This is a genomic window from Amycolatopsis sp. NPDC028719, from assembly GCF_055565395.1.
In genome coordinates this window covers 167,531-223,108 of sequence record NZ_JBVHUL010000015.1, presented here as the reverse complement: position 1 = coordinate 223,108, position 55,578 = coordinate 167,531, and the positions used below count along the sequence as shown (strand labels likewise).

Genomic DNA, 55,578 nt, shown 5'->3' with positions numbered 1-55,578 from the left:
TACCTCGCGGTGTCCGGCTGGGACTGGATGCCCGCGGTCCGCGACCGCGCGTCCGGCATCTGGGACCACGTCCGCCTGCGCTCGACCGGCGCCGCCGTGCTCGGCGACGTCCGCGTCGACACGAAGGTGCCCGACGCCGCCACCGCCGTGGTGACGCTGACCGTGCCGGTGCGCAACGCGGCTTCGACGGCCCAGCGCGTCAAGGTCACGGCCGCGTTCGGCCCGGTGACCGTGTCGAGCACGGTCACCGTCCCGGCCGGGCAGACCACCGACGTCGCGTTCCCGGCGCAGCAGGTCAAGAATCCGAAGCTGTGGTGGCCGAACGGCTACGGCGAGCCGAACCTCTACGACCTGACGCTCACCGCGGCGATCGGCGCGTCGATCAGCGACCGGCGGACCACGAAGATCGGCCTGCGCCAGATCGGCTACCAGTACGACCTGCCGATCGTCATCGCCGACGGCCGGGCGACCCAGTCCGTCGACCTCGCCCCGCAGAATGCCCGGTTCGTCCGGATGCAGGGCCTGAAGCGCGCCACGGGCTGGGGTTTCTCGCTCTGGACGATGTCCGTTGTCGCCAGCTCCGCGCCGGACACGGACCTCGCGCAGGGCAAGACCGCGGCTTCGCAGTCGGTCGCCGACGGCAACCCGCCGGAGCGGGCGTTCGACGGTGACCCGAACACCCGCTGGACGTCGGCTTACGAGGACAACCAGTGGCTGCAGGTCGACCTCGGTGCCGCGACCGCGTTCGACCGGGTCGTCCTGACCTGGGAGACCGCCTACGCGGCGACCTTCAAGATCCAGGTGTCGCAAGACGGCGACACCTGGACCGACGCCGCGTCGGTGGACAACAGCCCGAAGCCGCTGACCTTCCTCGTCAACGGCGTCAAGGTGTTCGCCCGCGGCGGCAGCTGGGGCTGGGACGAGCTGCTGCGCCGGATGACGCCCGAGCGGACCGACGCCGTCGTCGCGATGCACCGCGACATGAACTTCACCCTGATCCGCAACTGGGTCGGCTCGTCCTACCGGCAGGAGCTGTTCGACGCCTGCGACAAGTACGGCATCCTGCTGTGGAACGAGTTCTGGGACGGCTGGTCGACCGACCCGGCCAACCACGACATCTTCCTGGCGCAGGCCAAGGACACCGTGCTGCGCTACCGCCACCACGCGTGCGCGACGGTGTGGTTCGGCTGCAACGAAGGCACGCCGCCGCCGGTGATCGACAACGCGCTGCGGGACATCGTCCACGACCACACCGACCTGCTCTACCAGGGCAACTCGGCGGGTGGCGTGATCACCGGCGACGGACCCTATTACTGGCAGGACCCCAAGCGGTACTTCACGGGTGAGGCGACCGGCGGCAAGTACGGGTTCTGGAGCGAGATCGGGCTGCCGACCGTGTCGGTCGTCGAGAGCATGCGCAACCTCGTCGGCGAAGGCGACCCGGGGTGGCCGATCGGGGCGCCGTGGTTCCTGCACGACTGGTCGACGAACGGCAACCAGTCGCCGCAGAGCTACCTCGCGGCGATCGACGCGCGGCTCGCGCCGTCGACGAGCCTCGCGGAGTTCTGCCGCAAGGCGCAGTTCGTCAACTACGAGAGCATGCGCGCGATCTTCGAGGCCTGGAACACGAAACTGTGGGCGGACGCCACCGGCGTGCTGCTGTGGATGTCGCACCCCGCGTGGCACAGCACGGTCTGGCAGACCTACGACTACGACCTCGACGTCAACGGCAGCTACTACGGCGCGCGCAAGGGCTGCGAGGCCCGGCACGTCCAGGCCGACCTGACGACGTGGCAGATCCGGGTCGTCAACCACACCCCGGACGCGTTGAGCGGGGTGACGGTCACCGCGCGGCTGTTCTCGTTGGACGGCGCGAGCCTCGCGCCGGCTCAGCAGCAGAATCTCGACGTGGCCGCGAACGTCGGCGCGACGGCGTTCACCGTGCCGTTCGACGCGGCGCACCCCGATCTGCACCTCCTGCGGCTGACCCTGACCGACGCCCACGGCGCGGTGCTGTCGGAGAACACGTACTGGCGCTACCGCAGCGACACGGCCATGCGCGCGCTCAACCAGCTGCCGGGCGCGCGGCTCACTTCGTCGTTGAAGGCCGACGGCGACGCGTACACGGCGACCGTGCGCAACGACGGCAGGACGGTCGCGGCGATGATCCGGCTGTCGCTGCGCGAGCGCAACGGCACGGACCGCGTCCTGCCGACCCGCTACGGCGACAACTACTTCTGGCTGCTGCCGGGGGAGAGCCGCACGGTCCGCGTCGAGCCGCGGCGGCGGGTGCCGGGCGCCCGGCTGCAGGTGGAGGCGTACAACGTGGCGGCCAAGCTGATCTAGCCGCGGTTTTGTCGGACCCCGCCGCTAGGCTCGGGGCCCGCGAGCGAGGAGTTCCGGTGCGTGGCTGTGGGTCGCGATCCGGAGCGAGTGGAGGGGTGCCGCGCGTTCTCCTCACCGTCCGCCGACGACCAGCCCGGAGCCGATCCGGGTCTCGGTTCTCCTCGCTCGCGGGCCGGACGTGGGGAAGGGGCGGTCATCGAAGAGCTGTACCGGACGGTGCTGGCGAGGGCGGCGTACCAGGACGCGTTCTTCGCCTGGCCACGCGCGGAGCGGGAGCGCTACGTCGCGCTGCTGCGGACGGCGGACCCGGCGTGGGTACCGGGTTTCCTGCACTGGCTGCGCGTGAAGACCCCGATGCGCTACCCGGCGCTCGTCGGGGCGGCAGCGTTCGTGGCCGGGCGGCTGGAGCGGGGCGAGCACGGGGTGTCGCGGCAGGTGATCGCGTCGGTGCTGCACCGCGCCGACGACCCGGGCCACGTGCTGGCGTACTGGGCGGCGACGTACGGGCCTTCGCTGCCGAAGCCGGTGAAGCGCGCAGTGGCCGACGCGGTGACGCGCTTGTACGACGAGCCGGCACTGCTGGCGTACGACGACGGCGGGCACCACTTCGAGCTGGGCTTCGTCCGCGGTGACCTGCCCCGCCACGGCGGAATCGGCACGCCCCGCCCGCTGCGGTTCGGCGAGGTGATCAGGCTGGTGCACCCGCGAGCCCGCAACCGCGCGCAGGGTGACCTGTTCCGGTACGCACTGGCCCGGCGCCACGGGAAGGTCCGGACGATCCCGGCGACGATGCCCCTGGTGCGGAAGTGGGCCGGGGTGGCGGAGGAAGCCGGTTCGGGGCCGGTCTCGCTGCCGACGGTGAGCGCGCTTCCGGAGGGCGACTTCGGCGGGCAAAGTGCCGACGCGCGGCTTTCCGCGGCCGCCGAGATCGGTGCCGAAGGCGAGGTGACGACCGGGCCGATGCGCCAGGGGAGTGCCACGGAGCCCGAGGTGAGTGTCAGAGGTCGGGCGCCGGTTGGGCCGCCGCGCTCCAGCCGCGTGGCGCTCCCGCAAGGGGCAGTCGCCGAATCTGCCGCCGCTCGTGAATCACCTGCCGGGCCGCTGCATGTCCTCGCCGGGCTCAGGTCCGGCGCCGGCCACCCACCACCCGGGCAGGCCCTCGCCCGACTGAGGCGAGCCGTGCTCCCACCGCACTCCGAAACCGTCCTGGCGGCCTTGCCCCTCGTCGACCTCCTGGCCCAACCCGGCGGCCTGGGCCGCCTGGAACCCCTGATCCCGCACCTGCCCCTCTCCGCCCTCCTCGCCCACCTGCGCCGGCTGGACGCCGCCGGGCTCGGGTTCGAGACCGCCATGGCCGTCGCCGCGCGGATCGCCGATCCCGCCGAGGTGCACGCGTCCGGGCTGGGGCCGTTGCGGTTCGCCGCGGCCTGGGGCGCGGTCGACAGCCGCCGGTGGGAACCCGCGCTGGCCGCCGGTGCCCGGCACAGCCTCGAGTCGCTCCCACGGCTGCGCGGGCGCACTCTCGTCGTCGTCGAACCGCGCAGCGACACCCGGATCGTCTTCGGGCTCGCCCTCGCCCAGCGGTGCGACGAAGCCGACCTCGTCCTCCTCGGCGGCGGCCGGTTCCCGCTCGAACCGGAAGAGTCGCCGTTGCACGCCCTGATCCGCTGGCACTCCACCGACCTCCGCACCGCCGCGCCCGTCGCCGCCGGGCACGACCGCGTAGTCCTCGTCACCGAGCAGCTCGGCGAACTCCCCGACGTGCCCGCCGGAACCCCGCTCTACGTTTGGGAGACCAGGCGGCACGACAGGCACGAACACGAGCCGGACTTCGCGGCCGGCTCGGGGCGCGGGTTCTTCCGCGGACTCGGCGACGCCTCCTTCCGGATCATCCCCTGGTGGGAGGAGTTCGTCGCCGGCGACCAAGTCGGATGCTGAATTCGTGCCCGCCGACGAACTAGGCTGACGGTTCCGCGCCTAGCTTCGGGAGGTGCTCGTTTCGGTGAACCTGCGCCCGCACGCCAGCCTCGGCCGCGTCCTCGACGACCTGGGCGGCACACTCCTGGACCTCGTGCTCGGCGACGGCGACCGCCCGGGCGGCATCGGCGGCGTCGCCATCCACGACCCCCTCGACGAGCCCGCCCTGCCCCAGCACGCCCTGATGCTGGGCGTCGGCCTCGCCGAACCGGACGAGGTCGTGCACCAGCTGCGGACCTTGGCCCGCCACGACGCGGCCGGCCTCGTGGTCCGCGCGCCCGTCACCGTCACCGCGGCGATCACCGCCGCCGTCGAGGACACCGGTGTCGCGCTGCTGAGCCTGGCGCGCGGCGCGTCCTGGGCCCAGCTCGCGGCGATGCTGCGGTCGTTGCTGGCCGAGGGCGACGTCGGCGACGCCGAACCCGAGACCCTGGCCGGACTGCCCTCGGGCGACCTGTTCGCGGTGGCGAACGCGATCGGGGCGCTCATCGACGCGCCGGTCACCATCGAGGACCGCCGTTCGCGCGTGCTCGCGTTCTCGGGACGCCAGGACGAAGCCGACCCGTCGCGGGTCGAAACCATCCTCGGCCGGCAGGTGCCCGAGCGGTTCTCCCGGATGCTCGCCGACCGCGGCGTGTTCCGCGAGCTCTACCGCAGCGACCGGCCGGTGTACGTCGACCGGCCGCCGGAAAGCCCCGAAGGCTTCAAGATCCCCCGCGTGGCCGTCGCGGTCCGGGCGGGCGACGAGATCCTCGGCTCCATCTGGGCCGCCGTGCGCGAGCCGCTGACCCCCGACCGCACGCAGGCCCTCTGCGACGCGGCCCGCCTGGTGGCGCTGCACCTGCTGCGCGTCCGGGCGGGCGCCGACGTCGAACGCCGGCTGCGCGCGGACCTGGTGAGCACGGCACTCGAAGGCGGGGCCGCCGCGCGGGAGGCGCTGAGCCGGCTGGGGCTGGCCGACCAGCCGGTCGTCGTGCTCGCGCTGGCGGTGCTCGAGAACGGCGCCGAGGACGCCGAGATCGCCACCGAACGGCAACGCCTGGCCGACGGCCTGGCGATGCACCTGAGCGCGGTGCACCCGCGCTGCGCGGCGGCGCTCGTGGGCGACACCGCGTACGGGCTGGTGCCGGTCACCCGGGACGCCGACGGCGAACGCCGCGCCCTGCGGATCGCGAAGGACTTCCTGGACCGGGTGGGCGACCGCGTCCGGGCCGTGGTCGGGATCGGGCCGGTGGCCCGCAGCGCGGCCGAGCTGCCCGAAGCTCGCGACAGCGCGGACCGGGCGTTGCGGGTGCTGCGCTCGGGCAGCGGCCCGGGGCGCCGGGTGGCGTCGCTGGCCGACGTGCACGTCGAAGCGTTGCTGCTGGAGCTGCAGGACCTGGTCGCCGCCCGCGGCGACCGCCCGACCGGCCCGGTCGCGCGCCTGCTGGACTACGACGAGCAGCACCACGCCCACCTGGTCGAGACGTTGCGAGCCTGGCTCGACGCCTTCGGCGACGTCATCGCGGCGTCGGCTGCGGTCCACGTGCACCCCAACACGTTCCGGTACCGCCTGCGCCGGCTCGCCGAGGTCGGCGGCTTCGACATGACGGACCCGGAGGCGAGGTTCGCGGCCATGCTCCAGCTCCGGGTGGTGGCCCCGCCCGCCTCCTGACCGTGCGCCAAAAGGCATCACGCGTGATCCGAGGGGCATCACGTGTGATCAGCGGGGCATCACTCGTGATTCCACGGGCATGACCGTGATGCCCCTTCAATCACGAGTGATGCCTCTCCAGACACGCGTGTTGCCTTTCCGATCACGCGAATTGCCCAGCGTGACTGTCCGAAATGTTGGTGATTAACTACCGACTTCTGGCCTGCACTTGGTCAGTTACCTACTTTCGACCGGTGTGCGACACCTTCGAGGCGTGTGATCGCAGGGACGGCTGCGGTGAGCGCGGCCGTTGTCGCGGCGTCGCTGGCCACGGCCGGCTCGCCGGCCTACGCGACCATCGCGCAGCCGTCGATGCACGCGCTGAACTCCCTCGCGATGCCGTTCGGCAGCGTCGTGCGGTCGCAGCAGGAGATCGGCGGCGTGCCGGTGTTCGGCGGCCAGCCGGTCCAGGTCCGGGACAAGGACGGCGCGGTCCTCGCGACCCACGGCCGCACCACGAAGAAGACGTCGGGCGCGTTCCCGGCCAGCGTCACGGGTGCCGCGGACGCCGCCATCGCGGACGTCGCGAAGCGCACCGGCCTGCCCGCCAACGCGCTGAAGGCCGACGCGCCCCGCGCGTACTGGTACGACGCCACCCTCGGCGGTGCGAAGGGCGACGGCGTCGCGGTGCCGACCTACCAGGTCACCGTGCACGGCAAGAAGCTGAACGACAAGTGGGCCGAGGTCGTCAAGGCCGGCACCGCGGACGTCCTCACGTCGTGGTCGGAAGTCCGCGAAGCCAACCGCGACGTCTGCGACGCGAACCACAAGGTGGTCAGCGGCAGCACGGAGTCGGTCCGCTGCGGCACCGCCTTCGACGTCACCCGCAAGGAAGGCGGCGCGGAGTCGGGCGTCGCCGACGTCAACAACGTCTACACGTTCTTCGGGCAGGCGTCGGACTTCTACCAGAAGTACGTGAACGTCGACCTCACTAGCCTGATCGGCGCCGATTACTCCGACGGCACCGGCAAGGCGCTGCGCGGCACCGTCCGGATCTGCGTCGACGGCGAGTGCCCGTTCGCGAACGCCTTCTGGGACGGCGAGCAGATGGCCTTCGGCGAGGGCGTCACCACCGACGACATCACCGGGCACGAGCTCACCCACGGTGTCACGCAGCACACGTCCGGGCTGAGCGGCGGCCAGGCCGACTCGATCAACGAAGGACTGTCGGACGTCTTCGGCAAGTTCATCGGCATCACCTCGAACGACCCCAACGACCCCAACGACACCGGCGGCAACCGCTGGCTGCTCGGCGCGGGCTCGTCGCTGGGCGCGATCCGGAACATGAAGGACCCGCGCTCGTCGCTGTCGCCACAGCCGGACATGGTCAACGGCCCGGGCTGGGACACGAACAACCCGGACGAGCACATCAACGACGGCGTGGTCGACAAGGCCGACTACCTCATCACCGACGGCGACACCTTCAACGGCCGGACGGTGCGCGGCCTCGGCCTCGGCAAGTCCGTCCAGATCTGGTGGGGCGTCGAGAACACGCTCACCCCGAGCGCGACGTTCAAGGACGTCGGCGAAGCCCTCAACTCCTCCTGCGCGGCGCTCGCCAAGGCGGGCACCGCGGGCATCACCGCCGACGACTGCACCCAGGTCGGCAACGCGGTGAAGGCCACGCAGCTGGACCAGGACCCCAGCTGATCGAACCCCCGAAACCGAAGGCCACTCCGGTCGCCCGGAGTGGCCTTCGGCGTCCGGGCGTAAATCCGGTTGGCGGTGAAGGAAACCGCCGCTACGCTGCCCGGAGTCCAAGATCGCGTCGCAGGAAGGGAGCCGGCCGTGCCCGTTGCCGTCGTCTCCCGTCCGCGGTCCGAGGTGATCCTCGTGTCTTCGCGCTTCCGGTGTCCGCCGCGCGGCTGACACCGCGTTCGTGACGCTCCTCTGTGGACGATCGTCACGGCGAATCGCGCCGCCCCGAACCGGATCGTCCTCGAAGGACCGCGCCATGCGCACGCACGACCTGACCACCGTCCGCAACCTCGGCATTCTCGCCCACGTCGACGCGGGCAAGACCACCGTCACCGAACGGATCCTCCACCGCACCGGAGCCACCCACAAGACGGGTGAAGTCCACGACGGCACCACCGTCACCGACTTCGACCCGCAGGAGCGCGACCGTGGCATCACCATCTTCGCCGCGGCCGTCAGCTGCACGTGGCGGGGCCACCGGCTCACCCTCATCGACACGCCCGGCCACGTCGACTTCACCGCCGAGGTCGAGCGGGCGCTGCGGGTCCTGGACGGCGCGGTCGCCGTGTTCGACGCCGTCGCGGGCGTCGAGCCGCAGAGCGAAACCGTCTGGCGTCAAGCCGATCGGCACGGCGTGCCGCGGATCGCGTTCGTCAACAAGCTCGACCGCTCGGGCGCCGACCTCGACACCGCGGTGGCGTCGATCCGGGCGCGGCTGCACCCGGCACCGCTCGTCGTCCAGCTGCCGATCGGGCGCGAGGACGGCTTCACCGGCGTCGTCGACCTGGTCCGCCTGCCGGTGGACGCCTCGGCCGAGGCGCGACGACGCCGTCGTGTGCTGGAAGAGGCCGTCGCCGAGCTGCATCCCTTGGCGCTGGAGGAGTTTTGCGCCGCGGGGACCATCTCGGCGGAAACGCTGGAGAAGGTGCTGCGGGAGCTGACCCTCAGCGGCGACGGGCTCGTCGTGCTGTGCGGGGCGGCCTACCGCGACCGCGGGATCGAGCCGCTGCTCGACGCCGTCGTGGCCTACCTGCCGTCGCCGGCGGACGTCCCGCCGGTGCGCGCCGACCGGCCCGCCGACCCGGCGGCGCCGCTGGCCGCGCTGGTGTTCAAGGTCGTCTCGGCGGCCACGGGACGGCTGACGTACCTGCGGGTGTACTCGGGAACGCTGCGGAAGGGAGACCAGGTGCGCGACGCGGGGCGCACCGAGCGGATCGCGCGCGTCCTGCGTGTGCAGGCCGACCGGCATTCCGAAGTGGACAGTGCGGTGGCCGGCGACATCGTGGCGGTGGCCGGGCCGAAGGCGGTCCGGGTCGGCGCCACGCTCTGCGCGCCGGACGCCCCGGTGCTGCTGGAGCCGCCACCGACGGCGGACCCGGTGGTCTCGGTGGCCGTCGAGCCGCGCCGGGCGGGCGACGGCGAGCGGCTGACGTCGGCGTTGGCGCGGCTGGCGGAGGAGGACCCGTCGCTGGTCGTGCGGACCGATCCGGAGACCGGGCAGACGGTGCTGTCCGGGCTGGGCGAGCTGCACCTGGAGGTCGCGGTGGAGAAGCTGCGGCGCGACCGCGGGCTCGACGTCGCGGTCGGGCGGCCCTCGGTGGCCCACCGCGAAACCGTGGTCCGCGGGGTGTCCGGGCTGCTGTACCGGCACGTCAAGCAGGACGGCGGGGCGGGCCAGTTCGCCCACGTGGTCCTGGACGTCGCGCCGGCGGCGGAAGGGTTCGAGTTCGTCTCGGCGATCGTGGGCGGCCGGGTACCGCGCGAGTACGTCCGCGCGGTCGAGGCCGGCTGCCGGGACGCGCTGGCCGACGGACCGCTGGGCGGGCACCCGGTGACGGGCCTGCGGGTGGTGCTGACCGACGGCGCGACGCACCCGAAGGACTCGTCGGACCTGGCGTTCCGCACGGCGGGACGGCTCGGCCTGCGGGAAGCGCTGCGTTCGTCGGTCCTGCGGCTGCTCGAGCCGGTGGCCGAAGTGGCGGTGACGGTTCCGGCCGACGCGGTCGGCGGCGTGCTCGGCGACCTGGCGGCCCGCCGCGGCCGGGTGGCCGGCTCGGAGGTCCGCGGCGGCACGGCGCTCGTGACGGCGACGGTCCCGGTGGCGGAGCTGTTCGGCTACTCGAACCGCCTGCGCGGCCGGACCCAGGGCCGCGGCACGTTCACCGCGCGGCCTGCGGGCTACGCGCCGGTCCCGTAAGCGCCGGGCCCAAGCGCCCCAATGTGGCCTTCGGTGCGTCAGACGCACCGAAGGCCACATTGGGTGCGTTGGACGCAACCAAGGCCACCTTGGGGCGCTTCACGACCAGCCGGGCCGTGGCAGAGCTACCCGCGGGGGACCGACGCGACCCCGGCGAGCAGCGCGTCGACGTCCGCCTCCGTCGTGTACGGCGCGATTCCCGCCCGCACCGCGCCGCTGTCCCCGAGACCCAGGTGCCGCGAGCACTCGATCGCGTAGAAACTCCCGGCCGGCGCGTTGACCCCCTGCGTCCCCAAGTGCTCATACACGGCCTGCGAAGCGACGCCGTCGACCGAAAACAGCACCGTCGGCGTCCGGCGCCGCCCCGGCCGGCCGTACCGGGTCACTCCCGGAAGCGCCGCCAGCCCCGCGTCGAGCCGGCTCAGCAGCGCGTTCTCGTGCTCCTCCAAAGCGGACATCGAGGCGACCAGCCGGGCTCGGCGCGTTCCCGAACCGGGCACCAGACCGGCGAGGAAGTCGATCGCCGCCGTCGTGCCGGCCAGGAGCTCGTACGGCAGCGTGCCCAGCTCGAACCGCTCCGGCACCGCGTCCGTCGACGGCAGCAGCTTGTCCGGGTGCAACGTCTCCAGCAACGCCGGCGCCGCCACGACCAGGCCGAGGTGCGGGCCGAGGAACTTGTACGGCGAGCAGGCGTAGAAGTCGGCCCCCAGCGCCGTGACGTCGACCGGTGCGTGGGGCGTCAGGTGGACTCCGTCGACGTACAGCAGCGCGCCCGCGTCGTGCACCGCGGCCGCGATCGCCGGGATGTCCGGCCGGGTGCCCAGCAGGTTCGACGCCGCTGTCACCGCCACCAGCTTGGTCCGCGACGACAGCAGTCCGCCGATATCCGAAGGGTCCAGTTCACCGGTCGCCGGGTCGAAGGCCGCCCACCGCACCGTCGCGCCGGCGGCCTCGGCGGCCTGGACCCACGGCCGGATGTTCGCGTCGTGGTCGAGGCGGGTGACGACGACCTCGTCGCCCGGGCCCCAGGTCTTCGCGAGCGCGCGGGAGAAGTCGTAGGTCAGCTGCGTCATGCTGCGCCCGGACACGACCCCGGCCGGGTCGGCGGCGAGCAGGTCGGCGACGGCTTGGCGGGCCTCGGCGACCACCGCGCTCGCCCGGCGCTCGGCGGCCGTGACGACGCCGCGGTTGGCGATGCCGGAGCACAGCGTCCCCGCCACCGCCTCGCCGACGACGTCCGGGACCTGCGAGCCACCCGGCCCGTCGAAGTGCGCGGCGGCGAGGCCGGGGAAGTGCTTGCGGATCGTCCGCACGTCGTAGCTCATGGCGCCAGCGTGCCAGGCGTCAGGGTCTCCGGCCGGGCGCGGCCGCCGTGACGGGCAGCTGGGGCGGCGCGGCCACCGGCCGCCGGACCGGAGCCGGCGGCCGGATGTACCGCCGCAGCCGCTGCGTCGGCTTTTCGACGTACTCCCACGACAGCCGGCCGACGACGTAGGAGGCCGGTACGGCCAGCAGGATCAGCAGCCACACCTGCCGCACCCCGGCGAGGATGAGCAGCTGCTGGATCGGGAAGCCCCAGATGTAGGTGCCGTAACTCCCGTAGACGTGCGGCCCGCCGGCTTCCAGCCGCTTCGGCCAGTGCATCGCGAGCGTGATCGCGCCGTAGGAGGCGCTGATCGCCAGCAGGTACCGGCTGGCCGGAGTCTGGCTCAGCGCCAGGTACGCGGCGAACAGGACCAGCGCCGCCCACGGCCGGAGCGGGATCTTGTCCCGGTAGGTGTGCAGCACCACCCCGAGCACGAACGGCACCAGGAACGACACCGTCGACCCGATCGGGACGAGCAGCAGCGAGCCGCCCGCGCCGTGGTACTCGAACGTCGCGCGCAGCACGCTGTCGGCGTAGACCATGCCGCCGAGGGCGACGAGCACGACCCAGCGTCCGGCTCCGGCCAGTACCACCAGGCCGGCGACGAGGACCAGGCCGTAGCCCAGCAGCTCCATCGGCAACGTCCAGATCGCGCCGTTCACCGACCACGGGTACGGGTTGCCGGTGAACACCCCGGGCAGCAGGTGCTGCAGGTAGAACAGCACCGTCGTGCCGACCAGGTAGCGCCACGTCTGCAGGTTCGTCCAGTAGTCGGACGCCGTCGTCACGAGCGGGCCGATGACGAACACGGTCAGCAGCAGCACCACGAGCAGCGGGGGCATGATCCGCAGCAGGCGCCGCGCGGAGAACCGCCACCACGACGGGTCGCGCGCCCAGCTGTCCTGGATCTGGTAGCCGCTCATCGCGAAGAACCCCATCAGCGCGATGTAGCCCGGCGACATGTGCCAGGACGCGGGGAAGATCGTCAGCCGCTCCGGGTGCAGCAGCGGCATGCTGTGGTCGACGATGACCGTGATCGCGCCGATCATCCTCAGCCACGCGAAGCCGATGTTGGGATTGGCGTGAATTTTTGGCGAGATCGGCACGGTGCGCGATGTTAACCCATCCGGCCTCCATGGCAGACCCGAACGGTGGAAATGCCGCTGCGCCTCCGGTCACCGGCCGCGGTTGCGCGCGTGGTCGCGGGCCTGGCGTTCGTTGCCGTGCTTGTAGTTGCCCGTCGCGCGGGCCATGAGCAGCTGCTGGTCGTCGCCGCGGTCGGCCGCGGCCAGGAAGCGCGCGGCGGCGGATCCGCGCAGCGTCCCGGCCGGGCGGCCGTGGTGCGTGATCGTCACGGTGCCGCGTTCGTCGAGGCGGTAGGTGAAGCCGGTCGGTGTCCCCATCCGCTCAGGCTGGCATGGTGGGCAACCCGTTTTTCGAGGGCAGAGTTCCGGGGTGGAGTCCGGGGGTTTCCCGGATGGCGCCCACGTGGGGACCCGACAGAATCCCTAGGATGATCCGAGGGGGACACTGGGTGCGGGCCAAGCTGGGGAACACGTACGTGCTGCTGGGCGCCCACGCGCTCGTCCTGGTGGCGCTGCTCGTGTCGTACAACGACGGCCGGCTGCGGTTCCCCGCGTACCGCGTCGACCTGGACGTCTACCGGCTCGGCTCGGCGGCGCTGCTGCGCGGCGACGCGCTGTACGGCGCCCTGCCACCCACGGGTGACGGCCAGCTCCTGCTCTTCACCTACCCGCCGTTCGCGGCGATCGTGCTGGCGCCGCTCGCGGTGCTGCCGTACTGGGCCGCCTGCCTCGTGGTCACCGTGGGCACGCTCGGGCTGCTCGCCTTGGTGCTGGTCACGGTGCTGCGTGCGCTGGGCGCGCGCTGCGACTGGCGCCGGGTCGGCGCGCTGCTGCTGGCCGCCGAGGTGCTCGAGCCGGTCCTGCGGACGGTGTACGCGGGTCAGCTCGACCTGCTCCTGCTCGCCCTCGTCGTCCTGGACGTCCTGGTCGACACCCCGCGGTGGCCGCGTGGCCTGCTGATCGGGATCGCCGCCGCGATCAAGCTGACCCCGGCGGTCTTCCTGCTGTACTTCCTGCTCCGCCGGGACACCCGGGCGGCCGTGACCAGCGTTGCCACCTTCCTGGCCGCGACGGCGCTGGGGCTCCTGCTCGCCGGGGCGGATTCGGCGCGGTACTGGACGAGCGCGCTCTGGGAGACCGGTCGCGTCGGCGAGCCGACCTACGCCGGTGACCAGTCCCTGCTGGGGCTGCTCGCCCGGGCCGGGGTGCCGCCCGGCGCACGGACCGCGTGGTGGCTGCCGCTGGTCGCGGTGGTGCTCGTGCTGACGGCGCTGGGCGTGCGACGCGCGCTGGCCGCGGGGGAGCGGACCGTCGCGCTCGGCCTGAACGCCGTCGGCGGGCTGCTCGTTTCGCCGATTTCGTGGACGCACCACTGGGTCTGGGCCGTGGTCGTGCTGCTCGGGTGGGCGGAGCTCGCGCGCCGCACCCGGCGACGCGGGTTCGCCGCCGTGGCCGGGGTGGGCGCCGTGCTGTTCGTCACCGGCCCGCAGTGGTGGTGGCCGCGCGGCGGCGAAGTGGAGCGTGACTGGACGTTCCTCCAGCAGCTGACCGGCAACGGCTATGTCCTTTTCGGACTGGCGGTGCTGGTCACGGCGGTGCTCGCGCGGTTCTCGCGGCCGGCGGACGACTTCAGCGGCGCCGTTCCGGCCGTCGCCGCAGCCAGCCCGCGCCGAGGATGAGCATCGCCGTGCCGAGGGCGAGCGCGAGGCAGATCCCCGCGGTGTTCAGCGGCAGCGCGTCGGTGACCGCCCGCGGCAGCGGCAGCAGCCCGGCGAGCCCGACCACGGCGTAACAGGCCCCGGCGATGAGCAGGAACCGGGCGGCCGCCCGCGAGGACCGGGTGCAGAACACCGCGGCCGCGCCGGTCAGCAGGTGCACGAGCGTCCACGCCCCCGACACCGCGAAGACCCCGAACAGGGCCCGCGCGGCCCCTTCGCCGACCGTGACGCCCGGCATCAGCTCGAGCGCGCCCAGCACCAGGAACAGCAGGCCGATCAGCATGCCCATGCCCTGCACGGGCGCGGGCCCCCGCCTCGGCACCCGAGCCTCGGGTTCGGTGGTCGTCATGCTTTCCGGATTCCCCGTGAGAGCCCGTTTAATGCACTTTCCGCGGGGTTGCTCCGGGGTTGGCCCGGGGCCGGCGGGGTAACCGGGACCCGATCCGACCGCCGACGAGGAGCTGACGATGACCGAGTACCGCCACACCGCGACCGCCGACGTCCCGGCCGACGAGCTGTTCGCCTTCCTGAGCGACCCCGAGAACCTGCCGCGGTACTTCCCGGACATGAAGGTCGCCGAGCCGACGGACGGCGACAGCGTGCACGTCGAGGCCGAGGTCCACGGCAAACGGGTCGCGAGCGAGGCGTGGCTGCACACCGACGCGGCGAACCGCTCGCTGTCCTGGGGCGCGGAAGGTCCCGACGACTACCACGGCGAGCTGCGGATCGCCGAGGACGGCCCGGCGTCGTCGGAGATCACGGTGACGCTGCACAGCGTTCGCGAGGCGGATGGCGGCGAGGTCCAGCAGGGCCTCGAACGCACCGTGGCCGCGATGACCCACGCCGCGACCGCCGACGCCGACGTCGAAGCGGCGGAGGGCCAGGGTGGCTGGACGTCCTACGACGCCAAGAGCGACTCGTCGAGCTGAGGCGGGAAGGGCCCGTAGGCGTTGCCGCGCGCGCCGCGGGTGCGGAGCGCGGGGACGGCGAACAGGAACTTCAGCAGGGCCGGGGGAGCGGTGCCGCGGCCGCGTGCCCGCGCGGCGGCGGCGCGCTTCTCGACCCGCACCTGGCCGGTCTGGACTCGCTCGATCGCGCGGCTGCGGTCGGCCTGGACGCCGGCGAGGACGGCCGGCCCCGCATCACCGCGGCGCAGGGCCGGGATCAGGCGGTTCGCCGCCGCGACGGCGTCCTGGATCGCCATGAGGATCCCGTTGCCGCCGACGGGGGAGATGACGTGGGCCGCGTCGCCGAGCAGCAGCAGGCCCGGGCGGTACCAGCGCTCGACGCGGGAGATGTCCACCGACAGCAGCGTCGTCTGCGAGAAGTCGGCGAGCAGGTGAGCGCGGTCGGCGAGCCACGGCACGCGCTCGCGGAGGAACGCCTGGATCGGCTCGACCCCGCGTTCGCGCAGCGCCGGGTATGAGCCCTTCTCGATGCTGTAGCCCACCTGCCAGTCGCGGACCCCGCCGAGGACGCCGACGTAGGCGTCGCGCCCGAAGTAGAGGTCGAGGTCGGCGTCGGGTGGATCGCCGGGGGAGCGCGGCAGCCGGAACCAGAGCAGGTCGGTGGTGGCGCCGAGCGGTTTCGCCTCGAACCCGGCGAGCCGCCGCACGGTGGAGAAGCGCCCGTCGGCGCCGACGACCAGCGACGTCGTGAGCTCACCGCCCCGGTACCGGACGCCGGTCACCTTCCCGTCCGCTTCGAGCAGGCCGGTCACCTTGGCGTTCGTCCGCAGCGTGAACGACGGCAGGGCCGCGGCCCGCTCGGCGAGGAAGTCGAGGAACCGCACCTGCGGCATCAGCGCGACGTAGCCGAACGGCGTGTCGAGGCGGTCGTAGTCGGCGCAGCTGTAGACGCCGGACGGCGTGTGGAAGCGGAACGACCGCGCCTTGAAGTGGTCGAGCCGCAGGAGACCGGTCGCCAGGCCCAGCCGGTCGAGGAGTTCGAGGGTGTAGGGGTGCAGTGAGTCGCCGCGGAAGTCGCGATCGAAGCCGGAGCGTGCTTCGAGCACCGTGACGTCGATCCCGGCGCGGGCGAGCAGGTAGCCGAGCAGCAGCCCGCCCGGGCCGCTGCCCGCGACGGCGACGCTCACGCCGTGTCCACTGTGGTCAGTTTGAAGACCGCCATTCCGTCCAGGTGCTGGAGGATCTGGCTCGGCGTGGCGTCCTGGGGGACGGGGAAGGCCTTGACCGCCCAAGGCACGGACATCGCGGCCAGGTAGGTCGCGACGACTCCGGCGGCCTCGTCGCCGTCGACGGTCTCCGCGCGGCAGTCCTGCCGTTCGCCGGCCGCGAGCAGCGCGCACTCCGGTGCGTCGAGGAGGTTGGCGACCCAGTCGCGGTCGCGCACGGGTGAGACGAGGTAGCGCCCGCCGTCCCGCGCGACGACGGCCAGCGGCACGCGCCGCGGTTCGCCGGTGCTGCGGCCGCGGGTCTCGACGACGCGCAGCGCGTACCCGCCTTCGGGAGGCGCCTCGCCGGGCGAGCCGATCAGCTTGGCGGTCATTTCGGCGTTCAGCGCTCGGATGTCCACCCGGTTCACGGTAGCAAAACTAGCTAGATTGTCTAGCTAACATAGAATGACCAGGTGGAAGACAGCGTCGCGTACCGGGTGAACCTCGCCCTGCGGGACCTGCTGGCGCTCGCCCACGACGTCCAGCTGACCCTGGCCCGGCGCCTGGGCCTCGGCGCGACCGACGTGCAGGCCCTGCAGCACCTGGCTGCCGGCACGCCGATGGGCACGGTGGACCTGGCGCACGCGCTCAAGATCCGCTCGGCGTCGGCGACGGTCCTCGTCGACCGTCTGGAGGCGGCCGGCCACGTCCGCCGCGACCGCCACCCCAGCGACGGCAGGCGCATCACGCTGGTCATCGCCGACGCGGCCCGCGCGGAGGTCCGGGCCGCGCTGACCCCGCTGGTCGACGCGGTGACCCGGTTGACGGAGGAGCTGGCAGCGGAGCAGGCCGAAGTGGTGGCGAAGTTCCTCGGCGACGCGACGGAGGTCCTGCGCGCCTACGCGGCCGAGTCATGACCTCGCGTGGTACGCCGCGAGGACGTCGTCCAGTGAGCCGTGCGCGCGGATCCGGCCCTCGTCCATCCAGAGGGCGGTGGTGCACAGCTCCCTCAGCAGTTCGTCGGAGTGCGAGGCGAACACCAGCGCGCCGGCGCGGCGGGCGAGGTCGACCAGCCGCTCCCGGGCTTTCGCGAGGAACGCTGCGTCGACCGCGCCGAGGCCCTCGTCCAGGATGAGGATTTCGGGGTCGATGGTGGTCACGACACCGAGCGAGAGCCGGACCCGCATGCCCGCGGAGTAGGTGCGCAGAGGAAGGCTGAGGTAGTCGCCGAGTTCGGTGAACTCCGCGATGTCGTCGACCCGCTTCGCCATCTGCTTGCGGGTCATGCCGAGGAACAGGCCCTGGATCATGATGTTCTCGTGGCCGGAGACCTCGGGGTCCAGGCCCACGCCGAGGTCGAACACCGGCGCGATCCGGCCGCCGACCCGGGCGGTGCCCCGGGTCGGCTCGTAGATGCCGGAGAGCAGCCTCAGCAGGGTCGACTTGCCGGCGCCGTTGTGCCCGACCAGCCCGACGCGGTCGCCGTCGCCCATCGAGAGGGTGATGTCGTGCAGCGCTTCGATGACCGGCACCTTCGCGGTGGTGCCGATCGGGCCGCCGACCTTGCCGAGTACCCGTTTCTTGAGCGACCGGGTCTTGGCGTCGAAGATCGGGAAGTCGACGTACGCGCCTCGGACCTCGATGCTCACCATGTTCGCCCCTCTCGTCGCCCAAATGCGAATGCAAGTTATCATTCGCGTCATCAGAAGAGTCCGAGGGCGGGAGGTACCGTGAGCCGGCAGTCCGTCGAGCCGGGTTTCCGCCCGCCGCAGCAAGCGCGCAGCCGGGAATCCCTGCAGAAGGTGCTGGCCGCCGCCGAGCACGTGCTGGCCGCTCAGGGCCACGAAGAGTTCACCCTCGCGGCGGTCGCGGAGCGGGCCGGGATGTCGGTGGGGACGATCTACCGCCGGTTCTCGGGCAAGGACCAGCTGCTGTACGCCGTGAAGGACCAGTTGCTCGCCCGTCTGGAGACCGGCGTCGGCGAAGCACTGCGCGCGACAGGCTCCGGGCTGAGCGACGTCGTCGGCGCTTTCACCGGTGCGCTGGCCCGGACTTTCGCCGGCCATGACCGGATCTTCCCGGAGCTGCTCGACGGCCAGCGCGCCGACGGGCGCGATCGAGGCCTCCAGGCGCTGGCCGCGATCCAGCGGGCGCTCGTCGAAGCCGTTCATCCCTGCTTGGCCGAGGTCCGCCGTCCGGACGCCGCGCTCGCCGTCCGCACGACCGCCCGGACCGTCATCGGCTCCGGTGTGCACCGCGCCGCCACCGCCCGGTTCTGGCCCGACGGCCTGACCTGGGATGCGTGGGCCATCGAGACGACCGCGATGGCGCTCGCCTACCTCACCTCGCCGGGCAGCTGAGCAAGCGGAGCCGCCGGAACCGGGTCAGCTTGCGTTCATGCGAGAAGAGCCCGCGCTCTGGCTGTTCGCCGACCAGCTCGGGCCGCACTTCCACAGCACTCCCGAGCACCGCGGCCGCGACGTGCTGCTCATCCGGTCGGCCGCGGCCTTCGCCGCCAAGCCGTTCCACCGGCAGAAACCGCACCTCGTCCAGGCCGCGCTGTACCGGCTCGCCGCCGACCTCGGCGACCGCGTCACCCTGCTCGACGCCCCCGACTACCGCACCGGCCTGCGGCGGTTCCGGCGGCCGGTCGTCGTGCACGAGCCGACGCCGCACGCCGCCGACGCCTTCGTCCGGCGGCTGCGCGAAGGGTCGTCTCGGAAATCCTGCCCACGCCCGGCTTCGAACTGTCCAAGGAGGACTTTGCCGCATGGGGCGAAGGGCGCACGCGGGTTCGTCATGGAGGACTTCTACCGCGACCAGCGCGGGGAAGATCCATCCCGTCGGCGTCGACGGGCCGCGGCGGTTCGCCGTCGGGCACGACGAAGCGAGCGTGCCCTGCGCCGGTTCCTCGAGCAGCGCCCGCCCGTCTTCGGCCCCCGCCAGGACGCGATGCTGACCCACGACCGGGCGATGGCGCACGCACTGCTGTCCGTGCCGCTCGACCTCGGCCTGCTCGACCCCCGCGACGTCGTGCGGCGGGCCGAAGAGCGCTACGGGGCCGGCGACGCGCCGCTCAGCAGCGTCGAAGGGTTCGTCCGGCAGATCCTCGGCTGGCGCGAGTGGGTGTGGCACTTGTACTGGCACCAAGGCCGGAGTACCTGCGGCGCAACGCGTTGCAGGCGCGCCGTGAGCTGCCGGGCTGGTGGCGTTCGCTGGACGCGGACGCCGTCGAGCGGCCTGCCTGCGCACTGCGCTCGCCGGCGTGCGCGACCGCGGCTACGCCCACCACATCGAGCGCCTGATGGTGCTCGGCAACCACGCGCTGCAGCGCGGGTACGACCCGGCCGCGCCGAACCGCTGGTTCGCCACCGCGTTCGTGGACGGGTTCGCGCGGGTCATGCCGGCGAACGTGATCGGCATGAGCCAGTACGCCGACGGCGGCATCGTCGGGACGAAGCCGTACGCGGCCGGCGGGGCCTACATCAACCGGATGAGTGATCATTGCCCCGGTTGTGTCTTCGACCCGAAGAAGCGGGCCGGGCCGGACGCGTGCCCCTTCACCGCCGGGTACTGGGCATTCCTCGACCGCAACGCGGGTCGGCTGCGGGGCAACCACCGGATGCGGCAGCCGTTGCGGGGCCTGGAAAGGCTCGCGGACCGTGACGAGGTTGTCGCTCAGGAGGCTGACCGCCGCCACTTCTGATTTCCCGCTATTGGGTAACTAGTCCGGCGGGCTCTGCGCGTTTACGGTGATTGCCTCCCTTTCCCCGGCGAAGGCGATCCTCCGTGCCCGACGCAGATCAGTGCGCTGGCGTGCTGTCCAAACGCGCTCTGGTGACCGCGTCCCACGCGGTCGAGCGCGCCGCGCTCGCCGGCGGAACGGGCGCCGACACCGTGGTGTTCGCGCTGTTCCAGCGGTTGCCGTACTTCGAACGAGAACGCGACGTGTACGCGCGGATCGCGCGGAAGGCGGCCGTCACGGTCGTCGGCATGGTCGACTCCGGCCGGCCCGACCTCCCGCGCGGCGTCACGCCGGTGCTGCTGCGCCCCGACGAGCCGATGGCGCGGGAGTGGTCGGTCGCGGTGCTGTCGCCGACGTTCGGGGCCTCGGTCGTCGCGCAGGACCTGGACGAGATCGATCCGCAGGCGTCGTCGGTCGAGCGGGCGCGGCTGTTCCGCGGCCGCTGGGGGCTGCGCCGCGACGAGGCGTACGCGGAGGTCGTCCGGCTCCGCGACGCGATGGGCGACCGGCTGCCCCCGGCGGTCCGCCGGAAGGTCGGTGAGGTCCTGGCTTCGGTGCAGGCTCCGGCAGCGGTCGACGTCGAAAGCCGCGCGGAGGCGGCCCTGCGGCACGTGGCGGCCCGGCTGGACGAGGCGCGCGCGTCGGCACCGGCGGTGACGGGCCCGGCCGTCGACCCGGACACCGGCCTCGAAACCCTGGCGGGCCTCACGCGGTGGCTCGGCGCCGCGACCGACACGGTGCCGCTCGGCCTGGTGCTGGTGGCGGTCGACGACCTCACCACCGTCGAACGGCGCCACGGCGCCCGCGTCCGCATGCACACGGAGCAGAACATCGCCGACCTGCTCCGTCAGGGCCTGCGCCCGCTCGACCGCGCGGTCCGGCTCGGCCCGGGGGAGTTCCTGGTGATCCAGCCGGCGGTACCGGCGCCGGAGCTGACCGCCCGCAGCCGGAACCTGGAGCACCGGCTGGCGGCGCTGCACGCGACCTACCCGTGCGTGGACCTGCACCCCCGCACGACGACGTTGCTGACCCGACGCCGCCCGTTGCCGCTGCAGAAGCTCCGCGCCCAGCTGCGCGAGGTCCCGGCGGTGACGCTGTGGCCGCCGAGCCAGGGATCCCTGCCGATCCCGCCGGAGCGGCACGGCTTGGCGATGCGCTCGGCAGCAGGCTCCCGGTTCCCCTGACGACGCTTCCGTATAACGATCTATACGGCTGGCGTTTGCCCGCCACAACTCCCGGTTGCCGACCGGATCACCGCAAGGAGGGCGGGGAGTCCACAAGTGACACCGGCGGCTCAGGGGTCGCGCGTTCGATCGCCGATACCAGTGCCCGCAACGCAGCCACCTCCGCGGACAGCGCCCGCCGGCCGGCCGGGTTGATCGTGATCCACGTGCGGGGCCGCTTGCCCTCGTACCCCTTCTCGACGTCGATCAGCCCGGCTTCCTCGAGGATCGTGACGTGGCGCGACAGGTTCCCGGCCGTCATGTCCAGAGTCCGGCGCAGGTACCCGAAGTCGACCTTCCCGGCTTCGGCCGTGATGGTCAGGATGCCGAGCCGGTGCCGCTGGTGGACGGTCTCGTCGAGGCCCGCCGCGGGGTGCTCGCTCATGCGCGGGCCCGCCACTCGTGCCAGGCCGCGAACGCCCCGCCGGCGAGCAGCACGAGACCCGGCAGCACCGTGTTCATGAACGCTGTCGTGGTCTCGCCTTCGAACCGCGCGAACACGCCGAGGTGGAAGAACACACTCTGCATGGTGGAAAAGTTCGCCAGCAGCGCCGCGGCGGCGAAGAGCCCGCTGATCACGCCGAGCACCCGGCTGCGTTCGAGCCATGCGAGCCCGATCAGGCCGAGCGCGATCGTGACGAGTGGCGCGTAGGGCCGCGCCGGCGCGAACCGGAGGTCGAGCATCGCGAGGGCGACGAGACCGGAGACCATCGCGGCCGCCGTCGCGATGCCCTGGTGGCGGAGCCTCGGCCGCAGCCACAGCGCACCGCCGAGGGCGAGCACGGCGGCGACCGCGACCGGGACCGTGAACGACGGCCGGGCGAACGGCGCCCGCGCGACCCGGTAGGCAAAGGACTCGACCACCGGGAACCCGAACGAGATCGCGAGGACGCCCACGAGTCCGATGGCGAGATAGCCGCGGACCGGCGTCCGCACCCCGCTGCGCGTGCCGCGGTGCAGGTACCACGCGGCGGTGACCAGGAATCCGCCGACGACCGCGGCGAGCCAGTAGAGCTGCAGTGGCGTGCCGAACCAGACGTGCGCGACTTCGAAGCGGGGTGGTCCGCCTTCCGCCCACAGTGGAGCGAGCAACACGAGGATCCCGAAGAGGAACAACGGCGGCACGTACGCGTGGCGGTCCGCCCGCGTCCGGGCGCGCAGGCGGGAGATCTCGTCGAGCAGCGCGGTGGGTTCGGTCATCGTCTCCCCAGATGGTGACTAGTTTATTCGGCAAACTAGATCTGCAAGTCAACCTACCGCGAACCGGGGCCGCCGCGGAAGCCGGGTCTGCGATCATGAACGGCGTGAAACCGCGCCGCTGGAACCCGGAAACCGTCGCGCCGCCGCTCGGGCGGTACAGCCACCTGGCCGAGGTGCCCGCCGGGCACCGGCTCGTCTTCCTCGCCGGCCAGCTCGGCGTGGGAGCAGACGGCACCCTCGCCGGGGCGGACGCCGAAGCACAGGGACGGCAGATCTTCGCCAACCTCGAAGCCCTTCTCGCAGCGGAGGGCGCGAGGCCGGAGCACATCGTCAAGCTGCTGACGCTGGTCGCGGGCACCGAGCACCTCGCCGGGTTCCGCGCCGCGCAGGCCGAGGTGTTCGCGCGCTGGTTCCCGGACGGCGACTTTCCGGCCTCGACTCTGGCGGTCGTGGCGGCGCTGGCGGGGCCGGACTACGCGGTGGAGGTCGAGGCGGTCGCCGCCGTGCCCGGCTAGGCAGGCGCGAGGCGCCGGTGACGGTCGCAGTCGGGCCCAGCCAGGCAGACGCGAGGAGCCGGGCCCGGCTGGCGCGCATCGTCAGCAGCAGCCCGGGGTCGCCGCCGTGCCCGCCTAGGCGAAGACCGCCAGCGTCAACCCACCGCCGATGATGAGCGTGCACGCCGCGATCGTCGTGCGCCGGTAGTGGAGGATCAGCGCCGCGAACTCGCGCAGCAGTGCGCTCGGCAGGAAGTAGCGGGCCGTCGGCGCGCCCGTCGCGTCGAACGGGAGGCCCAGGCGGCGGCACTCCACCGCCGTGCGGAAGACGTGGTAGTTGCTGGTGACCGCCAGCACCCGGTGCGCCCGCGCGCCGCCGAGCAGTTCCGCGGAAAACTCGAGGTTCTCCTCGGTCGTCGTCGCGCGGTCCTCGCGGCGGATCCGGTCGGCCGGGATTCCCCGCGCGCGCAGGTATTCGTCCATCGCTTCGGCTTCGGTCGTCGTCTCCCCGGGCCCGCGCCCGCCCGACACCACCAGCAGCGGGGGAGCCGTTTCCCGTTCGTACAGCCGGATCGCGCGGTCGAGCCGCGCGGCCAGCAGCGGCGTCACCCGGTCGCCGGCCAGGCCGCAGCCCAGGACGATGATCGCGTCGAACCCCGTGCGCCGCCGCAGCCTGCCGTACAGGATCGAATACCCGAGCAGGGACGCGAACAGGAAGCCGAAGTAGCAGGCGAGCGCCGCCGCCGTGGCCACCAGGGCCGATCCCCACCGGCCGAGCGGCACGAAGAACAGCCCTTCGAGCACCAGGATGCCGACGCCGAGCAGGAACGAGAGCAGGTTCGCGAGAGCCCGGCCTTCGCGCCGCACCATCCGGACGCCGTTGGCGATCAACGCACCCGGCAGCACCACCGCGACGATGATCCCGACGACCGCCACCACCCCGGCCAGGATCGGCGTCAACCACTCCAGGTGCAGGGCCGCGCGCAGCAGCCACAATCCCATCAGCAACAGTGCCAGCCCGAGCCAGACGGCGTTGCCGAGCCGGCGCGGTTCGCGGGCCAGGCGGACCGCGAAGACCAGCAGGGCCGCCGCGGCGCAGCCGGGCAACACGGCATTGGTGACGCTCACCCGGCCCACCTCCCCGAAGAGGCCAAGGTAAAGCACGCGGACCCGGCAGGTGCCCACCGGGTCCGCGTCCGCTCCCGGGCCGTCAGGCCTTGCGCTGCATGGCCGACCGCGCCGGGTTGCCCTGGTCCGCGGCCTTCGGGTCGGTCCCGTCCTGCTTGGCGCGCACACCCGACTCGATCCGGTCGCCGACGTCCTTGTCGACGTTGCGCCAGTAGTCGAAAGCGCGCGCCAGCACCGGCTCGCTCACGCCGTTGAGCAGGTGCCCGACGACGTTGTCGACCAGCCGGCCGCGGGCGTCCTCGTCGAACACCTCGCGGACCATCGTGCCGGCCTGGCCCCAGTCGTCGTCCTCTTCGCGCAGCGTGTACGCCGTGCGGACCATGTCGCCGTCGGTGTGCCAGCCCGAAGGCTGCCCGTACTCGGCCACGTCGGCCTGCGGGCCGCCCTTCGAGTCGGCGCGTACACCGGGTCCGACACCTTCGTGTACCGCAGCGCGCCGTCCTTGCTGTAGCTGTGCACGGGGGCGACGGGCGCGTTGACCGGCAGCTGCTTGTAGTTCGCGCCGATCCGGTAGCGGTGCGCGTCCGGGTAGGAGAACAGCCGGCCGAGCAGCATCTTGTCCGGGCTCGCGGCGATGCCCGGCACCAGGTTGCTCGGCTCGAACGCCGCCTGCTCGATCTCGGCGTGGTGGTCGGTCGGATTGCGGTCGAGCGTCATCCGGCCGACGTCGATCAGCGGGTAGTCGCCGTGCGGCCACACCTTCGTCAGGTCGAACGGGTTGAACCGGTAGTTCTTGGCGTCGTCGAAGGGCATGACCTGCACCTTGAGCGTCCAGCCCGGGTGGTCGCCGCGCTCGATCGCCTCGTACAGGTCACGCGTGTGGTAGTCGGTGTCGGCCGACGCCATCTGGTCGGCTTCGTCCTGGGTGAACGTCTCGACACCCTGGTCGGTCTTGAAGTGGTACTTCACCCAGAACCGTTCACCGGCGGCGTCGGCCCACATGTAGGTGTGCGAGCTGTAGCCGTTCATGTGGCGCCAGGTGCGCGGGATCCCGCGGTCGCCCATCAGCCACGTCACCTGGTGCGCCGACTCCGGCGACAGCGTCCAGAAAGAAGACCGGCGTGTTGTTGCCGACCATGTCGTAGTTGCCTTCGCTGGTGTAGAACTTCACCGCGAAGCCGCGCGGGTCACGCCAGGTGTCGGGGCTGCCCCGCTCGCCGGCGACGGTGGAGAACCGGACCAGCAGGTCGGTCTTCGTGCCCGGCTGGAACACGGCGGCCTTCGTGTAAGCGCTGACGTCACCGGTCACCTCGAACCGCCCGAACGCGCCGCTGCCCTTGGCGTGCGGCTGCCGCTCGGGGACGCGTTCGCGGTTGAACTGCGCCATCTGCTCGATGAGGTAGTTGTCGTGCAGCAGGATCGGGCCGTCGGCGCCGACCGTGAGCGAGTGTTCGTCACTCTCGACCGGGATGCCGGCGTCGGTGGTGGTCGGTCGGGGGTGGGACTGCGTCACGATGGTGTCGCTTTCCGGGAAGTGGTGGTAAGGCAGCCGGGGCAGACGCCCCAGAAGACCACTTCCGCTTCGTCGAGCAGGAAGCCGTGTGCGTCGCCCGGGGTCAGGCACGGGACCGCGCCGACCACGCAGTCGACGTCCTCCGTCCGCCCGCAGTGACGGCACACGACGTGGTGGTGGTTGTCCCCGGCCCGCCGTTCGAAGCGGGCCGGGTGTCCCGGCAGCTCGATCCGCCGGATCAGGCCGGCCTCCGCGCACGCGCCCAGGACGTCGTAGACCGCCTGGGTGGACACGGATCCCAGCACCGAGCGGACCCCGGTGCCGATTTCGTCCACTGTGGAATGAGGATGCCCGGTCAGCCACGTGAGCACCGCCCGCCGGGGCGCGGTGACGCGCAGGCCGGCGGCCCGCAGCGTGGTGGTCGCATCGCTCATGGACCCCACCGTCCGCGCTTTTCTGGATTCGGTCAAGTCCTCGGATGGCCGGTTTGAACGGGCGGAAACCGGGTAGTGGCTTACCGTTCTGGCATGGTGGGAGCGTGAGACCGGCCTTCGTCCTGCACGAGCACTGGCGCCCGCGGCACCACTTCGACCTCCGGCTGGAGGAGGACGGCGTGCTGCGGTCGTGGGCCGTGCCGCGCGGCCTTCCGCCGGATTCCGCGGGCAACCGGCTCGCGGTCGCGGTGCCCGACCACGCGATGGACCACCTCGCCTACGAGGACGACACGAAGAAGGTCGCGGACACGGGCTGGTGGGAAGAGCACGACCGGACGGACAAGCGGATCCTGTTCACCCTGCACGGCCGGACGGAATCGGTTCGGTACGCGCTGATCCGGACCGACCGCGACTGGCTCCTGCACCGCACCCGCGACCAGCCGGGAGACGCCGATGGCGCGAGCTGAAGTCGTGTCCGCCGCCCCGACCCTCTTCCGCGACGACGGCGCGCTGGACGAGGCGGCCAACCGCGCGCTCCTGACGTGGCTGCACGGCTGCGTCGACGGCGTCTTCGTCGCCGGGACGACGGGGGAGTTCCCCGCCCTCGACCGGCCCGAGCGCCGGCTGCTCACCGAACTCGCGCTGGCGGTGTTCGGCCCGGACCGGACGATCGTGCACGTGGGCGCGGCGAGCACGCGCGAAGCGATCACCTTGGCCGAGGACGCGCTGGGCGCGGGGGCGACGCGCCTGGCCGTGATCACGCCGTACTACCTGCCCGCCGACGCCCAGGCCGTCCGGCGGCACTTCGCCGCCGTGCGCGAGGCCGCCGGGGCCGCGGACGTCTACGGCTACCTCTTCCCGGACCGCACCGGCGTCACCGTGACCCCGCGGGAGTTCGCCGAGACGGGCCTGCCGGGCGGCAAGCTGTCCGGTGCGGCGGCCGCGGAGTTCGCGGCCTTCCGGGCAGCCCTGCCGGACGCGCGGTTCTACTCGGGAGCCGACACGGAGCTGGCGGCGGTCGCCCGCGCCGGCGGGGCCGGCATCGTTTCGGGCCTCTCCGCGGCGTTCCCGGAGCCGTTCCGGGACCTGGCGGTCGCGGTCGACGAGGGGAACGGCGAAGCCGAGCGGGCGGCTCAGGCGCGGGCGGACGAGGTCCTCGCGGCGCTGGGCGGCACCGTCGAAGGGATCAAGGAAGCGCTGCGGCAGCGGGGCATCGGCAACGGCCGGCTGCGGATGCCGGCGCCCGCACCGGACGTCGGGCGGATCACGGCCTACGCGCGGAGCTGAACCCCGGCACGCATCGCCCGGTGGGCCCAGTGGCCGAGCACCGCGAGCAGCGCGATCTCCAGGACCATCATCAGCCGCTCGACCAGGCCCGTCGCCACGGTCGGCAGGTGACCGCCGAGGACGACGTTGACCGCGAACGGCACGATGAACGGCAGGTAGAACGGGATCGCCGCCAGCGCCAGCCGGCGTGACCAGCGGGCGAACCGCCGCCAGCGCGGGTCGTCGCGGTGGCGGCGGCCCAAGGCCCAGCCCACGACCGGGAGGCTGAGGCACGTCACGGCCGAGGCGTAGAGGTGGATCTTGCCGGTGGCCGTGATGGCGCCGCCCTGGGGATCCTTCGCGAAAATCGCCACCGCGAGCAGGCTGAGGCACCACAGTGCTTTCGCCGCCACCAGCGCCGGGTTGGCCAGCAGGCCGCGGCGGTAGAGCGCGACCAGCAGCAGCGCCGAGCCGGTGCTGGTGAGCAGCAGCGCGCCGTCCCACATCCAGCGGCCCGGGCTCAGCGCGTAGTCGCTGAGCATCGTGCTGACCGGGTCGAGCGGCGCTAGCCGCCGGTCGAGGTGCAGCACGGCCAGCAGGACGACGGCGCCGGCGAAGGCGGTCAGGGCTCCCGGCACGAGCAGCCGGGCGCGGAGCGAGGGAAGGACCGGTGAAGGGGACAGCATGCGTTAAGACACTCCGCGACGGCTCGGCTGGTTCAGGCGCAAGCCGGGGACGCTACCTGTGACCTTTCCGTGATCATAGCGGGACACGCCCGAGATGTGACCCGCGTCACTGACGCCTCTCAGGCGGAGCTGTCACGGAAAGCTCCGCCTGGGTCAGTGGTCGCCGTCCTGGGGGATCTCCGCCGAATCCGTCAGCCGGAGCTTGCGGCGCGCCCGCTGGTAGAACGTCGTCATCCCGAGCCGGACGACCCGCGCCGCGCTGGGCCGGGCGTGCAGGTCGAGGCGGTCGCCGGGGGAGACGTACCCCTCGACCTGGCCGTCGACCTCGACCGCCAGCCGGCCGCTGGTCGGCAGCAGTTCCAGGGTCACCTCGTCGTGGACCGACAGCACGATGCCCCGGCTGTACGCGGAGTGCGGCGCCGCCGGCGTGACCAGCAGCGCCTCGACCGACGGGCTGGTGATCGGGCCGCCGGCCGAAAAGCTGTACGCCGTCGAACCGGTCGGGGTGGCGACGACCACCGCGTCCGCCGAGTAGCTGACGAACTGCTGGCCTCCGACGTGGACCGCGACGACCGCGCTGCCGTCGCCCGGCACGCGCACCACCGCGATGTCGTTGAACGCGGTGATCCGGCGCCCCGCCAGCACGGCGTCCACGGCCAGTCGAGGCTCCACCGTGAACTGGTGGTCGTCGATGGCCGAGAGGGCGCCGGGCAGGTCCGGGACGTCGACCTCGGCCAGGAAGCCCAGCTTGCCGAGGTTCACCCCGAGCACCGGCGCGCGCTGGCCGTCGGCCAGCCGCATGGCGCGCAGCATCGTGCCGTCCCCGCCCAGGCTGACGACCAGGTCGGACCGCCGGCCGAGCTCCTCGGGCGTCACCCCGATCGCCGCGCAGTTCAGGCGGACGATCTCGTCGGCGATGCCGAGGATCTCGATGTTCCGCTTGCCCGCCCAGCCGAGCACGGCTTCGACGGCGGCCGCCGAGTCACGGCGGGGGTGCAGCACGAGTCCGGCGGAGTGCATGTCAGCGACCCCGGACAAGCAGAGTGCAAAGCGTCATGCGCTCAGTCTGCCCGCTCCCGCCCGTCGTCGCGAGAAGCGGAGCGCGCCGTCGTCGATCCGGCCGTGCCGCAGCTTGACGACGTCGTGCGCGTAACTCATGCCGAGCGTCCACGGCGCCCGCGAGCCGGCCTTCGGGAACTCGTCGATCGCCCGCAGCACGTACCCCGAGTCGAAGTCGAGCAGCGGCCGCTCGGTGACCGCCGGGTCGTCGTTGACCGGCACGCACTGGTCGTAGCCGTTCCGGTCGAGGTGCCGCAGCAGCCGGACGACGTACTCGCCGACGAGATCGGCCTTGAGCGTCCACGACGCGTTCGTGTAGCCGATCGTGAACGCGAAGTTCGGCACGCCGCTGAGCATCATCCCCTTGTAGGCCATGGTTTCCGGCAGCTTGACGGGGTCGCCGTCGACGACGAGGTCGATGCCGCCGAAGGCCAGCAGCCGCAGCCCGGTGGCCGTGACGACGACGTCCGCGGGCAGCTCGTCACCGGACTCCAGGCGGATCCCGTCCTTCGTGAACGACGCGATCCGGTCGGTGACCACCGAGGCGTCCCCGCGCTTGATCGAGCGGAACAGGTCGCCGTCCGGCACCAGGCACAGCCGCTGGTCCCAGGGCTGGTAGCGCGGCTTGAAGTGGGTGTCGACGGCGTACCCGGGCGGCAGCTGCTTCATCGCGGCCTTGCGGATCATCGCCTTGACCACGCCCGGGCGGCGCCGGCTGAGCTGGTAGATCAGCGTGCTCACCGCGACGTTCTTCCACCGCGCGATCGGGTACGCCAGCTTCGGGCCGAGCAGGCCGCGCAGCCGGTTGGCCAGCGCGTCCTCCGACGGCAGCGAAAGGATGTAGGTGGGGGAGCGCTGCAGCATCGTGACGTGCTCGGCGCGGTCGGTCATGGCCGGCACCAGCGTCACGGCCGTCGCGCCGCTGCCGATCACGACGACCTTCTTGCCGGCGTAGTCCAGGTCCTCGGGCCAGTGCTGCGGGTGCACGACGGTGCCGCCGAAGTCCTCGATGCCGGGGAACTCCGGCGTGTGACCGCCCGCGTAGTCGTAGTAGCCGCTGCACAGGTAGAGGAACTTCGCGGTGAAGAGGACGGGCTCGCCGTCGCGCGTGGCCTCGACCGTCCACAGTGCGTCCTCTGTGGACCATTGGGCGCGAACGACCCGGTGCCCGAACCGGATGTGCCGGTCGATCCCGGCGTCGGCGGCGGTGTCCCGGACGTACTGCAGGATCGACGGGCCGTCGGCGATGGCCTTCTCGCTGGTCCACGGGCGGAACCGGTAGCCGAGGGTCTGCATGTCCGAGTCGGACCGCACGCCCGGGTAGCGGAAGAGGTCCCACGTGCCGCCGATGGCGTCGCGCGCTTCGAGGATCGCGTACGTCTTGCGCGGGAACGCCGTGCGCAGGTGGTGGGCCGCGCCGACGCCGGACAGCCCGGCCCCGACGATCAGGACATCGACGTGCTCGGTCATCGGATGGCCTCCGTCCGCCGCGGGCGCCTCAGCAGGCGCGTCAGCACGGCGTTGTAGTGGGTGGGGGTGACGCGGGCGAGCGCGTCGAACAGGTAGGCGTCGGGGCCGACGAGGATGCGGGCCTTGCCGCGGTCGACGCCGGTGTGGATGATCGCCGCGGCCTTGTCCGGCGACGTCATCGTCATGGCCTCGAACTGCGCGGCCATCTCTTCGCGGCTGCGGCCCAGCCCGGCGGGGTCCTGGCGCACCCGGGCGTTGCGCGCGATGTTCGTCGTGATCCCGCCCGGGTGGACGGTGATCGCGCGGACCGCGCTGCCGGCCAGCTCCTGCCGCAGCGACTCGGTGAAGCCGCGGACGGCGAACTTCGCCGCGCAGTACGCGCTCTGGTAAGGCACTCCGAGCAGGCCGTACACGCTGGAGGTGTTGACGATCGCGCCTTCTCCCTGCTCGAGGAGGATCGGCAGGAACGCCCGCGTCCCGTGCACCACCCCGCGGAAGTTGATGTCGTGCAGCCAGTCGTCGTCCTCGGGTACCGCGTCGAGCACGCTCGAGGTGACCGCGACGCCGGCGTTGTTGAAGACCGCGGCCAGCGGTGCCGGGAGCCACTCGCGCACCTCGGCGGCGAACCGGAGCTGGTCTTCCGCGTCGCGGACGTCGAGCACCCGCGTGAGCACGCGGCCGTGCAGCGCAGCCGCGGTGGCCTTCAGCCCGTCCGCGTCGACGTCGGCGAGGGCGACCGGTGCGCCGAGCCGGGACAGCCGGGTGGCCAGCGCGCGGCCGATGCCGGAGGCGGCGCCGGTGATCACCACCGGGCGGCCGGTGATGCTGGGCCGTTCAGGTGCCGATCGGACGGCAGCCACGGCGGAAACCGTCGCCTCGCGCAGATCGCCTACGGACCGTTTCCGCCTGCTTTGGGTCGGATCGGCACTACGGGGCCGTGACATCGCTGCTCCTCGCGTGCTTGTCGATGAGGTCGAGGATCGTGGGCCACGCGCCTTCGGGCAGGTCGTGGCCCATGCCGCGGACGGTTTCGAGACGGGCGCCGGGGATGGCGCGGGCCGTGGCGGCGCCGCCGGTGGGGTGGACCATCCGGTCGCGGTCGCCGTGGATCACCAGCGTCGGCGCGGTGATCTTCCGCAGCAGCGGCGTCCGGTTGCCCGACTTGAGGATCGCGCCGAGCTGGCGGCCCACGCCGCCGGCCGTCGGGTCACGGTCCCAGCCCGTCCCGGCCAGCTCGCGGACCCGGGCCTCGTCGAACGGGAAGCCGTGGGAGCCGATGTGCCGGAACATCCGGATGGCGCTTTCGACTGCCTCCTCACGGGATTTCGGCGGCTTCGCGCCCATCATCCGCAGCGTCGAGAACGCGGGACGGCCGAGCAGGCGCGACCCGGTCGTCGACATGATCGACGTCAGGGTGCGAATCCGGTCCGGGTGCAGCGCCGCGACCGTCTGGGCGATCATGCCGCCCATGGAGACGCCCGCGATGTGCGCGGTCTCGAGGTCCAGGGCGTCGAACAGGCCGATGGTGTCGGCGGCCATGTCCGTCAGGTCGTACTGCTGCGCGGGGAACCGGCCCGCGAACATGCCGGGGAGGCTCGCGGGCCGGAAGCGCGGGTGCGTCGAGCGCCCGGCGTCGCGGTTGTCGAACCGGACGACCTCGAAGCCGCGCTCGGCGAGCTGCGCGCAGAACGCGTCCGGCCAGCTGTGCAGCTGCTGGCCCAGCCCGGCGACGAGGACCAGCGGCTCGGCGCCGCGGTCCCCGATCCGTTCGTACGCCAGGGAAATGCCCCGGCCGGCGTCGGCGATCTCTTCGGTCACTGCTCTCCTCCGGTGGTTCGGCGGCGCACGACCGCGCGGCCGCCCTTGGCGGGGGCGTAGGCGACGCCCCGCGAGTGCCGGCGTTCGCCGGGCGCGGTCGTCGGCACCAGCGTGAAGTCCCGCAGCAGGGTCCGCAGCACGACGGTCATCTCCATGGTCGCGAACGCCGCGCCGAGGCAGCGCCGCGTGCCGCCGCCGAACGGGATCCACTGGTAGAGGTCCGGGCGCGCGCCTTCGAAGCGGTGCGGGTCGAACGTGGCCGCGTGCGGGAACACCGCGTCGTCGTCGTGGATCAGGGCGATGCTGACGAGGACCGCGTACCCCTTCGGCAGCGTCCAGCGGCCCAGCCGGAAGCCGTCCTGCTTGACCTGCCGGGCGGTCAGGTCGATGACCGGGCGGGTGCGCTGGACCTCGAGGATCGTGGCGTCGAGCAGCTTGCCGTCGTCTTCCTGCAGTTCCTTCAGCAGCGCGGGATGACGGCGGAGGCGTTCGACGGCCCAGGCCAGCGTCGTCGCGGTGGTTTCGTGCCCGGCCGTGAGGAGGGTGAGGAGCTGGTCGGCGATCTCGTCGCGGCTCAGCCCGGAGCCGTCGTCGTAGCGGGTCTGCAGCATCATCGCGAGGACGTCGTCGCCGTCCGGGCGGGCCTTCGCGATCAGGCGGTCGACGATCGCGTCGTACTCGCGGCGCATCCGTTCGAAGCGGCGCCACGGGTTGAAGCGGCCCTTCTTGGAGATCGGCGCGACGGCCAGCCGGGAGCCGAGGGTGACGAACGGCGGGAGCAGCTTTCGCAGCTCGGCGAACTCGGCCCCTTCGGCGCCGAACACCGCGCGGAGGATGGCGTTGAGCGTGATCCGCATCATCGACGGCAGGGTGGCGAACGCTTTCCCGGCCGGCCAGCTCGCGAGTTCGCGGATCGTTTCTTCCTCGACGATCTTCTCGTACGCGGCGAGCCGGCGGCCGTGGAAGGGCGGCACGAGGAGCTTGCGCTGCCTTTTGTGCTCGGCGCCGGAGAGAGCGAACATCGAGTGCGGCCCGAGCACCCGGCCGAGGTTGACCTCGAGGTTGTCGACGAGGTCGGGCCCGGAGGTGAAGAGCTGCTTGATTTCGCCCGGATCGCTGAGCACGACGGCGTGGCCGAAGATCGGCACGTTGACGGTGAAGGCGTCCCCGTACCGCTCCTTGAGCCGCCGCATGCCCCGCAGCGGTTGCGTGAGCGCGTACGCGCCTTGGACGGCGCGGGGCGCGGTCGGCCCCGGCGGCAGCGTCACCGCGCTGGTCATGGTCGTCATCGACCCTCCCGAAAGTGGTGGTACGCGGACGTACCATCGGTACGGTACGCCGGTGTACCATCGCGTTTCAAGAGGGAGGACGGTAACTTGGCTGTCGTGGACGTCGACACCCGCCGCCAGCGGCTGCTGGACGGCCTGGCCGCGTCGATCACCGAGGCCGGCTTCCGCGAAACGACGGTCGCCGACGTCGTCCGCCGCGCGCGCACGTCCCGCCGCACGTTCTACGAGCACTTCTCCAGCCGTGAAGAGTGCTTGATCGCGCTGCTGGCGGACGCGAACCGCGCGATGATCCAGCAGATCTCCGACGCGGTCGACCCGCGCGCACCGTGGGCTCTTCAGGTGCGCCAGGCGATCGAGGCGTGGATCGCGTGCGCGGAGTCCGAGCCGGCGATCACGCTGAGCTGGATCCGCGACGTCCCGGCGTTGGGGGCGCCTGCCCGCGACCTGCAGCGTGACGCGATGGAGGGGTTCATCGCGATGACCCAGCGGTTGACGGACACCCCGGAGCTGCGCGCGGCGGGCATCAGCCCGCCGTCCCGCCAGCTGGCGATCATGCTCTTGGGCGGGTTGCGAGAGCTGATCGCGACCACGGTCGAGGACGGCGGCCGCGCCGGGGACATGACGGAGGTTGCGGTACGGGCGTCGCTCGCGCTGCTCGGCCCGGCCTGACCCCAGCGCCCCAAGGTGGCCTTGGTTGCGTCTGACGCACCCAAGGCGGCCTTCGGTGCGTCAGACGCACCGAAGGCCACATTGGGGCGCTTCAGGCCAGGGTCGGGAGCTGGGCAGCCACTTCGGCCGGGGACGGCATGGCCGCGACTTCGGCCGCCAAAGTGCGGGCCGCGTCGCGGACCGACGTGTCCGTGAGCAGGTGACGCGCCGTCGTGGCGACGGCGTCGGCGGTGACCTCCGCGGCGAGCAAGCGGGAGCCGACGCCGGCTGCCAGGACCGCGTCCGCGTTGCTGAACTGGTCCGCGCCCTGCGGCAGGAGCAGCTGCGGCAGGCCCGCGCCGAACGCGCCGAGCGTCGTGCCGCTGCCACCGTGGTGGACCACCAGGTCGACGTGCGGGAGCAGCTCCGACTGCGGCACCCACGACTCGAGCCGCACGTTGCCCGGCACCTCGCCGAGCGCCGCCGGGTCGACCGTCGGGCCCGTCGCGACCAGCACGTCGACGTCCAAACCGGACAGACCGGTGATCGCCGCGCCCAGCACGCCCGCGTGGCCCATCGCCGTGCCGAGCGTCAGGTAGACCAGCGGCCGCGACCGCTCGAGCACCCCCGCGGGCAGCTCGCCCGGCTCGCTCCAGCCGACCGGCCGCAGCGGGACGCGGGTCGCGCGCGCCAGGAACGCCGGCTCCTGCACCGACTCCGGGCAGATGTCGACGAACGGGCCGCCGAACGCCAGGTCCTCGCCGACGTCGATGCCCAGCTCCGCGCCGTGCGCGCGGATCGCGTCGCGGATCCGCGACACCATCGGGTCGTCGATCGACACCCGGCCGAATCCGTGTGCCACCACCGGGATCCCGGCTTTCATCGCGGCGAACGCACCGCCCGAGTTGCCGGATTCGCTGACGACGAGGTCGGGCCGGAAACGAGAGAACAGCGGCAGCAGGTCGGCGACGAACCGCTTCGGCATGAACTCGCCGAACACCTTCGCGACGATCGGCCCGAGCACCTCCGGCGGGATCTCGCCGGGCGGGCGCCGCGGGCCCGGCGGCCCGGACTCGGCGAAGGCCTGCCCGAACGCGTCGCGGATCGCGAGCCCGGCCGCCGCCGTCTCGAGCCCGGCTTTCGTCAGCTGGGGCAGGAAGTCTTCCGAGGTGGCGAAGACGACGTCGTGGCCCGCGTCGCGCGCGGCGACCGCCAGCGGGACGAGCGGGAACGTGTGACCGAAGGACCCCAGTGAGGTGAAGAGCAAGCGCACTCCCCCGACCCTAGCCCGTAGGCTGGCGCGGTGACTTCGACCTCCACACTGCGTGACGCCGCGTTCCGCTGGATCGCCGACGACCCGGACGACAGCACCCGCGCCGAACTGCAGGACGTCCTCGCCCGCGCGATGGGCGGCGAGGCCGGTGCGGCCGCCGAGCTGGCCGACCGGATGGCCGGGCCCCTGGAGTTCGGCACCGCCGGCCTGCGCGGGCCGGTGCGCGCCGGGCCGAACGGGATGAACGTCGCCGTCGTCACCCGGACCACGGCCGGTGTCGCGGAGTGGCTGAAGGCGCACGGGCACGCGGGCGCGCTGGTCGTCATCGGCCGTGACGCGCGGCACGGCTCGGAAGCCTTCGCGACCGCCGCCGCCGAAGTCCTCACCGCGGCGGGCTTCGACGTCAAGGTGTTCCCCAAGCCGCTGCCGACGCCGGTGCTCGCGTTCGCCGTCGGCCGGCTCGGCGCGGTGGCCGGGATCCAGATCACCGCGTCGCACAACCCCCCGGCCGACAACGGCTACAAGCTCTACGACGCGACCGGCGGCCAGATCGTGCCGCCGTCCGACGGCGAGATCGAGCGCGCCATCCAGGCCGCGCCCGCCGCGGTGAGCGTGCCGCGGGCGCCTGGCGCCGAGGTCGTCGACCTGCTGGACCGCTACCTCGACGAGGTCGCGACGCTGCCGATGGGCGCCGAGCGCGCGGTGCGGGTGGCCGCGACGGCGCTGCACGGCGTCGGCGCCGACACGCTGCGCGCGGCGTTCGAGCGGGCCGGGTTCACCGACCTGCACCTGGTGGCCGACCAGGCCGCGCCGGACCCCGACTTCCCGACCGTGTCGTTCCCGAACCCGGAAGAGCCGGGCGCGACGGACCTGCTGCTGGCGCTCGCGTCCGATGTGGACGCCGACCTGGCCGTCGCGCTCGACCCGGACGCCGACCGGTGCGCGCTGGGCGTCCGGGACTCGGGCGGCGGGTGGCGGATGCTGCGCGGCGACGAGACCGGCGTGCTGCTCGGCTCGTACGTACTGTCCACAGTAGACCGGACGCTCCTGCCGGATCCGCTGGTCGCGACGACGATCGTCTCGTCGTCGATGCTCGGCGAGATCGCGAAGGCCGAAGGCGCCCGCTACGCCGAGACGCTGACCGGGTTCAAGTGGCTGGTCCGCGCCGGCGAAGGGCTCGTGTTCGCCTACGAAGAGGCGCTCGGCCTGTGCGTGAACCCGGGTTTCGTGCGCGACAAGGACGGCATCGCCGCCGCGACGCTGGCCGCCGGCTACGCCGCCCGGCTGAAGGCCGAAGGACGCACTCCGCTGGACGTGCTCGACGAGCTGGCGCAGCGCCACGGCGTCCACCTCACCGACCAGGTTTCGCTGCGGGTCACGGATCTCGCGGTCCGCGGGCAGCTGATGGCGAAGGTGCGGGAGACGCCGCCGGCCGAGCTGGGCGGCGTCACCGTGACGCTGGAGGACCTGCTGCCGGACGCGGACGTGCTGCGGCTCACCGGCGACGGGCTGCGCGTGGTGGTCCGCCCGTCCGGCACCGAGCCGAAGCTGAAGGCGTACCTGCAGGTCGTGGCGCCGGTCACGGGTTCGCTGGCCGAAGCGCGCGACGCCGTGAACGCCAAGCTGACCGCGTTGCGGACGGCCGTCGAGGAGCTGCTCGCCTGATGCCGAGGCTGCTGATCGTGCACCACACGCCGTCGCCGTCGACGCAGGCGCTGTTCGAGGCGGTGCTGGCCGGCGCGACGCACCCGGACGTCGAGGGGGTGGAGGTGGTCCGCCGGGCCGCGCTGGCCGCCACCGTTCCCGACGTCCTCGATGCGGACGGCTACCTGCTCGGCACGCCGGCGAACCTGGGCAGCATGAGCGGGGCGCTGAAGCACTTCTTCGACACCGTCTACTACCCGTGCCTGGACGCGACGCGCGGCCGGCCGTTCGGCTACTGGATCCACGGCAACAGCGACACGGCGGGCACGGAACGCCAGCTGCTCTCCATCACCACGGGCCTGGCTTGGGAGAAGGTGGCGGACCCGGTGATCACCACGGGCGAGCCGGACAAGAAGACCCTCGAAGCGTGCACCGAGCTGGGTGGCACGCTGGCCGCCACGCTGATGTCCTGAAAGAAGGTCCTGAGAAAGTAAGGGGCCTGTCACCGGAAGCCCTGGGGGTCGACCTCCGGCAACAGGCCGTGGCCAAGGGATCGCCCGAGAGCGTTCGACCTTGGCAGCTGAAGCGTACTACAGACCGCGGATCATGACGAGCCGGCGGACGCGACGGCCTCTCGTCTTGCGGTTCCGTACACCCCCAGGGTACGGAGAGCAAGACGAGAGGCGCGTCAACTGTAAACCACTGCATACGATAGCTGTCAACATGTGCGTACAGTGGTTTCCCGGCTAGAATTTTCACGGTGGAAACCTAGGGGGCGGGTATGGCACGGGAACGCACCTTCGCGGAACGCCTGAGCGCCCTGATCGAGGCCGCTCGGATGGACGGCCGCGCGCCGCACAGCTACCGGGAGATCTCGGCCGCCGTCGAGCGGGCCGGCGGGCCGGCGATGTCGCCCGCCTACCTGCAGCAGCTGGCCACGGGCAAGCGCGTCAACCCGAAGATCCACTATGTCGAGGCCCTGGCGAAGCTGTTCGGCGTGCCCGTCACGTACTTCTTCGACGAAGAGGCAGCCGCGCCCCCGGCCGGGGAAGCGCAGCTGATGGCGATGCGGGCGCAGGAACTCTCGCCGCAGGGCCGGCGGCAGGTGATGGACCTGCTGGAACTGGTGGAGCGCTACGAACGGGCCGAACGCGAAGGCCGGAACCCGGAGGACGCCGCGCGATGAGGGAACGGGAGCTGCGCCGCCGCTGCCGCAAGCTGCTGAAGCAGCTCGACATCGGCCCGCCGCTCGACGTCGAGGTGCTCTGCGCGCGGCTGGGCGACCAGCGGGGCAAGCCGATCCGGCTGATGCCCTACCCGCTGGAGGTGCCCGGGCCGTTCGGCTGCTGGATCGCCACCTCTTCGGCGGATTACATCTTCTACCAGGCCGAAACGACGAAATCCCACCAGGATCACATCATCCTGCACGAGCTCGGGCACATGCTGGCCGACCACCACCCGCACGGCGACGCCGAGCCGGCCGACTTCCTGCGCGGGCCCGCTCCGGATCTTGACCCGGATGCAGTACACCGCGCACTGCGGCGGACGTCCTACGATGACGCGCACGAGTGGGAAGCCGAGACCGTCGCCACCATCATCCTCGAGTGGGCGTCGGTCCTGAACTACACGATCCCGCGGCGTGCTGCGGACCGGGATCTCCGCCGGATCCAGGGGACGCTCGGCGATCACCAAGGGTGGTTGTGAGCACACTTTTCAGCCCCGTGAACATTCTCGCGATGGTGCTGTTCGCCGCCGCATTGGCGTGGCGGATCTACCAGGTGCAGCGCGCGCCGACGGTGCCGAACTGGGCCGTCACCGCGTGCATCGCCGGGTTCGCCGCGGCGTTCCTGCTGCAGCAGACTGTCGTGTCCGACGAAATCGACGCGGTCTTCGGCGCCGGCGCGGCGCGCGTGGCCAACAACGCGCTGCTGGCGTGCGCCGTGTGCGCGCTGGTGATCTTCTTCCTCGGCTCGACGCTGGGGCCGCGCCGCTACCGCCGGGTGGTGGTGGAGCTGGTGCCGCTGGCCGCGGCGATCACGCTGATGATCGTCACGATGGCCCTGACGGCGCCGGAGCTGCGCGGTCTCCCGCTCGGGCCGTCGACCATCCACGACACCGGGATCGCGTTGTTCTACCTCGGTGCCGGGCTCTACCTGATCTACGGCCTGATCGCCTGCACCGCGTGGATCGTGCGCTACCTGCGGGTGGCCGACCGGCACCTGCGGATCGGGCTGCGGATGGGCGCGGCCGGCATGGCCTGCGCGGCCGTGGGCAGCATCTGCCGCGCCCTGTACATCGTGGTGGCGTGGGCGTTCGGCCCGGTCGTCAAGGTGCTGCTGCTGCTCGGGGTGCCGTTCGTGATCGTCGGCGGGATGCTGTTCCTGCTCGGCGTCACCTACCCGGGCGTGAGCGCGCGCGTGTCGGCGTTGCGCCGGCGCCGCCAGCACCGCCGCGAACACCAGGCGCTCGGTCCGTTGTGGACGGTCCTGGTGCAGGCGTTCCCCAGCATCGTGCTGCGGACCCCGCCGCGCCGGCGCGGCGAACTCCTTTCCCCGCGCAGCATCCACCGCGCGCACTACCGCCGGGTGATCGAGATCCGGGACGGCCTGGTGCAGCTGTCGCCGTACCTGTCCGCGGACTTCGGCGAGGTCGTCGCCACGGATCCCGGGGCCGCCGCGGCCGCGTTGAAGACGGCGCTGGCGCGGCACGCGGCCGGCGAAGAGAGCGACGGCCACGCCAAGCAGGTGCTGCCCGCGCCGGCCGACGACATGGAATCCGACGTCCGGCCGTTGCTCGCGCTGTCGGCGGCGATGGCGAACGGGACGGCGTGACGTGGACACCCTGATCACCGCGGGCCGGGTGCTGCCGCGGCCGTCGGCGCCGGTCGAAGACGGCGCCGTGCTGGTGCGTGACGGGATGATCGTGGCGGCCGGTCCGCGCGCGGACGTCGTCGCCCAGGCGGCGCCGGACGCCGCGCGGCACGACTTCCCCACCGGTACCGCGCTGGCCGGGTTGTTCAACGTCCACGTGCACCTGGCTTTCGACGCGTCACGGGAGATGCTGGCTCACTTCTCCGCTTCCGGCGATCCCCTGGAGGGCGCGCGCTCGCGGCTGACGTCGATGCTGCGCAGCGGCGTCACGACAGTGCGGGACCTCGGCGACCGCGACCACCTGGGCGCGGCGGTCCGCCGGTCGTTCGCCGGCTCGGCCGCGCCCCGGCTGCTGGTGTCGGGGCCGCCGATCACGGTCCCGGACGGGCACTGCCACTTCTTCGGCGGCGCGGTCTCTTCCGACGCGTCGATCCGCGAACTGATCGACGCGAACGCGGCGGCGGGCGCGGACGTGATCAAGGTGATGGCCAGCGGCGGTCAGATCACCGAGGGTGGCGCGGACATGTGGGAATCCCAGTTCTCCGAACGCGAATTGGCGTTGGTGGTGTCCCACGCGGCTTCCCACGGGCTGCCGGTGGCGGCCCACGCCCACGGCGCGGACGCGATCGAGGCGGCGGTTGCGGCCGGGGTGTCGACGGTCGAGCACTGCAGTTTCCTGACCGGGCCGCGATCGTTCGACCGCCGCGATGCCGTGGCCGCGCGCATGGCCGCCGACGGCATCTCGGCGTGCTCGACGAGCAGCCGCAACTGGCGGGTGATCGTCGAGAAGCTCGGCGACGAGGTGGCCCAGGCGATGTACGGGCGGCTGCCGTGGCTCGAGGAGCACGGCGTCCGGCTGCTGGCGGGGACGGACGCGGGGCTGCCGGGGTCGGTGTTCGACGACCCGGTGGGCGCGCTGGAGCTGTACGAGTGGCTCGGTTTTCCCCGGCGCCGGATCTTGGAGATCGCCACCTGCGACTCCGCGGCGGGGCTGGGCCTGGCCGACGTGACCGGACGGCTGGAAGCCGGGCTCTCGGCGGACGTCCTGGTCGTCGAAGGTGACCCGCTCGCTTCGCTCGCCGCGCTGCGCAACCCCCTCTTGGTGCTGGCCCAAGGCCGCGAAGCCTAGCTTCCCGATCGGGGCATGCCTGTTTTGGTGACACCGTTTTAAAACAGTGTTATCGTTGCCGCAGCCCACCTCGAAGGAGTCCCCGATGCACGGCCCCACCCAGCTCTTCACCGTGATCGCCCTGGTTTCGCTCCCCACCGTCATGTACGGCGGCTACGCGCTCATGGGCGTCCTGCGCGACCGGAAGCTCACCGAACACCAGCGCGCCATGTTCCGCGCCGGCCACGCGCACGCCGGCGTCCTGCTGATCCTCGCCCTCGTCGCGCTGCAGATCCTCGGCCGGACGACCCTCTCCGACGCGACCCTCTGGGTCACCTGCTTCCTGCTGCTCTTCGGGATCCTCGCCCAGTCCGGGGGCTTCTTCCTGCACCTGATCCCGGACCGCGGCAAGCTCGGCGGCCGAGTGACATCCGCCGGCGCGGTGCTCCTCGCGGCCGGCACGCTGCTCACCGCGTACGGGGTCGCCTTCGCCTGACGAACCCGGTCGTTAAGCTGGGTGACGTGCCTGAATACCTGCCGACCGCGCCCTACAAGGGGACCCGGGACTTCCTGCCCGCCGAAATGTCCGTCCGCACGCAGGTCTTCGGTCATCTCTACGACGTCCTCGAGCGCCGCGGCTTCCTCCGCTACGACGGCCCGATCCTCGAATCGGCCGAGATCTACGAGCGGAAGTCGGGCCAGGAGCTGGCCGACAAGCAGCTGTACACCCTCACCGACAAGGGCGGGCGGCGGCTGGCGCTGCGCCCGGAGATGACGCCGTCGGTGGCGCGGATGATCGCCGGGAGCGCGAAGTCGCTGTCGTTCCCCGTCCGCTGGTACAGCCACCCGAACTGCCACCGCTACGAGGCGCCGCAGCGCGGCCGCGTGCGCGAGCACTGGCAGATCAACGCCGACATCTTCGGCTCGGACAGCGCCAACTGCGAGATCGAGATCTTCGAGCTGGTCCACGACATGATGGCCGCGCTGGGCGCGACGCCGGACATGTTCGTGCTGCGCGTCAACGACCGGAACCTGCTGACGTCGGCGCTCACCGACGTCGCCGGGGTGTCCGAGGACCACCTGGCCCAGGTGTTCGCGCTGGTCGACCGCTGGGAGAAGTACCCGCGCGAGAAGCTGGCGGAGAGCGCCGCGGAGATCGGGCTTTCGGACAAGCAGTTCGAGAAGCTGGCCGAGACGCTCGACATGGGCGAAGCGCTGCTCGACGAGCTGCCGGCCGAGGTGCGCGAGCAGTCGAACCTCGTGAAGGTGCTGAACAGCAGCGCGGGCAGCCTGGTGAAGTACGAGCCGATGATCGTGCGCGGGCTGGCGTACTACACGTCGACCGTGTTCGAGGTCTTCGACACCTCACCGGAGAACCGCCGAGCCCTCTTCGGCGGCGGCCGCTACAGCGACCTCGCGTCGATGTTCACGCCGCAGCAGATCCCGGGCATCGGGTTCGGCATGGGTGACGTGACGCTGATCGACTTCCTCGAGACGCACGGCCTGGCGCCGGCGCCCCGCAGCGAGGTCGACGTCATGGTGATCCCGGTGACCGAGGACCTCTCGGACGCGGCCCGCTCGGTGGCGTCGTCGCTGCGCGCGGCGGGGCTCCGGACGTCGACCCCGATCGAGCACCGCAAGCTGGGCAAGGAGCTCACCCGTGCGGACAAGGCGGGCGCGGTCGCGGTGGTGATCGTCGGCCAGGACGACTGGGCGGCCGGGAACGTCACGGTCCGCAGCCTCGCGACGCGGGAGCAGAACCCGGTCGCGATCGCCGACGCCCCCGCCGCGGTCCAGGCCCTGCTGGGCTGAAAACGGCTCGACGTCCCTGGCACGCTGGGGACGTGTTCGAAGCCGAGATGCCCGACCTCGACGTGCTCGCCGCCGGTGACGTGCGGCGGTGGGTCGAGTTCGACGTCGCCGTCCGGCGGGCGTCGTGGTACGGCCGAAAAGGGCGGCTGAGCCGCCGGCCTTCCCGGCAGGAGCTGGCCGAAGCCGCGTGCGACGGGGACGGGCACCTGCGCGAAGCCGCCGTCGCGCGGCTGGCCACGAGCACCGATCCCGAGGCCGTGCCCCTGCTGCTGCTCCGGTGCGTCGACTGGGTCGAGCCGGTCCGGGACCTCGCGCGGTCGCTGGTGCTGCCCAAACTGGACGAACCGGCGTTCCGCGCGATGCTGCCGTTGATCGGCGTGCTGCGCCGGCGCCAGGTCGACGACTGGATGACCACCCTGTTCCGGCAGGCGCTGACTCCGCGGCTGCTCGACGCCGCGTTGGCGGTCGCGGACCGGGAGACCCGCCGGTGGGTCCACGGAGAAGCGATCGGGCTCTTGTCCCGCGAGCGGTTGCTGGACATTTCGTTGCGGGACCAGGACTTCGTGGTCCGCGCACGGTGCGGCACCGTGTTGCTGGACCGCGGCGAATGCGTCGAGGAACTGCTCGCGGGCGGAGCACCGAAGGTCCGGATGCGGGCACTCACCCTGGCCGGCCACGCGGAGGCGTACTTGGCCGACCCTGCCTCCGCCGTGCGCTCGATGGCGCAGGCCCTGGTGCGCAAGGCCGGCGGCGACCCGGCCGCGCACTACCGCGCGCTGCCGGTTTCCTTCGGCATGCTCGCCGGGCTCGGCGAGACGGGGACGTCCGAAGACGCCGGACTGCTGGAACGGCACCTCACCGACGAGCGCCCCCGGATCCGGCGGGCCGCCGTCCGCGGGCTGCGCCGGATCGCGCCGGAGTCGACGGCGGTGCGGCCGCTGCTCACGGACCCGTCGCCCGCGGTGACCCGCCAGGTGGTGGCGTTCCTGCGCGGCAAGTTCGTCGACGTGTCCACGCTCCAGGGCTTGCTCGCCGCGGACCGGCCGCTCCACACGCGACGCGCGGCCGCGGCGCTGCTGCGCGACCGCGACACCTGGTTGCGCCTGCACACGGATCTCACCGTGCTGGCCGATGAGGACCTGGGCGCCGACGCCGAGCAAGACCTCCACGCCTGCCGCCAGCACATCACCGGCGTCTACACGAAACCGTCGGCTCGGCTGCGAGCTGAGATCGAGGCCGCCTGCGACGACCTGGACCCGGCGATGGCCCGGGAAATCCGCTTACTCCTGAGCTCCGCGCGGTACCGGCCCTGATCACGCGGGGTCGGCGCGGAGGAGCCGGAGGGTGAACGTGGCTCCGTCGCCCAGGCGGCCGTCCGCCGCGATCGTGCCGCCGTGGCCCGTCACCACCTCGCGGACCAGGGCCAAGCCCAGGCCGAACCGGCGGCCGTCGCCGTCCGATCCTCGGGCGAAGCGCTCGAAAATCCGCTCCGCGTCCGCCGACGGGAAGCCGATGCCCGTGTCGCGGATGCGCAGCTCGACGTGTCTTTCGTCCGGGACGCCCAGCCACACCTCGATCGAGCCGCCCGGTGGCGTGTGGCCCAGCGCGTTGTCCAGCAGCGCCGAAAGCACGCGCCGCAGTGCTGTCGGGACGCCCTGGACCACGTACGGCCGGCGCTCCCGGGACACCGCGAGCCGGACCTGGCCCTCCCCCGCGCGGACCGCCTCCGCCGCCACCGCTTCCTCGGCCAGGCCACCCAGCTCCACCAGCTCGAACTCCGGCCGGTCGCACGCCTGGGCCGACAGCAACAGGTCTTCGACGACCTCACCGAGTTCCCGCGTGCCGCGGACCAGCTGCTCGAGGTCCTCCGCGTCGCGGCCGGACGCGCGCCGGGCCAGCAGCTGCGCGCGGGTGTGCAGCCGGGTGAGCGGGGCGCGCAGCTCGTGGGACGCGTCCGCCACGAACGTCCGCTGCCGGCGCAGCGCGTCGGCCAGGGGCCGGATCGCCCGGCAGGCCAGCACGCGGCCACACAGCACGGCCGCGAGCAGCGCCAGCACCTCGGCGACCACGAGCCCGGACACCAGCGACGACCGGTCCTGGATCTGGTACAGCTCTTCGAAGTACGCCTGCGAAACGACGCCGCCGCGGTTCTCGACGCGGATCGTGTACGTCATGCCGCCGATCGGGCGCCGTTCCGTGTGGACGTCGCCGGGCGAGGGCACGGTCGCGTCCAGCGCCACGATCGGCATCCCGGCCGGCGGTTTGCCCGCGGGCGCGTGCAGGACCGGGGTGAACAGCCAGACGCAGCCGGGCGGGGTCGCGGCCGGGCCCAGCTCGACCGTCCTGGCCAGCGTGCGGTCCGCCTCGGCGTGCTGCCGGGTCAGCAGCATCGCGTAGGCGATCCCGCCCGCGACGGCCACCAGCATCGACACCACGACGGCGATCTGCGCGGTGATCGCCCACCGCGCCCGCCGCAGGGCCCGCTCCTCCGGGGCCGGTCTCATACCGCGCCGAGCTGGTAGCCGAGGCCGTGCACGGTCCGGACGACGTCGCGGCCGAGCTTGCGCCGCAGGTAGTACACGTAGGTGTCCACAATGGACTCCCCGGTCGAGTCGGCGAAGACGTTCGTGCGCAGCGACGCGCGCGGGTGGATCGCCTTGGGCCGCTGCGCGAGCGTCCGCAGCAGCTCGAACTCCCGTCCGGACAGCGTGATCCGCTCCCCTCGCGGCAGCACGACCTCGTGCCGCTGCAGGTCGAGGGCCGCCGCGCCGAGCGGAAGGCACTCCGCGCCCTCCAGGTCACGGCGGCCGAGCGCGCGCAGCCGGGCCAGCAGCTCCTCGGCCTCGAACGGCTTGACGAGGTAGTCGTCGGCGCCGGCGTCGAGCCCGCCGACGCGGTCGGCGAGCTCGCCCAGCGCCGAAAGCACGAGGACGCGCGTGGTCACCGCCTGCGCGCGCAGGCGGGCGAGCAGTTCGAGGCCGTCCAGCACCGGGAGGCGGCGGTCGATGATCATCACGTCGTACCGTCCGGTGAGCCCGAGGTGCAGGCCCCGCTGGCCGTCGTGCGCCGCGTCGGTTTCATAGCCTTCGTCCGCGAGCAGCTCGGCGAGCATGCCCGCCAGCTCGCGGTCGTCTTCGACGAGCAGCACTCTCGGTTTCGTCGCCCCATCGTGCACGTACCCATACTGGCAGTGATTTTCCGAAATTGAACTATCAACTTTTCCCGGTAACCGGGACCGGATCGACCATCAGGAGCACCTCGCTGCTCCCCTTGCGGGCATCGCGGCGGTCGAGCCAGCTGAGCAGGGGCGCCGTCATGATCGTGGTGACCAGCGCGACCAGCACCAGCACCGTGAACAGCGCCGGCGAGACGATCCCCGCGGCAAGCCCGACGTTGAGCGCGATCAGCTGCATCAGCCCGCGGGCGTTGACGAGCACGCCGACGCGGGACGCGATCTCCGGCGGCTCCCCCGCCAGCCGGGCCGCGCCCCACGACGCGCCCAGCTTGCCGACGATCGCGACCGCCACCGTCACCAGCGCGAACGCGAGCAGGCTCGGGTCGGCGAGCAGCGCGAACCGGGTGTTCAGGCCGGAATAGGTGAAGAACAGCGGGACGAACACGATCCGCCCGATCGGCATGATCTTCGCGAGCACCGCGTCGGAGGCCGCACCACGCGGGAACGCGACCCCGATGGTGAACGCGCCGAACACCGCGTACAGGCCGATGGTGTCGGTGAACCAGGCGGCCGCGAACAGGATCATCGCGGTGACGAGCACCCGCTGGTCGACGGTCACCCGGTCGCTGCTCATCACCCGGTTCAGCAGGCGCCGTCCGACGATGAAGACGAGCAGCGCGAACAGCAACCCGCCCCCGAGGGCGAGCGCGATCGGCCCCGCGGACCCGGCGTGCATGCCGAGCACGACGGCCAGCAGCAGCCACGCGAGCACGTCGTCGAGCGCGCCGCAGGCCAGCGCGAGCGAGCCGAACTTCGTCGACGCGATCCCGCGTTCGGTGATGATCCGGACCATCATCGGGAACGCCGTGATCGCCACCGCCACCCCGACGAACGCGGCCGACGTCGCCAGCGAGACGCCTTCCTTGCCGATGCCGACCCACGACGTGCCGATGACCGCGACCCCGATCCCGAGGGCCAGCGGCACCAGCGTCCCGGCCGAGGAGATCGCCGCGACCGACTTCTTCGACTTTCTGATGCTGTTCAGGTTGAACTCGTAGCCCGCCCCGAACATGTAGATGACCAGGCCGATCTGGCCGCCGACGTAGAGCAGGGACTTGATGCCGTCCGGGAACACGGCCGCCTGGACGCCGGGCAGCAGGAGCCCGAACAGCGACGGGCCGAGCAGCACCCCGGCGACCATCTCCCCGACCACCGGTGGCTGACCGAGCTTCACGGCGGCCATGCAGACCAGCCGGACCACCACGAGGATGACCACGACGGCGAGGAAGAACAGCGGTGCCGCTTCCGACGGGCTCATGACTTTCCTCCGGCGAAGTAGGTCGAGCAGAGGGCATGCTTGCGGGCGTCGAGCACCATGTACGTGCCGAAGACGAGCTGGGCGAGGCTGCGCCAGACGTCTTCCCAGCGGTCACGGACCGCGAGCCACACCAGCGGCGCGCGCTTGCGGCGCGCACCGTGGGGGGTGAGCAGCGCCGGGCCGCGGTTGGGGATGGAACGCGTGTGCCCGGCCGTCGAGGCGAGGCTGAACCGGCGCAGGACTTCGCGCGTCACGACCCGCATGGTCGGCGGGGCCAGGCCGCGGGCTGGGCACGCGCGGTTCTGCGCGACGCCGAACGGGATGAACTCGTCCTTCGCGGTCTGGGCGGCGAAGCCCGGGTAGCTGAAGCACAGCACGGTGCCCGCCGGGATGGTCAGGTCCGCGAGGTCGATGTCGGCGGTGGAGATCCGGTGCGCGATGCCGAACAGCGGGAACTCGCGCAGGCCGTCGTCGATGACGCGGTCCAGGTAGGCGTCGTCGTCCGGGTGCTCGACGAGGTGCCGCTGGACCTCCGGGCGCTGGGCGACGATCATCAGCAGGTGCGCCATCGCCTCGGACATCTGCACGACGGCGGTGTTGAAGAACGTGCCCTGCAGGTAGTAGGCCTGCTCCTCCGGCGTCAGGGACTGCGGCAGCGGGTGCGGGACGTCGGCGAGGCGCCGCCGCAGGTACTTCGTCAGCCGGGCCCGGCGGCGCATGTTCCGCGGCCGCACGCACTTCAGCGCCGAGACGACGTCGTCGGCGTGCCCCACGATGAGGTCGCGGGCCTCGGGCGGGCACGGCTCGTCGAACACCAGCTCGTAGTACAGCTCGGCCCAGATCGGCATCATCTCGTCGCGGAAGCGGACGAGCCCGGGCCGGACGCCGTCCAGCACGTGGGCCGCGACGCGGCGGGCCAGCTCCTCGGAGTCCTTTTTGGACCGCACCAGGATGTGCCGGGTGCACTTGGCGACCTCGTCGTAGCGCGGCCCGGCTTCGAGGTGCTCCTGGTGCACCTCGGGCCCGGGCGCGAGCCAGTACCAGAACAGGTCGGACAGCGCGGCACCGCGGCTGCGGCCGTTCGCCGCCGGGTCGGCGTAGACGCGCCGGAAGTCCTCGACGCCGACCTGCTCGCCCGGGATCGTCACCACGTCCTGGCCGTTGACCAGCGAGAAGATCTTCATCCGCAGTGCCACGACCCGGTCGGGCAGCCACGCGGGCGCGGTCACGAGGGCCGCCGCGGCAAGCGCTTTCCCGATCATCGCCGCACCTGGTCCGGGGTCAGGTCGGCCGGGTGCCGGCCGCCGCACATGGCCAGCGCCTGGTCGAAGTCTTCGCGCAGCAGCTCCAGGACCTGCGTGACGCCTTCGCGGCCGCCCGCGGCCAGCCCCCACACGACCGGCCGGCCGACGCCGACCGCGTCCGCGCCGAGGGCGAGGGCCTTGACGACGTCGGTGCCGCGGCGGATCCCGCCGTCGAGCAGGACCGGGATCGCCCCGCCCACGGCCGACGCGATCTCGGGGAGGACGTCGATCGTCGCGGGCACGGTGTCGAGCTGGCGGCCGCCGTGGTTGGACACGACGATCCCGGCGACGCCGTGGTGCACCGCCAGGCGCGCGTCCTCGGCGTGCAGCACGCCCTTGATCAGCACCGGCAGCTTGGTCTTGCCCCGCAGCCACGCGATGTGGTCCCAGTTCAGCCCGGCGGACATGACGATCTCGCGGACGTGGCTGGCGTTGCCGCCGCTGCGGTTCTCGCCCAGGTTGCGGAGGTTCTCCACGGCCAGCCCCGGCGGCAGGTCGTGGAAGTCGTTGCGGTCGTCGCGCTCGCGGCGGCCGAGCACCGGCGAGTCGACGGTCACGACGAACGCCTTGACGCCGGCGTTCTCGGCCCGGCGCACGATCGCCTCGGTGAACTCCAGATCCGGCTGCAGGTAGAGCTGGAACCACAAACCCGGGTCCGGCGCGACCTCGCGGGCCGCCGCGGCGATGTCCTCGATCGCCGCGGTGGCGGCCATGCTGACGATCATGATCGTGCCCGCCCGAGCCGCGGCGCGGGCGGTCGCGAGCTCGCCGTCGGCGTGGGCGAGCCGGTGGAACGCCGTGGGCGCGACCAGGATCGGCATCGAGGACGACGTCCCGAGCAGCGTCAGGCTCAGATCGCGCTTGTCGCTGCCGCGCAGCACCCGGGGCAGCAGCTTCAGCCGTTTGTACGCGGCTTCGTTGTCCGCCACGGTCAGTTCGTCCTGCGCGCCGCCCGCGAAGTAGTCGTAGTGGACCGGGTCGAGGCGCTGCCGGGCCGCCGCCTCGAACTCCGCGATCGTGCGCATCACAGCTCCCGGGCGAAGAACGCGGCCAGCGGTTCGACGTGCACCTCTTTGTCCCACTCGTTCTCGAGGTTCTCGGTGACGTGGTGGGTCGCGACGAGCTCGCCGCGGCGGTAGTGCCGGACGATCGGGTGCAGGTAGTGGCCTTCGCCGGAGTCGTTGGCCTTGTCCTGCGCGGCGCGCGCGACGAAGTCGAACGGGTCGATCTTGTCGTGGTCGGGGCCGTAGTCGAGGGTGACGACGTAGGCGTCGTCCGGCGGGTCCTGGAGGACGCGGTCCACCGGCACCTCTTCGAGGTAGCGGGCGGTGTCGCCGTCCACGATCAGGACGTCACCGAGGAAGCCGAACTGCTGGTACAGCGCGGAAGTCCGGTTGATCCGGGTGATCACGGCATCGGTCAGGGCGTCCGGTTTGGCGGGCAGCTCGGTGCTGGGCCACGGAGTGTCGTGGTGGCGCTCGTTGAGGACCTTGGCCAGCGCGCGGACGCCGTAGCGGAAGCCGTGGATGAACGCGCTGGTGGCCTTCTTGAAGTCGCGGACCTGCGTGATCGTGCCGGCGAAGTAGAGGCCGGGCACGTTGACCGACTCCCAGTCCGGCGTCTGGGCCGGGAAGCGGTCGTTGATCGTGAGCTGCGGGCGGCAGTCTTCGTCGAACAGCGACGCGTCGAACCGGAAGCCCGTGCAGCCGATGACGCGGTCGTAGCGGATCTCCTTGATGACCTCGTCGGCGCGGGCGAAGGAGAACTTGACGTGGTAGCCGTCGGCGTCCTTGCGGACCTCGCGGACGTCGCCGTCGAGGATCGCGTGCTGCAGCTTCAGCTGGTACATGTCGAGGATGCCCGCGTTGTAGGCGCGGAGGTGGCCGACGAAGTGGGTGCGCCAGGCCAGTTTCACCGGCCGCGGGCCGCCGACGTGCACGACCGCGGCGGTCTCGATGAGGTTGTCCGCGGTCTCGAAGGCGGAGTTCCCCTTGCCCAGCACCAGGACGCGCTGGTCGGTGAAGCTCGCCGGGTCGACATCCACGTCCACGTACTGGTCGATGAACTCGACACCGGGGAACTGCGGGATGTACGGCTTGGTGACGCCGGAGGCCATGACCAGCCGGTGCGCCTTGAACTCCTCGTCACCCGCGGTGAGGATGAAGACAGCGCTTTCCGGGTCGCGGCGGATGCGCGTCACCCGGGTGTCGTAGCGGACGTTCACTTCATGCTTCGCCGCGTAGTCGGCGACGTAGCGCAGGAAGTCCGCCGCGTCCGGGAAGAGCTTCGCGCTGTAGTCGGTGAACAGGACCTGTTCGTCGTCGCCGTCGGCGAGGATCGAGTTCCAGTCCATCCGCATCCGCAGCTCCGGGTCGGCGTACCCGGTGTGCTTCTTGTTGATGGAGATGAGCGTCCGGTGCCGGGGGAACGTCTCGAAGAAGTGGCCGGGCGCGGAACCGGCCTCCAGCACCAGGTACCGGTGCCCGGCGTGGCCGAGGTGCTGGCCCAGCTGCAACCCCGCCGGTCCGGCCCCGACGACCAGATAATCGAGCACTTCCTCCACGACGACCTCCTGAGGCTCGGCACCGACCTTGATCGGCGCCGAGCCTGCTCCGGAGATCTCAGAAAAGGCTCAGAGCCGCACTTTCACGTGAAAGTGCGGGTCCCTGGTGCGCACTTTCACGTGAAAGTGCGCATTACTTGCCGGCGGCGCGGGCCAGGCGTTCGGGGTAGCGTTCGCCGGCGATCGCGTCGGCGGGCGCGGCCGCTGCGATGGCCGCCAGGTCCTCCGGCGTCAGCTCCAGCGAAGCCGCCGCCACGTTCTCCTCGAGGTACTTGCGGCGCTTGGTCCCCGGGATCGGGACGACGTCCTCGCCCTGCGCCTGCACCCACGCGAGAGCCAGCTGGCCCGCCGTGACGCCCTTCTCCTCGGCCAGCTTCCGCAGCGCGTCGACGATCGCCATGTTGCGCTCGAAGTTGCCCTCGGCGAACCGCGGCAGGCCGCGGCGCATGTCGTCCTCCGGCAGGTCCGCCATCGACTTCACCGCACCCGTCAGGAAACCGCGGCCCAGCGGCGAGAACGGCACCACGCCGATGCCGAGCTCCCGGCACGTCGACAGGATTTCGCCCTCGATGCCGCGGGTCCACAGCGACCACTCGCTCTGCAGCGCGGTCACCGGGTGCACCGCGTGCGCGGCGCGGATCGTCGCCGCGCTCGCCTCGGAAATCCCGGCGTACCGGATCTTCCCGGCTTCCACCAGCGAAGCGAGCGCGCCCCAGGTCTCTTCGATCGGCGTGTCCGGGTCGACGCGGTGCTGGTAGTACAGGTCGATGTGGTCGACGCCGAGCCGGCGCAGCGACTCGTCGCAGGACTGCTTGACGTACTCCGCGTCGCCGCGCGCCCCCATCGCGCCGTCGGTCCACACGATGCCGAACTTCGTCGCGAGCACGACCTCGTCGCGGCGGCCGGCGATCGCGCGGCCGACCAGTTCCTCGTTGACACCGTTCGCGTAGACGTTCGCGGTGTCGAGCAGCGTGACCCCGAGGTCGAGAGCCCGGTGGATCGTCGCGACCGACTCTTCGTCGTTGTCGCGGACGCCGTAGGCCTGGCTCATCCCCATGCAGCCGAGCCCCTGGGCGCCGACCTCCAGGCCGCCGAGCTTCCTGGTCTTCACGCGGAAATCTCCTCCCTGCCGGGTTCCACGCCGAGCACGTTGCGCTCGACCTGGGCGTAGTTCTCGATCTTGTAGTCCAGGATGTCGAGGCACCCCTGCAGCTCGGCGATCCGCTCGGCGACCGACCGGCGCTGCTCCACCAGCAGGGCCTTGCGGCGGCCCGCGCTGGCGACGCCGTGGCGGCGCAGCGACGCGTATTCGCGCATGCTCTTGATGGGCATCCCGGTGGTGCGCAGCTTGGTCAGGAAACCCAGCCAGCCGAGGTCGTCGTCGGAGTAGGCCCGGCGGCCCGCGGCGTCCCGCGCGGGCGGGTCGAGCAGTTTGATGCGCTCGTAGTACCGGAGAGTGTCGATCGACAGTCCGCTACGTCGCGCGGCTTCCGCTATCGAGTAGCTCATGAGCTCGACACTACGACCTGGAGTGCACTCCAGGTCAAATCCTCGGTCCGGGCAAAATAACAGCGTTCCGATACGCTGTGTGCATGGCTCGACCACGGACCCACGACGAAGCGCTCCGGCTGAAACTCCTCGACCGCGCCGGCGAGCTCATCGCCGCCGACGGGCCGAAGGCGCTTTCCCTGCGGAAGCTGGCCGCCGACGCCGGGACGTCGACCACCGCCGTGTACTCCCTCTTCGGCAGCAAACCCGATCTGGTGAACGCGCTCTACACCGAAGGCTTCCGCCGCTTCGGCGCCCGGATGGCCGGCACCGTGCTGACCGGCGACCCCGTCGACGACCTGGTCGCGCTCGGCAGCGCCTACCGTGCCAGCGCGCTGGCCGACCCGAACCTCTACGGGATCATGTTCACCAGGTCGGTGCCCGGGTTCGAGCCCAACGAAGACGCCGAGAAGCTGGCCCGGAAGACCCTGGAGCCCCTCGAGGCGATCATCCGCCGGGCCATCGCCGACGGCGTCTTCCTGGACGTCCCGCCGGAGACGGTCGCCGTCGGCTGCTGGGCCTGCGTGCACGGGCTCGTGTCCCTGGAGCTGACCGGCAACCTGCCGGAGGAGTTCGACGTCACGGGCTCGTACGAAACGGCCCTGCGCGCGAACGCCTCCGGCTGGCTGCGGCCTCACAGCAGCCGCAGCGACCCGTCGTAGACGACCTTGCCCTGGGCGTCGCGGGCCTGGACGTGGACCATCGCCTGCGGGTCGAGGTGGATGTTCCGCGGGACCCACGTGGCGACCATGCCATCGATGACCGCGGTGGTGGTGCTCGTCCCGATGCCGAAGTCGATGGTCACCTCGGCCGCCGTCGTGGGCAGCGCCGCGACGAACGGGCGGCGCGCCTTCCCCTGTTCCGCCTCCGACTCGGTCCCGCCCAGCGTGTCCACGATCAGGGTGCGCGCCGGCGGGGTCTGGGGCCCGGCGAAGTCGAGGTAGGCGCGGTACTTCGTCTTCCCCGGCCGTTGGCGGTCGGGCTGAGCCGCGCAGACGACGACCCGGCCGTCGTGGCGGCCGAGGACCACCTGGTAACCGTCGGCCTCGAGCACCGGCCCCGGCGCGTACGCCTCGGCGTCCGGGACCACCTCCAGCTCGGCGAGGGCCAGGCATTCGCCCAGCGCCCGGCCGGCCGGTGACGTCCGGTCGGCGGTCCCCGGCCGGTCGACGGCCATGACCAGCCACGGCGGCGGCGGGGGCAACACGGTCCCACCCGGCGCCGGCGGGGTTTCGAGGCTGAGCGTCGTCGTCCACAGGGCGGACCGGGTCATCGCGATGAACTGGCCGGTGACCGGGGAGGAGCGGATCGACTGGGACATGTTCTCCCCGTCTTCGGTCCGCGAGCTGAGGAACGCGTGCGCCGATCCCGCGTCCACGACCCCGGCGACCACTCCGGTCGGGCTGTGCAGCAGCAGCCCGGTGCGCGTGCCCGGCACGTAGGCGGGCGTGGCTCCCGGGTCCGACAGCGTCACGGTCGTCGCGGTGGTCTCGCAGAACATCGGCTTGCCCGCGGCGGTCGCCGCGACCACCGAGTCCCCCGCCAGGACCTCCGTGAACAGCGGGACCCACTCCTCGCGCGGGGGCACGCGGTCCGTCTTGCCCGCCGCCCGCACGGCCGCCCAGCAGCGGTCGAGCGCGGTCGTCGCCACCTTCGCGTCGAGGGTGAGCCGGTTTCCCGGGTCCGGGTGCGGCGGCGGGCCGGCGACGGACTGCTGCCGGACCGCCTGCGTCGCGACGACCGCGCCCGCGGCCAGCACGACGACGGCCGCCGCGGCGGCCGCGTACCAGACGCGCGTCGGCCGCCGCTTCGTGATGCCTTGGCGGACCTCGGCGCGCAACCGGTCGCGGACGTCGTCCGGCAGTGCTCGCCGCGGCGGAAGCCCTCGGAGGTCGTCGCTCATTTCTCCTCCAGCAGGGTGCGCAGCCGGGCGCGGGCCCGGGACAGGTGGGCGCGGACGGTGACCTCGGCGACGGTCAGCGCCGCGGCCGCGTCGGCGACGCTCAGGTCACCGAGCAGGCACAGCTCGACGACGGCCCGCTGTGCCTTCGGCAGCGTCCGCACGGCTTCGACGATCTCGCGCAGCCGCTGCTCGCCGTCGAGCTGCTCGGCGACCGCGTCGGCGTGGTCGGACACCACCGGCGGATCGGGGATCTTGCGGAGCAGCCGCAGCCGCCGTCTCGCGCCGCGGTACTCGTCGCGGGCGGCGTTGCCGGCCACGGTGTAGAGCCACGGCAGGGCGCTGTCCCGGATCAGCGTGACGTCGGCGCGGCGGCGCCAGGCGGTCAGGAAGGTGTTCGACGTGAGGTCCTCGGCGGCCGACCACGAGCCGGTCAGCCGGTAGGCGTGGTTCCAGACGGCTTCGGCGTGCCGTTCGAAGAGCTCGCTGAACGCCGCCTCGTCACCCCCGGAAGCCTTGTCCCAGAGCGCTCGATCACCCTGCGCCCGATCGTCCACCGGCGCCCCCGTCGCATGGCTGGTCACACCCCTCAGTGGCCGGCACCGGCCCGGACGTTGCGCGCAACTTCCGCGAACCGGGCGGCCACTTCCGGTCGTGATCATGGAGCAGGTCCGGACCACGGACAACCTTCGCCTGCGGTTGCCCGCAGCCGTCGCGTGCGTGTCGGCGGCGGTGTTCCTGCTGGCCCGGCCGCACCTCGTCGACGACACGTTCATCACGCTCGCCTACGCGCGCAACCTCGCGTTCCACGGCCACTGGGGACTGCTGGCCGACGCGACGTCGAACTCGGCGACGTCCCCGGCCAACGTCCTCGTCCTGGCGGCGCTGACCTTC

General features: G+C 72.2%; 56 protein-coding genes and 1 pseudogene (2 of these 57 only partly in view). 26 read left to right on the top strand and 31 right to left on the bottom strand.

Annotated features, from left to right (window positions below; translation table 11 throughout):
- From ACZ4TR_RS45545 to fusA, 5 genes are all read left to right on the top strand, one after another.
- Positions 1-2,346, top strand: partial view of a discoidin domain-containing protein gene (locus ACZ4TR_RS45545; protein ID WP_465294900.1) — the 3' portion only. It extends 1,263 nt beyond the left edge of the window; the window shows 2,346 of its 3,609 coding nt (coding positions 1,264-3,609); its start codon lies off the left edge, out of view; its stop codon occupies positions 2,344-2,346.
- Positions 2,347-2,406: 60 nt separating this feature from the next.
- A complete protein-coding gene (locus ACZ4TR_RS45540; RefSeq protein WP_465294898.1) occupies positions 2,407-4,284 on the top strand; it encodes a hypothetical protein in 1,878 nt (625 codons plus the stop codon).
- 52 nt (positions 4,285-4,336) lie between these two features.
- Positions 4,337-5,977 carry a PucR family transcriptional regulator gene (locus ACZ4TR_RS45535; protein WP_364523938.1) on the top strand — a complete coding sequence of 547 codons (1,641 nt, stop codon included), beginning with the start codon at positions 4,337-4,339 and terminating at the stop codon, positions 5,975-5,977.
- A gap of 276 nt (positions 5,978-6,253) precedes the next feature.
- On the top strand, positions 6,254-7,666 hold the full coding sequence (locus tag ACZ4TR_RS45530) for a M4 family metallopeptidase (RefSeq protein WP_465294897.1): 1,413 nt from the start codon (positions 6,254-6,256) through the stop codon (positions 7,664-7,666).
- Between the two features lie 304 nt (positions 7,667-7,970).
- On the top strand, positions 7,971-9,911 hold the full coding sequence (fusA, locus tag ACZ4TR_RS45525; RefSeq protein ID WP_465294895.1) for an elongation factor G: 1,941 nt from the start codon (positions 7,971-7,973) through the stop codon (positions 9,909-9,911).
- Positions 9,912-10,036: 125 nt separating this feature from the next.
- Here the strand turns inward: fusA and ACZ4TR_RS45520 are convergent, their stop codons facing one another.
- The 3 genes from ACZ4TR_RS45520 to ACZ4TR_RS45510 form a co-directional block, all read right to left on the bottom strand.
- Entirely contained in the window at positions 10,037-11,236 is a 1,200-nt protein-coding gene (locus ACZ4TR_RS45520; protein WP_465294893.1) for a cysteine desulfurase-like protein, read from the bottom strand.
- A 19-nt stretch (positions 11,237-11,255) separates the two neighbouring features.
- Positions 11,256-12,383, bottom strand: coding sequence for an acyltransferase family protein (locus ACZ4TR_RS45515; protein WP_465294891.1), 1,128 nt, complete (start codon positions 12,381-12,383; stop codon positions 11,256-11,258).
- A 69-nt stretch (positions 12,384-12,452) separates the two neighbouring features.
- Positions 12,453-12,680: a hypothetical protein gene (locus ACZ4TR_RS45510; protein ID WP_465294889.1), complete on the bottom strand. Its 228-nt coding sequence runs from the start codon at positions 12,678-12,680 to the stop codon at positions 12,453-12,455.
- Positions 12,681-12,790: 110 nt separating this feature from the next.
- Here ACZ4TR_RS45510 and ACZ4TR_RS45505 point away from each other — a divergent pair, with 110 nt between their 5' ends.
- Positions 12,791-14,041, top strand: a complete 1,251-nt coding sequence (locus tag ACZ4TR_RS45505) for a glycosyltransferase 87 family protein (protein ID WP_465294887.1) — start codon at positions 12,791-12,793, stop codon at positions 14,039-14,041.
- Here the strand turns inward: ACZ4TR_RS45505 and ACZ4TR_RS45500 are convergent.
- Positions 13,992-14,429, bottom strand: a complete 438-nt coding sequence (locus ACZ4TR_RS45500; protein WP_465294885.1) for a DUF4383 domain-containing protein — start codon at positions 14,427-14,429, stop codon at positions 13,992-13,994. The genes ACZ4TR_RS45505 and ACZ4TR_RS45500 overlap by 50 nt on opposite strands.
- Positions 14,430-14,547: 118 nt before the next feature.
- Here ACZ4TR_RS45500 and ACZ4TR_RS45495 point away from each other — a divergent pair, with 118 nt between their 5' ends.
- Complete coding sequence (locus ACZ4TR_RS45495) at positions 14,548-15,009, top strand: SRPBCC family protein (protein WP_465294883.1); 462 nt, start codon at positions 14,548-14,550, stop codon at positions 15,007-15,009.
- Here ACZ4TR_RS45495 and ACZ4TR_RS45490 read toward each other — a convergent pair.
- The gene (locus ACZ4TR_RS45490; RefSeq protein WP_465294881.1) at positions 14,979-16,175 is read right to left on the bottom strand and encodes an FAD-dependent oxidoreductase; all 1,197 of its coding nucleotides are present in this window, start codon (positions 16,173-16,175) and stop codon (positions 14,979-14,981) included. The two genes, ACZ4TR_RS45495 and ACZ4TR_RS45490, sit on opposite strands and share 31 nt — an antisense overlap.
- Positions 16,172-16,615, bottom strand: a complete 444-nt coding sequence (locus ACZ4TR_RS45485) for a nitroreductase family deazaflavin-dependent oxidoreductase (protein WP_465294879.1) — start codon at positions 16,613-16,615, stop codon at positions 16,172-16,174. Before ACZ4TR_RS45485 ends, ACZ4TR_RS45490 begins: the two co-directional genes overlap by 4 nt.
- A 54-nt stretch (positions 16,616-16,669) precedes the next feature.
- Between ACZ4TR_RS45485 and ACZ4TR_RS45480 the strand changes: the two genes are divergently transcribed.
- Complete coding sequence (locus tag ACZ4TR_RS45480; RefSeq protein WP_465294877.1) at positions 16,670-17,113, top strand: MarR family winged helix-turn-helix transcriptional regulator; 444 nt, start codon at positions 16,670-16,672, stop codon at positions 17,111-17,113.
- On the opposite strand, the gene wzt is transcribed toward ACZ4TR_RS45480, so the two are convergent.
- The gene (gene wzt / locus ACZ4TR_RS45475) at positions 17,108-17,848 is read right to left on the bottom strand and encodes a galactan export ABC transporter ATP-binding subunit Wzt/RfbE (protein WP_465294875.1); all 741 of its coding nucleotides are present in this window, start codon (positions 17,846-17,848) and stop codon (positions 17,108-17,110) included. The two genes, ACZ4TR_RS45480 and wzt, sit on opposite strands and share 6 nt — an antisense overlap.
- Positions 17,849-17,926: 78 nt before the next feature.
- Between wzt and ACZ4TR_RS45470 the strand changes: the two genes are divergently transcribed.
- Complete coding sequence (locus ACZ4TR_RS45470) at positions 17,927-18,556, top strand: TetR/AcrR family transcriptional regulator (protein ID WP_465294873.1); 630 nt, start codon at positions 17,927-17,929, stop codon at positions 18,554-18,556.
- Here the strand turns inward: ACZ4TR_RS45470 and ACZ4TR_RS45465 are convergent.
- Complete coding sequence (locus tag ACZ4TR_RS45465) at positions 18,537-19,331, bottom strand: hypothetical protein (protein WP_465294871.1); 795 nt, start codon at positions 19,329-19,331, stop codon at positions 18,537-18,539. The genes ACZ4TR_RS45470 and ACZ4TR_RS45465 overlap by 20 nt on opposite strands.
- 70 nt (positions 19,332-19,401) lie before the next feature.
- On the opposite strand from ACZ4TR_RS45465, the gene ACZ4TR_RS45460 reads away from it, so the two are divergent.
- Positions 19,402-19,902: a hypothetical protein gene (locus ACZ4TR_RS45460; protein WP_465294869.1), complete on the top strand. Its 501-nt coding sequence runs from the start codon at positions 19,402-19,404 to the stop codon at positions 19,900-19,902.
- A gap of 83 nt (positions 19,903-19,985) precedes the next feature.
- Positions 19,986-21,125 (top strand): DICT sensory domain-containing protein, encoded by a 1,140-nt coding sequence (locus ACZ4TR_RS45455; protein ID WP_465294867.1) that lies wholly within the window; start codon positions 19,986-19,988, stop codon positions 21,123-21,125.
- Positions 21,126-21,192: 67 nt separating this feature from the next.
- On the opposite strand, the gene ACZ4TR_RS45450 is transcribed toward ACZ4TR_RS45455, so the two are convergent.
- A complete protein-coding gene (locus tag ACZ4TR_RS45450; protein ID WP_465294865.1) occupies positions 21,193-21,549 on the bottom strand; it encodes a transcriptional regulator in 357 nt (118 codons plus the stop codon).
- Positions 21,546-22,364 (bottom strand): hypothetical protein, encoded by an 819-nt coding sequence (locus ACZ4TR_RS45445; protein ID WP_465294863.1) that lies wholly within the window; start codon positions 22,362-22,364, stop codon positions 21,546-21,548. The genes ACZ4TR_RS45450 and ACZ4TR_RS45445 overlap by 4 nt, the downstream gene beginning before the upstream one ends.
- A gap of 104 nt (positions 22,365-22,468) precedes the next feature.
- Here ACZ4TR_RS45445 and ACZ4TR_RS45440 point away from each other — a divergent pair, with 104 nt between their 5' ends.
- Positions 22,469-22,879, top strand: coding sequence for a RidA family protein (locus tag ACZ4TR_RS45440; protein WP_465294861.1), 411 nt, complete (start codon positions 22,469-22,471; stop codon positions 22,877-22,879).
- 114 nt (positions 22,880-22,993) lie between these two features.
- Here ACZ4TR_RS45440 and ACZ4TR_RS45435 read toward each other — a convergent pair whose 3' ends face one another.
- The 4 genes and pseudogenes from ACZ4TR_RS45435 to ACZ4TR_RS45420 form a co-directional block, all read right to left on the bottom strand.
- Positions 22,994-23,986 carry a YdcF family protein gene (locus ACZ4TR_RS45435; RefSeq protein ID WP_465294859.1) on the bottom strand — a complete coding sequence of 331 codons (993 nt, stop codon included), beginning with the start codon at positions 23,984-23,986 and terminating at the stop codon, positions 22,994-22,996.
- An 82-nt stretch (positions 23,987-24,068) separates the two neighbouring features.
- Entirely contained in the window at positions 24,069-24,296 is a 228-nt protein-coding gene (locus ACZ4TR_RS45430) for a catalase-related domain-containing protein (protein ID WP_465294857.1), read from the bottom strand.
- Positions 24,230-25,499, bottom strand: a pseudogene (locus ACZ4TR_RS45425) (catalase). The gene ACZ4TR_RS45430 and the pseudogene ACZ4TR_RS45425 overlap by 67 nt, the downstream one beginning before the upstream one ends.
- Positions 25,496-25,933, bottom strand: a complete 438-nt coding sequence (locus tag ACZ4TR_RS45420; RefSeq protein WP_465294855.1) for a Fur family transcriptional regulator — start codon at positions 25,931-25,933, stop codon at positions 25,496-25,498. Before ACZ4TR_RS45420 ends, ACZ4TR_RS45425 begins: the two are co-directional and overlap by 4 nt.
- Positions 25,934-26,037: 104 nt before the next feature.
- On the opposite strand from ACZ4TR_RS45420, the gene ACZ4TR_RS45415 reads away from it, so the two are divergent.
- Entirely contained in the window at positions 26,038-26,400 is a 363-nt protein-coding gene (locus ACZ4TR_RS45415) for a DNA polymerase ligase N-terminal domain-containing protein (protein ID WP_364523896.1), read from the top strand.
- On the top strand, positions 26,387-27,220 hold the full coding sequence (locus ACZ4TR_RS45410) for a dihydrodipicolinate synthase family protein (protein ID WP_465294853.1): 834 nt from the start codon (positions 26,387-26,389) through the stop codon (positions 27,218-27,220). The genes ACZ4TR_RS45415 and ACZ4TR_RS45410 overlap by 14 nt, the downstream gene beginning before the upstream one ends.
- Here the strand turns inward: ACZ4TR_RS45410 and ACZ4TR_RS45405 are convergent.
- The 6 genes from ACZ4TR_RS45405 to ACZ4TR_RS45380 all read right to left on the bottom strand — a co-directional run bounded on the left by ACZ4TR_RS45405 (position 27,205) and on the right by ACZ4TR_RS45380 (position 33,521).
- A complete protein-coding gene (locus tag ACZ4TR_RS45405; protein WP_465294851.1) occupies positions 27,205-27,885 on the bottom strand; it encodes a DUF998 domain-containing protein in 681 nt (226 codons plus the stop codon). The two genes, ACZ4TR_RS45410 and ACZ4TR_RS45405, sit on opposite strands and share 16 nt — an antisense overlap.
- A 153-nt stretch (positions 27,886-28,038) precedes the next feature.
- On the bottom strand, positions 28,039-28,905 hold the full coding sequence (locus ACZ4TR_RS45400) for an NAD(+)/NADH kinase (protein WP_465294849.1): 867 nt from the start codon (positions 28,903-28,905) through the stop codon (positions 28,039-28,041).
- Positions 28,906-28,938: 33 nt separating this feature from the next.
- A complete protein-coding gene (locus ACZ4TR_RS45395; RefSeq protein WP_465294847.1) occupies positions 28,939-30,414 on the bottom strand; it encodes a flavin-containing monooxygenase in 1,476 nt (491 codons plus the stop codon).
- Positions 30,411-31,274, bottom strand: a complete 864-nt coding sequence (locus ACZ4TR_RS45390; protein WP_465294845.1) for an SDR family NAD(P)-dependent oxidoreductase — start codon at positions 31,272-31,274, stop codon at positions 30,411-30,413. The genes ACZ4TR_RS45395 and ACZ4TR_RS45390 overlap by 4 nt, the downstream gene beginning before the upstream one ends.
- A 67-nt stretch (positions 31,275-31,341) precedes the next feature.
- Positions 31,342-32,232 carry an alpha/beta fold hydrolase gene (locus ACZ4TR_RS45385; RefSeq protein WP_465294843.1) on the bottom strand — a complete coding sequence of 297 codons (891 nt, stop codon included), beginning with the start codon at positions 32,230-32,232 and terminating at the stop codon, positions 31,342-31,344.
- Positions 32,229-33,521, bottom strand: coding sequence for a cytochrome P450 (locus ACZ4TR_RS45380; protein WP_465294841.1), 1,293 nt, complete (start codon positions 33,519-33,521; stop codon positions 32,229-32,231). Before ACZ4TR_RS45380 ends, ACZ4TR_RS45385 begins: the two co-directional genes overlap by 4 nt.
- Before the next feature lie 87 nt (positions 33,522-33,608).
- Here ACZ4TR_RS45380 and ACZ4TR_RS45375 point away from each other — a divergent pair, with 87 nt between their 5' ends.
- Positions 33,609-34,190: a TetR/AcrR family transcriptional regulator gene (locus ACZ4TR_RS45375; protein WP_364523879.1), complete on the top strand. Its 582-nt coding sequence runs from the start codon at positions 33,609-33,611 to the stop codon at positions 34,188-34,190.
- A gap of 91 nt (positions 34,191-34,281) precedes the next feature.
- Here the strand turns inward: ACZ4TR_RS45375 and ACZ4TR_RS45370 are convergent, their stop codons facing one another.
- A complete protein-coding gene (locus ACZ4TR_RS45370) occupies positions 34,282-35,442 on the bottom strand; it encodes a glycosyltransferase (RefSeq protein ID WP_465294839.1) in 1,161 nt (386 codons plus the stop codon).
- 30 nt (positions 35,443-35,472) lie between these two features.
- Here ACZ4TR_RS45370 and ACZ4TR_RS45365 point away from each other — a divergent pair, with 30 nt between their 5' ends.
- From ACZ4TR_RS45365 to ACZ4TR_RS45325, 9 genes are all read left to right on the top strand, one after another.
- Entirely contained in the window at positions 35,473-37,107 is a 1,635-nt protein-coding gene (locus ACZ4TR_RS45365) for a phospho-sugar mutase (RefSeq protein ID WP_465294837.1), read from the top strand.
- Positions 37,107-37,559 carry a flavodoxin family protein gene (locus ACZ4TR_RS45360; RefSeq protein WP_465294835.1) on the top strand — a complete coding sequence of 151 codons (453 nt, stop codon included), beginning with the start codon at positions 37,107-37,109 and terminating at the stop codon, positions 37,557-37,559. The genes ACZ4TR_RS45365 and ACZ4TR_RS45360 overlap by 1 nt, the downstream gene beginning before the upstream one ends.
- 308 nt (positions 37,560-37,867) lie before the next feature.
- Complete coding sequence (locus ACZ4TR_RS45355; RefSeq protein WP_364517924.1) at positions 37,868-38,272, top strand: helix-turn-helix transcriptional regulator; 405 nt, start codon at positions 37,868-37,870, stop codon at positions 38,270-38,272.
- Positions 38,269-38,790: a hypothetical protein gene (locus ACZ4TR_RS45350; protein WP_465294833.1), complete on the top strand. Its 522-nt coding sequence runs from the start codon at positions 38,269-38,271 to the stop codon at positions 38,788-38,790. The genes ACZ4TR_RS45355 and ACZ4TR_RS45350 overlap by 4 nt, the downstream gene beginning before the upstream one ends.
- The gene (locus ACZ4TR_RS45345; RefSeq protein ID WP_465294831.1) at positions 38,787-39,917 is read left to right on the top strand and encodes an MAB_1171c family putative transporter; all 1,131 of its coding nucleotides are present in this window, start codon (positions 38,787-38,789) and stop codon (positions 39,915-39,917) included. Before ACZ4TR_RS45350 ends, ACZ4TR_RS45345 begins: the two co-directional genes overlap by 4 nt.
- 1 nt (position 39,918) lies before the next feature.
- Complete coding sequence (locus ACZ4TR_RS45340; protein ID WP_465294829.1) at positions 39,919-41,085, top strand: amidohydrolase family protein; 1,167 nt, start codon at positions 39,919-39,921, stop codon at positions 41,083-41,085.
- A gap of 85 nt (positions 41,086-41,170) precedes the next feature.
- Positions 41,171-41,560: a hypothetical protein gene (locus tag ACZ4TR_RS45335; protein ID WP_465294827.1), complete on the top strand. Its 390-nt coding sequence runs from the start codon at positions 41,171-41,173 to the stop codon at positions 41,558-41,560.
- A gap of 26 nt (positions 41,561-41,586) precedes the next feature.
- Positions 41,587-42,876 carry a histidine--tRNA ligase gene (hisS, locus tag ACZ4TR_RS45330; protein ID WP_364517934.1) on the top strand — a complete coding sequence of 430 codons (1,290 nt, stop codon included), beginning with the start codon at positions 41,587-41,589 and terminating at the stop codon, positions 42,874-42,876.
- 32 nt (positions 42,877-42,908) lie between these two features.
- A complete protein-coding gene (locus tag ACZ4TR_RS45325; protein WP_465294825.1) occupies positions 42,909-44,189 on the top strand; it encodes a HEAT repeat domain-containing protein in 1,281 nt (426 codons plus the stop codon).
- Here ACZ4TR_RS45325 and ACZ4TR_RS45320 read toward each other — a convergent pair whose 3' ends face one another.
- The 8 genes from ACZ4TR_RS45320 to ACZ4TR_RS45285 all read right to left on the bottom strand — a co-directional run bounded on the left by ACZ4TR_RS45320 (position 44,190) and on the right by ACZ4TR_RS45285 (position 52,745).
- Positions 44,190-45,380 (bottom strand): sensor histidine kinase, encoded by a 1,191-nt coding sequence (locus tag ACZ4TR_RS45320; protein WP_465294823.1) that lies wholly within the window; start codon positions 45,378-45,380, stop codon positions 44,190-44,192.
- Positions 45,377-46,024, bottom strand: coding sequence for a response regulator transcription factor (locus ACZ4TR_RS45315; protein WP_364518140.1), 648 nt, complete (start codon positions 46,022-46,024; stop codon positions 45,377-45,379). Before ACZ4TR_RS45315 ends, ACZ4TR_RS45320 begins: the two co-directional genes overlap by 4 nt.
- A 64-nt stretch (positions 46,025-46,088) precedes the next feature.
- Positions 46,089-47,369, bottom strand: a complete 1,281-nt coding sequence (locus tag ACZ4TR_RS45310) for a cation:proton antiporter (protein ID WP_465294821.1) — start codon at positions 47,367-47,369, stop codon at positions 46,089-46,091.
- Positions 47,366-48,631, bottom strand: a complete 1,266-nt coding sequence (locus tag ACZ4TR_RS45305; protein WP_465294819.1) for a cytochrome P450 — start codon at positions 48,629-48,631, stop codon at positions 47,366-47,368. Before ACZ4TR_RS45305 ends, ACZ4TR_RS45310 begins: the two co-directional genes overlap by 4 nt.
- Entirely contained in the window at positions 48,628-49,698 is a 1,071-nt protein-coding gene (locus ACZ4TR_RS45300) for an alpha-hydroxy acid oxidase (RefSeq protein WP_465294817.1), read from the bottom strand. Before ACZ4TR_RS45300 ends, ACZ4TR_RS45305 begins: the two co-directional genes overlap by 4 nt.
- Positions 49,698-51,236: an NAD(P)-binding domain-containing protein gene (locus ACZ4TR_RS45295; protein ID WP_465294815.1), complete on the bottom strand. Its 1,539-nt coding sequence runs from the start codon at positions 51,234-51,236 to the stop codon at positions 49,698-49,700. The genes ACZ4TR_RS45300 and ACZ4TR_RS45295 overlap by 1 nt, the downstream gene beginning before the upstream one ends.
- A 133-nt stretch (positions 51,237-51,369) precedes the next feature.
- Positions 51,370-52,293, bottom strand: a complete 924-nt coding sequence (locus tag ACZ4TR_RS45290; protein WP_465294921.1) for an aldo/keto reductase — start codon at positions 52,291-52,293, stop codon at positions 51,370-51,372.
- Between the two features lie 50 nt (positions 52,294-52,343).
- Complete coding sequence (locus ACZ4TR_RS45285; RefSeq protein ID WP_465294813.1) at positions 52,344-52,745, bottom strand: MerR family transcriptional regulator; 402 nt, start codon at positions 52,743-52,745, stop codon at positions 52,344-52,346.
- Positions 52,746-52,828: 83 nt separating this feature from the next.
- Here ACZ4TR_RS45285 and ACZ4TR_RS45280 point away from each other — a divergent pair, with 83 nt between their 5' ends.
- Complete coding sequence (locus tag ACZ4TR_RS45280) at positions 52,829-53,446, top strand: TetR/AcrR family transcriptional regulator (RefSeq protein ID WP_364517950.1); 618 nt, start codon at positions 52,829-52,831, stop codon at positions 53,444-53,446.
- Here ACZ4TR_RS45280 and ACZ4TR_RS45275 read toward each other — a convergent pair.
- Both ACZ4TR_RS45275 and ACZ4TR_RS45270 read right to left on the bottom strand, forming a co-directional pair.
- Positions 53,419-54,687 carry a hypothetical protein gene (locus tag ACZ4TR_RS45275; protein WP_465294811.1) on the bottom strand — a complete coding sequence of 423 codons (1,269 nt, stop codon included), beginning with the start codon at positions 54,685-54,687 and terminating at the stop codon, positions 53,419-53,421. The two genes, ACZ4TR_RS45280 and ACZ4TR_RS45275, sit on opposite strands and share 28 nt — an antisense overlap.
- Positions 54,684-55,268 (bottom strand): RNA polymerase sigma factor, encoded by a 585-nt coding sequence (locus ACZ4TR_RS45270; RefSeq protein ID WP_465294809.1) that lies wholly within the window; start codon positions 55,266-55,268, stop codon positions 54,684-54,686. Before ACZ4TR_RS45270 ends, ACZ4TR_RS45275 begins: the two co-directional genes overlap by 4 nt.
- Before the next feature lie 76 nt (positions 55,269-55,344).
- On the opposite strand from ACZ4TR_RS45270, the gene ACZ4TR_RS45265 reads away from it, so the two are divergent.
- A protein-coding gene (locus ACZ4TR_RS45265) for a hypothetical protein (protein ID WP_465294807.1) crosses the window boundary here: on the top strand, positions 55,345-55,578 show its 5' portion. 1,164 nt of this gene lie beyond the right edge of the window; the window shows 234 of its 1,398 coding nt (coding positions 1-234); the start codon lies at positions 55,345-55,347; its stop codon lies beyond the right edge, outside the window.

What these genes read in the sequence shown, in the direction of transcription:
- ACZ4TR_RS45450 (WP_465294865.1), bottom strand. Translation starts at nt 21,549, where the DNA reads ATGAGCGAGCACCCCGCGGCGGGCCTCGACGAGACCGTCCACCAGCGG.
- ACZ4TR_RS45395 (WP_465294847.1), bottom strand. Translation starts at nt 30,414, where the DNA reads ATGACCGAGCACGTCGATGTCCTGATCGTCGGGGCCGGGCTGTCCGGC.
- ACZ4TR_RS45335 (WP_465294827.1), top strand. Translation starts at nt 41,171, where the DNA reads ATGCACGGCCCCACCCAGCTCTTCACCGTGATCGCCCTGGTTTCGCTC.
- ACZ4TR_RS45285 (WP_465294813.1), bottom strand. Translation starts at nt 52,745, where the DNA reads ATGAGCTACTCGATAGCGGAAGCCGCGCGACGTAGCGGACTGTCGATC.
- fusA (WP_465294895.1), top strand. Translation starts at nt 7,971, where the DNA reads ATGCGCACGCACGACCTGACCACCGTCCGCAACCTCGGCATTCTCGCC.
- ACZ4TR_RS45405 (WP_465294851.1), bottom strand. Translation starts at nt 27,885, where the DNA reads ATGCTGTCCCCTTCACCGGTCCTTCCCTCGCTCCGCGCCCGGCTGCTC.
- ACZ4TR_RS45305 (WP_465294819.1), bottom strand. Translation starts at nt 48,631, where the DNA reads ATGATCGGGAAAGCGCTTGCCGCGGCGGCCCTCGTGACCGCGCCCGCG.
- ACZ4TR_RS45355 (WP_364517924.1), top strand. Translation starts at nt 37,868, where the DNA reads ATGGCACGGGAACGCACCTTCGCGGAACGCCTGAGCGCCCTGATCGAG.
- ACZ4TR_RS45280 (WP_364517950.1), top strand. Translation starts at nt 52,829, where the DNA reads ATGGCTCGACCACGGACCCACGACGAAGCGCTCCGGCTGAAACTCCTC.
- ACZ4TR_RS45290 (WP_465294921.1), bottom strand. Translation starts at nt 52,293, where the DNA reads ATGGGGATGAGCCAGGCCTACGGCGTCCGCGACAACGACGAAGAGTCG.
- ACZ4TR_RS45300 (WP_465294817.1), bottom strand. Translation starts at nt 49,698, where the DNA reads ATGCGCACGATCGCGGAGTTCGAGGCGGCGGCCCGGCAGCGCCTCGAC.
- ACZ4TR_RS45510 (WP_465294889.1), bottom strand. Translation starts at nt 12,680, where the DNA reads ATGGGGACACCGACCGGCTTCACCTACCGCCTCGACGAACGCGGCACC.
- ACZ4TR_RS45500 (WP_465294885.1), bottom strand. Translation starts at nt 14,429, where the DNA reads ATGACGACCACCGAACCCGAGGCTCGGGTGCCGAGGCGGGGGCCCGCG.
- ACZ4TR_RS45320 (WP_465294823.1), bottom strand. Translation starts at nt 45,380, where the DNA reads ATGAGACCGGCCCCGGAGGAGCGGGCCCTGCGGCGGGCGCGGTGGGCG.
- ACZ4TR_RS45310 (WP_465294821.1), bottom strand. Translation starts at nt 47,369, where the DNA reads ATGAGCCCGTCGGAAGCGGCACCGCTGTTCTTCCTCGCCGTCGTGGTC.
- ACZ4TR_RS45410 (WP_465294853.1), top strand. Translation starts at nt 26,387, where the DNA reads ATGGCGCGAGCTGAAGTCGTGTCCGCCGCCCCGACCCTCTTCCGCGAC.
- ACZ4TR_RS45445 (WP_465294863.1), bottom strand. Translation starts at nt 22,364, where the DNA reads ATGACCGAACCCACCGCGCTGCTCGACGAGATCTCCCGCCTGCGCGCC.
- ACZ4TR_RS45505 (WP_465294887.1), top strand. Translation starts at nt 12,791, where the DNA reads ATGATCCGAGGGGGACACTGGGTGCGGGCCAAGCTGGGGAACACGTAC.
- ACZ4TR_RS45400 (WP_465294849.1), bottom strand. Translation starts at nt 28,905, where the DNA reads ATGCACTCCGCCGGACTCGTGCTGCACCCCCGCCGTGACTCGGCGGCC.
- ACZ4TR_RS45360 (WP_465294835.1), top strand. Translation starts at nt 37,107, where the DNA reads ATGCCGAGGCTGCTGATCGTGCACCACACGCCGTCGCCGTCGACGCAG.
- ACZ4TR_RS45350 (WP_465294833.1), top strand. Translation starts at nt 38,269, where the DNA reads ATGAGGGAACGGGAGCTGCGCCGCCGCTGCCGCAAGCTGCTGAAGCAG.
- wzt (WP_465294875.1), bottom strand. Translation starts at nt 17,848, where the DNA reads ATGGTGAGCATCGAGGTCCGAGGCGCGTACGTCGACTTCCCGATCTTC.
- ACZ4TR_RS45520 (WP_465294893.1), bottom strand. Translation starts at nt 11,236, where the DNA reads ATGAGCTACGACGTGCGGACGATCCGCAAGCACTTCCCCGGCCTCGCC.
- ACZ4TR_RS45420 (WP_465294855.1), bottom strand. Translation starts at nt 25,933, where the DNA reads ATGAGCGATGCGACCACCACGCTGCGGGCCGCCGGCCTGCGCGTCACC.
- ACZ4TR_RS45275 (WP_465294811.1), bottom strand. Translation starts at nt 54,687, where the DNA reads ATGAGCGACGACCTCCGAGGGCTTCCGCCGCGGCGAGCACTGCCGGAC.
- ACZ4TR_RS45495 (WP_465294883.1), top strand. Translation starts at nt 14,548, where the DNA reads ATGACCGAGTACCGCCACACCGCGACCGCCGACGTCCCGGCCGACGAG.
- ACZ4TR_RS45380 (WP_465294841.1), bottom strand. Translation starts at nt 33,521, where the DNA reads ATGACGACCATGACCAGCGCGGTGACGCTGCCGCCGGGGCCGACCGCG.